This is a genomic window from Undibacterium sp. GW821-FHT11H02 (genome assembly GCF_058808015.1).
Window position 1 is genome coordinate 1 of the sequence record NZ_JBXARG010000009.1, and the last position, 57,671, is coordinate 57,671.

45 protein-coding genes are annotated in these 57,671 nt (G+C 45.9%); 19 read left to right on the forward strand and 26 right to left on the reverse strand.

Features of this window, described 5'->3' with window-relative positions:
• From AC1RR2_RS10735 to mpl, 12 genes are all read right to left on the reverse strand, one after another.
• A partial coding sequence (locus AC1RR2_RS10735; RefSeq protein ID WP_493222250.1) for a retention module-containing protein occupies positions 1–2,114 on the reverse strand: 2,114 nt, incomplete at its 3' end.
• 91 nt (positions 2,115–2,205) lie between these two features.
• Positions 2,206–2,823, reverse strand: a complete 618-nt coding sequence (locus tag AC1RR2_RS10740; RefSeq protein ID WP_493222251.1) for a response regulator transcription factor — start codon at positions 2,821–2,823, stop codon at positions 2,206–2,208.
• Between the two features lie 8 nt (positions 2,824–2,831).
• On the reverse strand, positions 2,832–4,244 hold the full coding sequence (locus AC1RR2_RS10745) for an HlyD family type I secretion periplasmic adaptor subunit (protein ID WP_493222252.1): 1,413 nt from the start codon (positions 4,242–4,244) through the stop codon (positions 2,832–2,834).
• Positions 4,241–6,520 (reverse strand): type I secretion system permease/ATPase, encoded by a 2,280-nt coding sequence (locus AC1RR2_RS10750; protein ID WP_493222253.1) that lies wholly within the window; start codon positions 6,518–6,520, stop codon positions 4,241–4,243. The genes AC1RR2_RS10745 and AC1RR2_RS10750 overlap by 4 nt, the downstream gene beginning before the upstream one ends.
• Positions 6,521–6,755: 235 nt before the next feature.
• Entirely contained in the window at positions 6,756–7,730 is a 975-nt protein-coding gene (gene corA / locus AC1RR2_RS10755) for a magnesium/cobalt transporter CorA (protein ID WP_314861351.1), read from the reverse strand.
• A 17-nt stretch (positions 7,731–7,747) separates the two neighbouring features.
• Positions 7,748–8,437 carry a monofunctional biosynthetic peptidoglycan transglycosylase gene (mtgA, locus tag AC1RR2_RS10760; RefSeq protein WP_493222254.1) on the reverse strand — a complete coding sequence of 230 codons (690 nt, stop codon included), beginning with the start codon at positions 8,435–8,437 and terminating at the stop codon, positions 7,748–7,750.
• Positions 8,434–9,366 carry a shikimate dehydrogenase gene (gene aroE / locus AC1RR2_RS10765; RefSeq protein ID WP_493222255.1) on the reverse strand — a complete coding sequence of 311 codons (933 nt, stop codon included), beginning with the start codon at positions 9,364–9,366 and terminating at the stop codon, positions 8,434–8,436. The genes mtgA and aroE overlap by 4 nt, the downstream gene beginning before the upstream one ends.
• Positions 9,363–10,259 (reverse strand): energy transducer TonB family protein, encoded by an 897-nt coding sequence (locus AC1RR2_RS10770; protein WP_493222256.1) that lies wholly within the window; start codon positions 10,257–10,259, stop codon positions 9,363–9,365. The genes aroE and AC1RR2_RS10770 overlap by 4 nt, the downstream gene beginning before the upstream one ends.
• Positions 10,260–10,293: 34 nt before the next feature.
• On the reverse strand, positions 10,294–12,372 hold the full coding sequence (locus AC1RR2_RS10775; protein ID WP_493222257.1) for a ribonuclease catalytic domain-containing protein: 2,079 nt from the start codon (positions 12,370–12,372) through the stop codon (positions 10,294–10,296).
• 69 nt (positions 12,373–12,441) lie between these two features.
• Positions 12,442–13,077 carry a chorismate--pyruvate lyase family protein gene (locus tag AC1RR2_RS10780; RefSeq protein ID WP_493222258.1) on the reverse strand — a complete coding sequence of 212 codons (636 nt, stop codon included), beginning with the start codon at positions 13,075–13,077 and terminating at the stop codon, positions 12,442–12,444.
• A complete protein-coding gene (locus tag AC1RR2_RS10785) occupies positions 13,016–13,585 on the reverse strand; it encodes a YqiA/YcfP family alpha/beta fold hydrolase (RefSeq protein ID WP_493222259.1) in 570 nt (189 codons plus the stop codon). The genes AC1RR2_RS10780 and AC1RR2_RS10785 overlap by 62 nt, the downstream gene beginning before the upstream one ends.
• An 11-nt stretch (positions 13,586–13,596) precedes the next feature.
• Positions 13,597–15,015, reverse strand: a complete 1,419-nt coding sequence (gene mpl / locus AC1RR2_RS10790; RefSeq protein ID WP_493222260.1) for a UDP-N-acetylmuramate:L-alanyl-gamma-D-glutamyl-meso-diaminopimelate ligase — start codon at positions 15,013–15,015, stop codon at positions 13,597–13,599.
• A gap of 153 nt (positions 15,016–15,168) precedes the next feature.
• On the opposite strand from mpl, the gene AC1RR2_RS10795 reads away from it, so the two are divergent.
• The 7 genes from AC1RR2_RS10795 (at position 15,169) to AC1RR2_RS10825 (ending at position 21,842) form a co-directional block, all read left to right on the forward strand.
• Entirely contained in the window at positions 15,169–15,777 is a 609-nt protein-coding gene (locus AC1RR2_RS10795; RefSeq protein WP_493222261.1) for a hypothetical protein, read from the forward strand.
• The gene (locus tag AC1RR2_RS10800; RefSeq protein WP_493222262.1) at positions 15,767–16,306 is read left to right on the forward strand and encodes a TlpA family protein disulfide reductase; all 540 of its coding nucleotides are present in this window, start codon (positions 15,767–15,769) and stop codon (positions 16,304–16,306) included. Before AC1RR2_RS10795 ends, AC1RR2_RS10800 begins: the two co-directional genes overlap by 11 nt.
• Positions 16,307–16,385: 79 nt before the next feature.
• On the forward strand, positions 16,386–16,823 hold the full coding sequence (gene aroQ / locus AC1RR2_RS10805; RefSeq protein ID WP_493222263.1) for a type II 3-dehydroquinate dehydratase: 438 nt from the start codon (positions 16,386–16,388) through the stop codon (positions 16,821–16,823).
• A gap of 136 nt (positions 16,824–16,959) precedes the next feature.
• Positions 16,960–17,418: an acetyl-CoA carboxylase biotin carboxyl carrier protein gene (gene accB, locus AC1RR2_RS10810; protein WP_493222264.1), complete on the forward strand. Its 459-nt coding sequence runs from the start codon at positions 16,960–16,962 to the stop codon at positions 17,416–17,418.
• Between the two features lie 152 nt (positions 17,419–17,570).
• The gene (gene accC / locus AC1RR2_RS10815; RefSeq protein ID WP_493222265.1) at positions 17,571–18,938 is read left to right on the forward strand and encodes an acetyl-CoA carboxylase biotin carboxylase subunit; all 1,368 of its coding nucleotides are present in this window, start codon (positions 17,571–17,573) and stop codon (positions 18,936–18,938) included.
• 130 nt (positions 18,939–19,068) lie between these two features.
• Positions 19,069–19,977, forward strand: coding sequence for a 50S ribosomal protein L11 methyltransferase (gene prmA / locus AC1RR2_RS10820; RefSeq protein ID WP_493222266.1), 909 nt, complete (start codon positions 19,069–19,071; stop codon positions 19,975–19,977).
• Positions 19,978–20,057: 80 nt separating this feature from the next.
• Positions 20,058–21,842: a DUF3426 domain-containing protein gene (locus tag AC1RR2_RS10825; protein ID WP_493222267.1), complete on the forward strand. Its 1,785-nt coding sequence runs from the start codon at positions 20,058–20,060 to the stop codon at positions 21,840–21,842.
• Between the two features lie 14 nt (positions 21,843–21,856).
• On the opposite strand, the gene AC1RR2_RS10830 is transcribed toward AC1RR2_RS10825, so the two are convergent.
• From AC1RR2_RS10830 to AC1RR2_RS10840, 3 genes are all read right to left on the reverse strand, one after another.
• On the reverse strand, positions 21,857–22,681 hold the full coding sequence (locus AC1RR2_RS10830; RefSeq protein WP_493222268.1) for a response regulator: 825 nt from the start codon (positions 22,679–22,681) through the stop codon (positions 21,857–21,859).
• Positions 22,682–22,758: 77 nt separating this feature from the next.
• A complete protein-coding gene (locus AC1RR2_RS10835; protein ID WP_493222269.1) occupies positions 22,759–23,910 on the reverse strand; it encodes an HD-GYP domain-containing protein in 1,152 nt (383 codons plus the stop codon).
• Between the two features lie 188 nt (positions 23,911–24,098).
• The gene (locus tag AC1RR2_RS10840) at positions 24,099–25,181 is read right to left on the reverse strand and encodes an acyltransferase family protein (protein WP_493222270.1); all 1,083 of its coding nucleotides are present in this window, start codon (positions 25,179–25,181) and stop codon (positions 24,099–24,101) included.
• Between the two features lie 366 nt (positions 25,182–25,547).
• Between AC1RR2_RS10840 and AC1RR2_RS10845 the strand changes: the two genes are divergently transcribed.
• On the forward strand, positions 25,548–26,864 hold the full coding sequence (locus AC1RR2_RS10845; protein WP_493222271.1) for an MFS transporter: 1,317 nt from the start codon (positions 25,548–25,550) through the stop codon (positions 26,862–26,864).
• 244 nt (positions 26,865–27,108) lie between these two features.
• On the opposite strand, the gene nagZ is transcribed toward AC1RR2_RS10845, so the two are convergent.
• The 6 genes from nagZ to AC1RR2_RS10875 all read right to left on the reverse strand — a co-directional run bounded on the left by nagZ (position 27,109) and on the right by AC1RR2_RS10875 (position 35,943).
• On the reverse strand, positions 27,109–28,623 hold the full coding sequence (gene nagZ, locus AC1RR2_RS10850) for a beta-N-acetylhexosaminidase (RefSeq protein WP_493222272.1): 1,515 nt from the start codon (positions 28,621–28,623) through the stop codon (positions 27,109–27,111).
• Positions 28,624–28,762: 139 nt separating this feature from the next.
• The gene (locus AC1RR2_RS10855) at positions 28,763–29,773 is read right to left on the reverse strand and encodes an SIS domain-containing protein (RefSeq protein ID WP_493222377.1); all 1,011 of its coding nucleotides are present in this window, start codon (positions 29,771–29,773) and stop codon (positions 28,763–28,765) included.
• Entirely contained in the window at positions 29,766–30,887 is a 1,122-nt protein-coding gene (nagA, locus tag AC1RR2_RS10860; RefSeq protein ID WP_493222378.1) for an N-acetylglucosamine-6-phosphate deacetylase, read from the reverse strand. The genes AC1RR2_RS10855 and nagA overlap by 8 nt, the downstream gene beginning before the upstream one ends.
• A gap of 5 nt (positions 30,888–30,892) precedes the next feature.
• Positions 30,893–31,627 (reverse strand): GntR family transcriptional regulator, encoded by a 735-nt coding sequence (locus AC1RR2_RS10865; protein ID WP_422997292.1) that lies wholly within the window; start codon positions 31,625–31,627, stop codon positions 30,893–30,895.
• A gap of 30 nt (positions 31,628–31,657) precedes the next feature.
• Entirely contained in the window at positions 31,658–32,575 is a 918-nt protein-coding gene (locus AC1RR2_RS10870) for a glucosamine kinase nucleotide-binding domain-containing protein (protein ID WP_493222273.1), read from the reverse strand.
• Between the two features lie 578 nt (positions 32,576–33,153).
• The gene (locus tag AC1RR2_RS10875) at positions 33,154–35,943 is read right to left on the reverse strand and encodes a TonB-dependent receptor (protein WP_493222274.1); all 2,790 of its coding nucleotides are present in this window, start codon (positions 35,941–35,943) and stop codon (positions 33,154–33,156) included.
• Between the two features lie 970 nt (positions 35,944–36,913).
• Between AC1RR2_RS10875 and AC1RR2_RS10880 the strand changes: the two genes are divergently transcribed.
• Together AC1RR2_RS10880 and AC1RR2_RS10885 are read left to right on the forward strand one after the other, a co-directional pair.
• The gene (locus AC1RR2_RS10880; protein WP_493222275.1) at positions 36,914–38,446 is read left to right on the forward strand and encodes a tryptophan halogenase family protein; all 1,533 of its coding nucleotides are present in this window, start codon (positions 36,914–36,916) and stop codon (positions 38,444–38,446) included.
• Between the two features lies 1 nt (position 38,447).
• Complete coding sequence (locus AC1RR2_RS10885; protein ID WP_493222276.1) at positions 38,448–39,155, forward strand: DUF6445 family protein; 708 nt, start codon at positions 38,448–38,450, stop codon at positions 39,153–39,155.
• An 81-nt stretch (positions 39,156–39,236) separates the two neighbouring features.
• On the opposite strand, the gene AC1RR2_RS10890 is transcribed toward AC1RR2_RS10885, so the two are convergent.
• Positions 39,237–41,882: a TonB-dependent receptor gene (locus AC1RR2_RS10890; protein ID WP_493222277.1), complete on the reverse strand. Its 2,646-nt coding sequence runs from the start codon at positions 41,880–41,882 to the stop codon at positions 39,237–39,239.
• A gap of 771 nt (positions 41,883–42,653) precedes the next feature.
• Here AC1RR2_RS10890 and AC1RR2_RS10895 point away from each other — a divergent pair.
• Positions 42,654–43,397, forward strand: coding sequence for a YoaK family protein (locus tag AC1RR2_RS10895; protein WP_493222278.1), 744 nt, complete (start codon positions 42,654–42,656; stop codon positions 43,395–43,397).
• Positions 43,398–43,523: 126 nt separating this feature from the next.
• Here the strand turns inward: AC1RR2_RS10895 and AC1RR2_RS10900 are convergent, their stop codons facing one another.
• Positions 43,524–44,978 carry a M20/M25/M40 family metallo-hydrolase gene (locus AC1RR2_RS10900; RefSeq protein WP_493222279.1) on the reverse strand — a complete coding sequence of 485 codons (1,455 nt, stop codon included), beginning with the start codon at positions 44,976–44,978 and terminating at the stop codon, positions 43,524–43,526.
• 474 nt (positions 44,979–45,452) lie between these two features.
• Between AC1RR2_RS10900 and AC1RR2_RS10905 the strand changes: the two genes are divergently transcribed.
• On the forward strand, positions 45,453–45,797 hold the full coding sequence (locus AC1RR2_RS10905; protein WP_493222280.1) for a DUF3579 domain-containing protein: 345 nt from the start codon (positions 45,453–45,455) through the stop codon (positions 45,795–45,797).
• Positions 45,798–45,801: 4 nt separating this feature from the next.
• On the opposite strand, the gene nhaD is transcribed toward AC1RR2_RS10905, so the two are convergent.
• Positions 45,802–47,082 (reverse strand): sodium:proton antiporter NhaD, encoded by a 1,281-nt coding sequence (nhaD, locus tag AC1RR2_RS10910; protein ID WP_493222281.1) that lies wholly within the window; start codon positions 47,080–47,082, stop codon positions 45,802–45,804.
• Between the two features lie 174 nt (positions 47,083–47,256).
• On the opposite strand from nhaD, the gene AC1RR2_RS10915 reads away from it, so the two are divergent.
• The 7 genes from AC1RR2_RS10915 to AC1RR2_RS10945 all read left to right on the forward strand — a co-directional run bounded on the left by AC1RR2_RS10915 (position 47,257) and on the right by AC1RR2_RS10945 (position 55,818).
• Entirely contained in the window at positions 47,257–47,712 is a 456-nt protein-coding gene (locus tag AC1RR2_RS10915) for a NanQ anomerase/TabA/YiaL family protein (RefSeq protein WP_493222282.1), read from the forward strand.
• Between the two features lie 75 nt (positions 47,713–47,787).
• The gene (locus AC1RR2_RS10920; RefSeq protein WP_493222283.1) at positions 47,788–48,387 is read left to right on the forward strand and encodes a LemA family protein; all 600 of its coding nucleotides are present in this window, start codon (positions 47,788–47,790) and stop codon (positions 48,385–48,387) included.
• Between the two features lie 8 nt (positions 48,388–48,395).
• The gene (locus AC1RR2_RS10925; protein WP_493222284.1) at positions 48,396–49,322 is read left to right on the forward strand and encodes a TPM domain-containing protein; all 927 of its coding nucleotides are present in this window, start codon (positions 48,396–48,398) and stop codon (positions 49,320–49,322) included.
• Positions 49,322–49,834, forward strand: coding sequence for a TPM domain-containing protein (locus AC1RR2_RS10930; RefSeq protein WP_493222285.1), 513 nt, complete (start codon positions 49,322–49,324; stop codon positions 49,832–49,834). Before AC1RR2_RS10925 ends, AC1RR2_RS10930 begins: the two co-directional genes overlap by 1 nt.
• Positions 49,835–50,019: 185 nt before the next feature.
• The gene (locus AC1RR2_RS10935) at positions 50,020–52,143 is read left to right on the forward strand and encodes an amidohydrolase family protein (protein ID WP_493222286.1); all 2,124 of its coding nucleotides are present in this window, start codon (positions 50,020–50,022) and stop codon (positions 52,141–52,143) included.
• 128 nt (positions 52,144–52,271) lie between these two features.
• Positions 52,272–54,035: a M14 family metallopeptidase gene (locus AC1RR2_RS10940; protein ID WP_493222287.1), complete on the forward strand. Its 1,764-nt coding sequence runs from the start codon at positions 52,272–52,274 to the stop codon at positions 54,033–54,035.
• Position 54,036: 1 nt separating this feature from the next.
• Positions 54,037–55,818, forward strand: a complete 1,782-nt coding sequence (locus tag AC1RR2_RS10945; RefSeq protein ID WP_493222288.1) for a M14 family metallopeptidase — start codon at positions 54,037–54,039, stop codon at positions 55,816–55,818.
• A gap of 63 nt (positions 55,819–55,881) precedes the next feature.
• On the opposite strand, the gene AC1RR2_RS10950 is transcribed toward AC1RR2_RS10945, so the two are convergent.
• Together AC1RR2_RS10950 and AC1RR2_RS10955 are read right to left on the reverse strand one after the other, a co-directional pair.
• A complete protein-coding gene (locus AC1RR2_RS10950) occupies positions 55,882–56,610 on the reverse strand; it encodes a hypothetical protein (RefSeq protein ID WP_493222289.1) in 729 nt (242 codons plus the stop codon).
• Positions 56,611–56,756: 146 nt separating this feature from the next.
• A complete protein-coding gene (locus AC1RR2_RS10955; RefSeq protein WP_493222290.1) occupies positions 56,757–57,506 on the reverse strand; it encodes a helix-turn-helix domain-containing protein in 750 nt (249 codons plus the stop codon).
• Between the last annotated feature and the right edge of the window lie 165 nt (positions 57,507–57,671).

Sequence of the window (57,671 nt, forward strand, 5' to 3'; positions counted from 1 at the left end):
TTACCACCGACTAAAGTCACACCATTGCTGAACGTCGCAGTGCTGTTGTAATCAAGACCCGCTGTGGCTGTGCCACCACCCAAGTTATAGGCGTAGGTGGAAGCGACGGTCGTCGTAGCGCTTAAGCTGACGGTGTAGACCAAGTCATTGCCTTCGACCACATTGTCACCGGCAACACCTGAGGCGCCCTGCTCTACTGTGGTAATTATTGGTTGGTCATCATTCAAGATGGTAGTGACGACTGTGCTGTTTGCCAAGTTTGCATTTACTGGCGCAGTGAGATTCACTTGGAAGGTTTCATTAGCTTCAAACACCGCATCATTCGAAATTGACACGACAATTGTCTTTGTTGTTTCTCCGGGCGCAAAAGTGACACTGCCTGAAACTGCAGTGTAGTCACTGCCAGCTATCGCTGTGCCATTGCTAGTTCCGTAATTCACACTCACTGGAGCAATGCTGGCCGTACTTAAACTCACAGTATAAGTAACTGTCCCCGCAGCTTCGTTCACTTCTCCAGGACCACTCAAACTGATCGTCGGCACTGCACCATCTGCGATTGTTCCTACACCAACCACAGAGCTACTATTTTGCGCTGTTGCGGCCGATAAACTAATCGTCTCAGATCCTTCGAGCAGACCATCATCGAGAGTCGCAATTCTCACTAGGAATCCGTTCGATCCCGCAGGCACACTCACCGCCCCACTCAAACTACTCCAAGTCACGCCACCATCGATCGATACTTCCTGAGCACCCGTATCTGAACCTAAAGTGGCCGTCCCCGAATTTAGCGCGACATTCACCGTCGTAGCGGTCGTACTCGTACCACTTAAACTCACGGCAAATACCAAATTACCACCCTCTACTGCGGTCGGGCTAGAAACACCACTAACCACAGGACGATCATCATTACTACCACCGACGCCTGTACCATCATCATGAATGGTTGTGACTACATTTCCCGTTCCCAAAGTCGCATTAGTCGCGCCAGACAAGCTCACCTGAAAGGTTTCATTACCTTCAAATACTGTGTCGTTGGTGATAGGTACGGTAATAGTCTTACGAGTCTCTCCTGGGGCAAACGTCACGCTACCCGTAGTTGCAGTAAAATCAGTACCAGCTACCGCCGTACCACTGCTGGTATTAAAATTCACAGAAATAGAGGCGGGGCTGGCTTCACTTAATTCAACCGTAAAACTAATCGTCCCAGATGCCTCATTCACCTCTGCTTGGCCAATGATGCTTACGCTCGGCACCGCGCCGTCGAGAATGGTGCCAGAGCCGCTCACTACGGTAGAATTAGTCGAAGTACTTGCTGCCAAAGAAAGGGATTCCGTTCCCTCGATCACACCATCATTAAGAATATTAACCCGCAACAAAACACTAGTGACACCAACTGGAACAGTCACACTACCATTGCTAAAAGCAACGAAAGTTTGACCGCCATCAAATGAAACTAACTGAGATACAGTATCAACACCGATTACAGCGGTACCAGATGTTAAAGCTAAATTAAGCGTGATTTGTTCAGCACCTGGGCCCGATAATTGAACTAAGAAGTCCTGAACACCACCCTCAGTTGCACTCGGCGACGACACTGAAACAACTGAAACCTCGGTATTTGCAGGCGGACCAGCTTGTGTGTCCGCGCTGGTTGAACTCGAAGAAAGATCAGGATCAATTTCAACACCAGAAGGCGTCACGTTTTCAGCAATACGATCGACTCTGACAAAACTATTACCTTCGCCGATATCACCACCCGTTAAACCGGCAGCAGTTTCCTCTAACAACTTATCCAAGCTGTTTTCACCAACAACAGCGTTGGCGATATTTTGTGCCGAGGGATCAGGTGGCAACAAAGCGGCATTCGCAACTTCGACCTGAGCAGGTGCAAAGACACTAGCGTCCAAACTTACAGTTTCATTTTGGCGGATGGTGTAGCTATGACCTGAATCGAAAGCGAGCTCAACTTGCGCGCCTTGCATAGTGATGATTACATCTTTTTCATAGACGACATCACCAACTTTGAGTTGATGTTGCTTACCGTCTGGGGATTTGATAATTGCTTGACCTTGCAACGCAACTACTTTACCGATAATACTTGCAGAATTTGCCATTACGAATCTCCAGACGAAAAAAGTGAATGTCCAGAATGTAACAACAAGGTTTCTTTAAGCCAATTGTACTAAGGTACTATAAAACCTCTATTTAACGATCTTTTACCAATAATGCCAATTGCAAGCGATTTTTAAGCTTCAACTTATCTAGAACAGCACCCACATGCGCTTTCACCGTACGCTCGGTAATACCCATTTGCACTGCAATTTGCTTATTCGTTGCACCATGTGCAATTGCCTTTGCGACTTCAGTTTCTCGACCTGTTAAGACACCAGCCCAATCATTGATCGCCGCGGTCAATTTTGATGGTTCAGTTGGCACCCCCAACAATTTCTGCATAAGCGATTCGCCAATCCAAACACCGCCTTGTTGCACGACACTGGCAATATTCAAGAGGACTTCGGCACCAGCATGCGTATTGCAATATGCTTTTGCCATCATAGAAAATACGGCCAGTGCTTCGAGGTCATTCGGCAAGTCACTCATGCATACAACAAAAACTTCAGGCAGCTGCGCCTTGAGCTGCAAAATTTGCTGAGCAACAGTCTGGCCTGGTCGTAAATGTAACCATACGATCGCAATTCCAGTATCCAAATGGCTCAAGTTATCCATTGTTTGAATATACGGAAAAGCATGAACTAAGCCTGCTGGTGTTTCCTTAGAATCAGAACAAAAGAAATGCATCATCAATTTTTTCTCTTGGGACAATTTCTCACCTATCTCTCGGTAAATGCGGCCTGTTTGGCACGCAGGACAGGTTTCAGTAAATAAGTCAATATGGTCTTTTTTCCGGTAATGATATCGATCTCAGCAACCATACCCGGAATAATCGGTTGACCACCCGCCAAGGTCGATTTATCGGTAGAAACTCGCACCGTGTAAAAAGTATTGCCGCGTTCATCTGTCACAGAGTCAGCACCAATATGCTCCAAACGCGCATCTAGTCCACCATAAGTAGAAAAATCATACGCGGTAAATTTCACCACTGCTTTTTGTCCAGGCACTAGGAAAGCGATATCTTTCGGCGCTACTTTTGCTTCTAAAATCAAGCGCCCATCACTAGGAACGACCTCCACCACATCGCGACCAGGCTGAACCACACCACCGACCGTATTGACCAATAATCGTTTCACAGTACCACGCACTTGAGATCGAATCGCGGACTGCTTTACCTTATCTGCCAGACCGGTACCGCTTTGTATTAGCGAATTCAAGCGAGCCATGGTTTCCGAGAGTTCTTTGCTTGCATTATTTCTTACTGCCAATTCCACTTCCTGAATTTTACGCATCGCTTCCGACATTGCTGCACCAGAACGTGCAATCTGCGCCGTAGCAACATCTCGCTCGCCCTTAAAGCGCGAGACATCGCGCTCCAGACGCAATAATTCGACTTCAGAAACCGCACCAGTACTCAATAATGGTTTAGTAAAGTTATATTCTTTCAAACTCGACTCATAAGCATTTGCTGCTTGTTTTTGCCGCGCTGTGGCTTCAGCCTGCTCTTGGCTACGTTGTTCGTACTGTTGACGGGCAATCGATAATTGCGCATTAAGCTCCGAGGTCGCGGTTTCATACAATCGCTGCTCTTCTTCAGCGGTCTTGGGATCTTCTTTCACCACCTCTTCCGGTGGCACATATGGTTTGCCATCGCCAATCGCCCGCAATCGTGCCGCTTTTGCCATCAACGACAAATAAAGCGATCGATTTTCATTCACTGACGATTCAAACCGCGTGGTGTCGATTTGTAGCAAAATTTGCCCTTCATTTACAACCTGTCCTTCTTTTACCAAAATTTCGGTGACGATACCGCCGTCCAGACTGGGATAAATTTGCAACTGTTGTGAAGGAATCACTTTAGCTTCACCCTTGGTGATTTCATCAACATGCACCAAGGCAGTCCAAATGATAAATAGAACTAACACGAACAGCACGGAGCGCAACAAAATACGTGCGCGTATAGGCTCTTGCTGAATCATGATGGTTTCTGCATCATGCATAAAATCAGATTCAGGAAGCGCAACATTGTCCTTCCAGCGTTGCAACCAGCCGCCGGGCGACAACATGAATTTCAAACGCAATTTTTCAAGCGTGGCGATAATTGCGAGTCCGAAGCGACGCCAGAAGCTCATAATTTTGCTCTTCCAATTTGACCGTTTTGCAATGCATGCATAATTTTATCGCGCGGCCCATCTGCAACAATGACACCACTATCGACCACAATAATGCGGGTAGCCAAATCCATCAGGCTTGGTCTATGCGTCACGATAATCATCGTTTTATGCTGACCATAGCGTGAGATGCGTTCTTTAAATTGTGCTTCGGACGGATAATCCATAGCACTAGTCGGCTCATCAAGTAATAACACAGGAGGATCTAGTAACGCGGCACGGGCGATGGCAATACTTTGTCTTTGACCGCCAGAGATCGATTCGCCGCGCTCGCTAATGAGCATATCAAATCCTTCAGGATGGCTATTCACAAACTCAGTCAAACCCGCCAACTCAGCAGCCGCAACCACCGCCCTGTCGTCCGCATACGGCGCACGTATCGTGATGTTTTCTCTGAGCGTGCCATAGAACAACATTGAGTCTTGTTCCACATAACCGAGATTACGACGCAAATCAGCTGGATCTAATTGGCGCAAGTCAACATCATCTAACAACACAGAGCCCTTGGTCGGCGTATATAGACCTAAGATCAATTTTTCCAGTGTCGACTTACCAGATCCTATTCTGCCGATAATGACCAGTCTTTCGCCTGGGGTGATTTTAAAACTAATGCCACGCAAAGCTTCTTCTGTACGTTCTGGATAACTAAAATGAACATTGCGAAATTCGATTTGGCCTTTAATTTCAGGCCTATGCACAAAAGCGGTTTCATCACTTCTCTCAGTCGGTGTCGCCATAATTTTTTCAAGAGAAGCCAAAGAATTTTTAGCACCTTCAAATTGCAACATCAAACCAACTACCTGTGCGACCGGCGCCATCGCGCGCCCCGCCAACATCGTGGCAGCGATCAAGCCACCCATAGACATCATTTTTTCCTGAATCAGATAGACACCCGCCACCACCACTGCCACATTCACCAATTGCTGAATAAGCGAAGCACCATTCATGCTGGAAGCAGATAGCAATTTCAATTCAGAATTCACCTTAGCTAAAAACGCCGTGGTCTTTTCCCATTTCGCCTGCATCTGACTTTCGGCACCATGGGCTTTGATGGTTTCTAATGCAGTTAAGCTTTCTACCAAAGTAGAATTGCGCAAAGCAGCGGCACGAAAAGTCGTTTCCGACAACTCACGCATCTTGTGCTGCACCATATAGCTATAAATCACGACGATGATAATGCCGATAATAGGCAGCAGCACAATAGGCCAGGATATCCACACCAAAGCAAACAAAAACAATATCGCGAAAGGTAAATCGATCAGCGCGGTCACTGTGGCTGAAGCAATAAAATCACGCACAGTTTCAAAAGACCGTAAATTCGAAGCAAAAGCGCCAACCGAAGCAGGACGTTGCGACATACGCATGCCCAAGACCCGTTCCATGATCAAAGCTGACAATTTCAAATCGATACGATTACTCACCAGATTAATAAAATGCCCACGCAATAAGCGGATACCGTAATCCAAAATCAACACCAAAGTAATACCGCCAGCAAACACCCATAAGGTTTGAACCGCAAAATTAGGCACCACGCGGTCATACACATTCATGGTGAACAGAGGCATCGCCAGGGCGAACAGATTAATCAGTAAGGCGGCCGCCAAAATATCTTTAAAAATAGGACTTTGCTCTAAGATGGCTCCCCAGAACCAATGGCGTTGAGGCACCTCAACCAAAGGCGGCGTGCGCCGGTCGAAACGAAAATGGGGTCGTGAAAAAATGGCGACGCCGGTATAACGCGCCGCCAATTCTTCGCACCTTAAATTGACGGCACCTTGCCCTGAGTCCGGCATCAATAACTGCGCGGTCGCACCATCACTACTCCATCCTTGCAATAGACATGCTTCGTTATTTTTAAGCAGTAGAATCACAGGAAACAAAGCTTGATCAATCTTCAATAGATCACGGCGTACGACTTTTGCGGAAAAACCGGCATGAGCAGCGGCTCGTGCAAATAAGGAAGGTGTCAATCCTTGTGGTAACAAAGGCAAACCGGCCGTCAAAGCAGCGCGGGAACTTGGGCGCCCATGAATTCGCGTTAACTCCACCAAACAATCCAGCAGAGGATCTCGATGCAATAAGTCTTCACGTATGCCAGAGCCAAAGCCAATGTTATTGCTCACCTGAGCCGCAGCGGAGGTGGCAGTGATATCAATGGCTTTATTCAAGACTTTATTGGGCGCTGCATTCAAGCCAGCACCAGCATCTTGGGAAGGATTTTTTTCTTGTTGTGTCATGCCTTTTCGCCATCGCAATTCGTTAGGAGAGTCAGCTAAGCTACATCATCGAAGACAACAATTATCAACGAGAGACAACTTACAATACATTCGCATTTTTTAATTTTACAATAGTAACAACTTTCTAGAGAGAAAATCTACTGCCAAATCGCACTATTGACAATCATTAACAAAGTTACACCTCTTATTGCAAAGAACTATCGGTAATTCCACGCATTTCTTTGCCTTTTTATACTCACTTCAACCAACCACGACGCTTAAAGTACCAAAACGGTGTAATCGCCGACACCAGCATCAAACCCAATGCAAATGGATAACCTAGCGTCCATTCCAATTCCGGGAACCAGACTTTAAAGTTCATCCCGTAAATACTCGCAATCAAGGTTGGTGGTAAGAACGCCACAGATGCTACAGAGAAAATCTTAATGATTTTATTCTGGTTAATATTAATAAAACCGACCGTCGCATCCATCAAGAAGTTGATCTTATCGAACAAAAATGAAGTATGTCCGTCAAGCGATTCGATATCACGCAAAATCTGACGTGCTTCCTCGAACTGCTCAGCATTCAGCAAACGCCCGCGCATCAGAAAACTGACTGCACGACGTGTATCCATCATATTGCGCCGGATACGACCATTCAAATCTTCCTCTTGCGCAATCGCGTTCAAAGCCACTGCCGCATCTTGATCTGAAAAGTCTTTTTGCAAAACAGCACGACTCACGTCTTCCAAATTTTGATAAATACCCTCTAGTGCATCCGCAGAATACTCCGCATCCGTCGCGTACAAATCCATCAGCACATCTTTGTAATCCGCAATCGATCCGGGACGCGAACGGGCACGCATACGAACTAAACGAAACACTGGCAAATCGACGGTATGCACAGAGAACAAAATCTCACGTGCCAAAATAAAAGCGACCGTGACCGTCCGTGCTGGCTCATCATCATCGTCGTCATCAATCAAAAAGTCAGTACGTAAATGTAAGTCTCCGTTATCCGCTTCATAATAACGAGCCGAGGCTTCGATATCTTTAACTTCATCTTCACCGGGCAAGGTCACGCCATAGATTCCTTTAACCCACTCACGCTCCTCTTCATTAGGGTCGGTTAGATCAACCCAAACTGGCAAAGTGTTTTCAAGGTCTTCTCGGCTCTCAATATGAATTTGGCTAAGACGTCCGTTGTGTAATACAAATACATTAATCATACTTAACTCCTAGCTCGCTACGGCAACTCTGACGAGTTCATCCGACGCAAAATAATCTCACTCCGTTTCTGCAAATACGCAGATCCCGTGTTTTTGTCATAGTAACGTGGTTTAGGCAACATCACCGCCATACGCGCGGCCTGAGATGGTGACAAGGCAGCAGCACTGATACCGTAATAATGTCTGGCAGCGGCTTCTGCACCAAATGTACCTACGCCCCACTCAACCACATTCAAATAAATTTCAAAAATACGCTCTTTATCCATACAGATTTCCAGCATATAGGTAATGATTAACTCTTGCCCCTTACGAATATAACTTCGTTCGCCGGATAGGAATAAATTCTTTGCTAACTGCTGCGTAATAGTGGAACCGCCAGAAACCACTTTGCCTTTTTTCTTATTTTTTTCAAAGGCTTTTTGCATCGCTTCCCAGTCCACACCTTCATGCTCTGAGAAACCGTCATCTTCAGATGCGATCACTGCTCGTTTCAAATTATTCGATATACGATCATAAGCAACCCATTTGTGTTGCAACACAAATTTAGGATTTTTTTCCAACAGAATAGCTTCTTGCTGGCGCATGAAACTGGTCGACGAGGGGTTAAATTTGGTCCACCACAAAATATGAATCAAAAAATACAACTGCACAACAAGGAAGAGCGCCAAAGGCAGCAAGATCAGCCAATAAAAAATACGTTTTTTCATAGACTCGCTTTCCCACTTTCTTGGCAATTCAATGCTCCTGCCTGCACTCTGCCTTGCGACTCGCGTTGCTTATTTAACTCTGCAAAAACCGCCTGCGTATCTGGACGGGCACCACGCCAAATAAAAAACGCCTCGGCTGCTTGCTCAATTAACATGCCTAAACCATCTCTGGTTCTTGCGCCATGTTGCTCGGCGAAGCGCATAAAGCTAGTCGATTCGTTCCCATACATCATGTCATAAGCCAAGCAGTGTTTTGCGAACACCGTTACAGGCAAGGGCGGCACATCACTCGATAAGCTCGCTGAAGTCGCATTAACAATCAAATCAAATTCTTCCGTTAACTGTTCCCAAGTACAGGCCGCAATGGTGACGTTATTTGGACTCACAGCAGTGGCTATTCTCACCAACTCCTGCGCCTTACTCAAAGTCCGGTTCGCAATCACCAAGCATGCGGGTTGCTCCGCCAACAAAGCTAACAAAGCGCCTCGTGCAGCACCACCAGCACCCATTAGCAGCACTCGTGAACCTGCGACAGGCACCGCAGCATTAAGGACAATATCACGCACTAAACCAGCACCATCCGTATTATCGCCAAGGATTTCTCCCCCCTCAAAACTTAAAGTATTAACAGCGCCAGCAACCGCCGCACGCTCACTAAGTTTTGTCGCTAAGTCAAAGGCCTCGAGTTTAAATGGGACGGTGACATTTGCACCTTTACCACCAGCGGCGATAAAACCAAGCACCGCTTCCGAAAAACCATTAGTCGGTGCCAGATATTTTTGATAGTCCATACACTGTTGTGTTTGCTGTGCAAACATGGCATGAATGAATGGCGACTTACTATGTTCAATGGGATTACCGAACACCACATAACGATCAGGTTTCACCAGTGAGTCACTAACGGTGTTGACTTTGAGGGTACTACTCATTGCGCACCTCCGCGCATTTCAGTCTCTAATAATTGATCGCGAGTAAACTTAAAACGCGTAATGACTATCCAAATATCGTCCTTATCTTTCGAACGCATATTGGGTGGGAAATTGCCAAATGGTGCAGCCTTGCGAACTATTTTTAAAGCCGCTTTATCGAGCGCTGGATTGCCAGAAGTTTTCTCGACTTTAGGGCCCCCACCTTTTTCATAAATCGTCCCATCCTGAAAGATAGGAATATAAATTATGACCTCGCCATATAATTTTTTTCCATCAACCTGCGGAAAATTCAGGGTACCTACATCTTCCACTTTCTTCTGCAAAGCTTTGTAATAAATGGCATGTCCGACCGCTTGCGTGCTCGGTGATAAAAAAGTTTTACGGGGACGTTTATTTTGATCCTCGATAGTTTGTGAGATCTCAGCAATTGAACGTGCTAAAGATTTATTACTATCAATCTGATCACGTCCATTCTCTTGTTGTTGATTATCTTCTAGATGTTTCTTATCTAATACTCGTTGCGATTTAAAGCGTGTTTCGTTTCGCACCTGATCAATCAATTGGCGCTGGCGCTCTTCCAATTCCTGTACTTTACGCTGCGCCACCAGTACGTTGTCACCATCTTCGGTACGCCGCATATCCGGCAAAGGTGACTTGGCGCGCCCCTCGTCATGCGCACCTCCACCATCCAGGTTCACCTGAGCCAAGGCTTGCGCATTCATAGGACGTTTATCGTGCTTAGCGTTGACTAAAATGATCTCCAAACCTGGATCGGTTGCATTCGTTTCTTCAGACTTGGGCATAACGAAGTGCACCAGCAATACCACGGTGTGAAACAGCACAGACACCAAGATGGCTGCACTTAAAATCAAATTATCGAGTATCGTCTTCACAAATTAATCCAATAAATCCAAGAACAACTTTGCGCTATTCCGAACGGTTTTCGTTTTCTGTTTCAGCGCTCACTTCAGAAACTGACTCCAAATTCTCTACGCCTATTTCGTCCACATTCAAGACATCAGATTCAGGGGTGCTTTCCTCTGTCGTTGCGTCAGGCGCCAAATTATCGTCTTCCACCGCGTCGTCTAAATCTTCATCCGTCACTGTCGTCAGCATTTCCAATAAACGTGCTTCGATACTCAGATCCAATTCATCCCAACGCAAAATTTCCAGACGCACCTGCGCACCACGTGCTACCTGCGGCATGCCAGGCAAGCGAATAATTAATGGGATCTCCAGCAAACGCAAAACTTCGTCTTTGAGTACCACGGCATCAACTTGACGTTGCCCCTCTTGCGCTAACCAACGCAGGCACCAATAGCGCTCCATATTCGTCTGGAAGTCGGCGTACGCAGCATACGCCGCATCAAAACTAGAAACGATAGCAAACAAGTCAGCGTCTTTGGGTTTGAATGGTGCAACTAAGGCCGCAGTTACCCCATTTTGCACGCAAGCTATGATTTGCCATTGATTCACCAAATCGGTGTAGCGACGCAGTGGCGATGTACTCCAAGCATATTGATCCACACCTAAGCCTTGGTGCGGCGCGGCGTGCGTCACCATGCGCACTTGCATCTTCGCTGCCCAACCACCTGAACCACCACCTTGCGCACGATAAATGCCAGGAATGCCGTGATCATGCAGTAATTTGCCCCAAGTGCTGTTTGCCAAAATCATCAATTCCGCAACGATTTTATCGAGTGGTGCACCGCGCTTGCGACGCACGATGCTGACCACATCATCTTCCACATAAAAATTAAAATCGACGCGATTAGTCTGCTCGGCTTTTAAACCAAAACTCTCGCGTTTGGCCATGCGCCCAGCCTCTAAAACCTGCACCCATTTCCATAGCAAAGCAAGATCGGCTTTATGTGGATACTCACCCGCATCGTTCGCCAAATTCTCTTCAGTAACCACACTATCCAAGTCGTTATGGCGTAAATTCGCCGACATAGGCACGGCTTCTATCTTGGTCTCTGTTGCTAGAATCTGCCAGTCCTGCGTGCTCAAAGTGACATACAAAGACACCGCTGGTCGAGTCTGACCTTCGCCCAGGGTATAAATTTCAACCAGTGCATCAGGTAACATCGTAATTTTGTCACCGGGCATATACACGGTAGACATACGATGGCGCGCAATCTGATCGAGCGCATCGCCCGGCCGTATACCTAATGCAGGTGCTGCGATGTGGATACCAACTTTGACCGTATTCTCGTCGATAGTAGTAATGGAAAACGCATCATCAATTTCAGTCGTGGTAACGTCATCAATTGAAAACGCTTGAACATCGGCAACTGGTAAATTCTCAGGCAAAACAGGTAAGTCCGTGACCGGAAATTCCACACCCTTAGGAAAATTTTCCAACAAGAATTTAGATAAATGAAATTGCTTCGCATTTGGCAAGCCACCCGTCGCCAACATCAGACGTGCTGGATTCATTTGCAAAGCAGAGCAGGCTTCTACCATGGCCTTATATTCAATACTATTTTTGTCTGGCTTAAATAGTAGTTGCAGGCCAAGTACTTTAAATTGTTCGGGTAAACGCAATTGCTTGAGCTCTTCCACATAGGCAGCTTGAACGATGGCTTGCTGTTTCTTTTTCTCTATACCCGCAAGTGCAGCCTTGAGCGCAGTTTCTGGCGCCGCCTTATAACGTCCTCGACCTTTTTTGTAGAAATAAAACGGCGCATTATGTAAAGCAAAAATTAATCCTGCCGCTTCTGCCGCTTGCGGGGCATGGCCAAAATACTCGGTGCCTAATTCAGCAAAACCAAATTCCTCTTGCCCAGCCACTTCCCACAAAAATTCCAAATCAATCTCAGCTGCCTGTGCCTTCGCTTGCTCCAGCAAAGTCGCCGCATCCGGTGAAGTAAATTGCAAAAGCACCTCTTTCGCCTTCACTTTAGTGCGCTTACCACTGACTAATTCAACTTGATAAGCCTCACCAGCCTGTGACAGCACGGTACCCGCTTTAAAGTCACCTGATTCTTCAAAAAATAAATTCATTCTGTCTGTCTTTTTAAAATTACTACGATTACTTCTGACCTTACTCTTAGTTACGCTGGCAACACGCTTCTATTCTGAGTTCTCACTTTTCGCCTGTAAGTGTCGAATCGCAGGTAAGAAAACTTCCGTAACCAATAAGCTCGCGCCACGCCGCATAAATACCGAACGACGCGCCAATAAATACGGTTCGGTCAATTCAAACAAAGCCAATGCCGCGATACGGCGCATTAAGGGATGCGTCGGGCGCAAACGGGCAAAACTTAAAGCGCCACGTCGCACCAAAGGGTCGCTGAACAAAGTCGTTCCCAAAGATCGATTACCTAAAGATGCAAACAAGGGCCACTGCTGAGCATTCGCATGCAAAGGCAAAACGGTATGCGCATAAACCACAGGCGCTTCATCACAACGCAATAAGACCTCGCGCTCGACCACTTGTTCCACTCTGGGTAATTGAATCTCGGCAAACTCATCTGGCAAGCACAAACCACGACCTTGATACAAACGCTGCACACGAAATTGTTCACTATGTGCAATCAATCTTGCCGTCAGTGAATCACGATTGCTCAACCAATCAGCCATAAACGACGATGTATGCACATGATTAACGTGTGCATGCCATTTCGCCACTGATGGTGAAACTCGCTTACGCTGCATCACAAAACGCCACGACCAAATCCAGGTAATCAGCAAACTCACTGATACCATGATCACTTCCTTGTATTACGAACTGTTTCGCGCCTCGATAATGCGCAAGCATCTCACGCCAATCAAGCACCTCATCACCTGTTGCCGCTAATAGAAAATAGCGCTCTGCCTGGCTAATTTGTGACACGGCTAATTGCTTCAACTCTTCTACATACCCAGCTTTAAACTCAAATATTTCATCGCTATGGTAAGCCGTCGTGACGCCCACATATTTTTCTAATTCGCGTGGCGGTGTTACGGCTGGATTAATCAACACAGCCCTACATTTATTTTTCTCTGCAAGATAAGTCGCGTAGAAACCACCTAAGGAAGAACCAATCAAACAAAGTTTTTCGCCTGCATTTTGATCAATCAGGCTCTGCGCCAAAGCGATAGCCTGTGCAGGCGACGCTGGTAATTGCGGACAAATAAATTCGCCAGCGCGTCCCTGTGCCGCGAAATAATTGGCTAGCAGTCGTGCTTTCAATGAGGCTGGCGAGGAACGAAATCCGTGCAAATACAAAATCATCGATAGTCCGCCTAGTTCAACGAAGCTGATTTTGCCGCCAGCCCATCTAACAGTAATTGATGTACGCCGCCAAAACCGCCATTGCTCATCACCAGAATGTGATCACCTGCCCGCGCTTTTTGCACAATATCCACTACCAAGGCTGATAGTTGATGATGAACTTTCACTTTATCGCCTAGTTCCGCAAAAGTTTCGGCGAGATCCCAGCCTATCGCATCTTTACCACTTTGCGCACCATACACGAACACCAAATCGGCATTTTGCAAACTGGCCGGTAAAGCTTGTTTAATCGCTCCCATTTTCATCGTGTTGGAACGCGGCTCCAACACAGCCAAAATACGCGATGCACCTACTTTATGCCGTAAGCCCTGTACCGTAGTCGCAATTGCAGTGGGGTGATGTGCGAAATCATCAATCACGCTCACGCCTGCCACTTCACCACGCAACTCCATACGACGTTTGACATTAACAAATTCGGATAAGGCCGCAATCGCGGTGACTGGCGTAACGCCAACATGACGTGCAGCTGCAATCGCTGCTAAGGCATTCATACGGTTGTGGGCGCCATTCAAAGACCATCGCACTCTAGCTTGCAGCTCTGATTTAAAGTAAACATCAAAATCTTCAGCGTCTTGCAAAACCAGTTGCCAATCGTCGTCAGCACTACCCTTTTCATCGGTGAAATATTCTTTGTCACTCCAACAACCACGTTGCACCACGCGCTGCAATGAGGCCTCTTTTGCATTGACAATCAAGCGTCCGATTCCTGGCACAGTACGCACCAGATGATGAAACTGCGTTTCTATCGCAGCGATATCAGGAAAAATATCAGCGTGATCAAATTCCAAATTATTTAAGATCGCCGTTTTTGCGTGGTAATGCACAAATTTACTACGCTTATCAAAAAATGCCGTATCGTACTCATCTGCTTCGATCACGAAGAAATTAGATTTTTTCCCAGCACCTTCTATGGTTTCACCAGACAGACGGGCGGATACACCAAAATTTAATGGCACCCCACCGATCAAAAATCCCGGCGCATAGCCCGCATAGTCCAAAATCCACGCCAACATAGAAGCCGTCGTCGTCTTACCGTGAGTTCCAGCGACTGCCAGCACCCACTTATCACGTAATAATTGTTCGCCTATCCATTGAGGGCCAGACACATAGGGCAAACCCCGGTTCAAAATCGCCTCCATCAAAGGATTGCCGCGTGACACAACATTACCGATCACATACAAATCAGGCGCCAGATCAATTTGCTCTGGACCAAAACCTTCGATCAAAGTGATACCCTGGGCTTCCAACTGGGTGCTCATGGGTGGATATACATTCGCATCACAACCTGTCACACGATGTCCAGCCTGTTTCGCCAATACCGCCAAGCCCCCCATAAAGGTGCCGCAAATGCCCAAAATATGAATATGCATAAAATAATGCCAACTTTCCACAATGCTTGATCACGAACAAAGCAGGCAAAAGTTTGCGCTTTTCATTCAATTTGACCAATTTTTAACAATTGCCGCAATTCTACCTGAGCAAGCAGACAGACACGACTAAACCGAATGCGATATGATGCGCAAATGACGAATTTTATTTTTAATGAAGGCGATCCGGTAGCGCAAATACGTGATGAAATTGCATCACTTGCCGCCAAGTTTATCGCGGAAGAAGGTGCCGAATACGGCGCAGCTAAGCGTCGCGCCGTTAAGCAATTACTTGGCAACCAAAAGTTAAATGGCAATATCCTGCCCGACAATGAACAAATTGAACAAGCCGTGCGCGAATATCAAGCCTTGTTTTTTGCAGACACACAGCCCGCGCGCTTGCATCACCTGCGTCAGACTGCGGCGATTTTAATGCAAGAATTGGCGCAATTTAATCCCTACTTGATAGGCGCGGTACTCAATGGAACCGCAGGTGAACATTCAGACATCCACCTTCATTTATATACTGACAATAGCAAAGATGTCGCCATTTATTTACTCAATGCCGGTATCGATTACGAAGTGTCAGAACATCAGGGGAAACGCGGCGACCCGCTAGAAACACTAAGTTTTATGTTTAAAAACGAAGGCGTACACTTATTAGTCCATGACATCGATGATCTACGCCACACCGACAAAAAAGAGCGCGGCAATCTCGCTAACTTAAACAACTTAATTGAACAAGCTGAAAATCATGATGAATAAACGCTTCGCTATTTCCGCCGTAATAATTGGTTTGGTATTCGCAGGCCTTGGGGCAACTATAGGCGCCAAGAAATTTGAACCCGCACCCGCCGCAGACAATGCCGCGCAGAAATTATTTGCATTGACTTTAAATGATGCTCAAGCCAAACCACAAGCCATCAAACAATGGCAAGGAAAATTTCTCGTCGTCAACTTCTGGGCAACTTGGTGCAAACCTTGCGTCGAAGAAATGCCAGAATTAGGCCAACTACAAAAGGACCTGGCGAGCAAAAACGTGCAATTGCTGGGATTAGGCATAGATACGCCAACAAATATTGCAGAATTCACACAAAAATACCAAATTAGTTACCCCGTTTTTGCCGCCGGCATGGATGGCACCAGCCTCTCGCAGGCCATGGGAAACAAAGTGGGTGGCCTGCCCTTTACAGCTCTAATTTCAGCAGAGGGGAAAGTTCTTAAAACCTACTCTGGTCGCTTAAAAATGCCTGAACTGCGCGCAGACATACAGCGTCTGAATATAAAAACTTAAAAAGTTTCCGTGTTTTTCCTTGCCAATAAGGGGTAAATAACGGCAAAATGCCTGCAACTTCGGCAAAATGATAAATTCTATGGCACGCAAGATCTTGCTCATCAACGGACCTAACCTGAATTTACTAGGGTCACGTGAACCTCAAATCTATGGCAGTCAAACGCTCACCGACGTAGAAAATGCAGCAAGACAACAAGTAGAATTGGCAAAAGCTGAATTTTTTTGTTTCCAAAGCAATCACGAAGGTGCATTAATCGACAGAATTCACGCCGCTCGCGCTGAAAACATCGATGCCATCGTGATCAATCCTGGCGGATTTACCCACACCAGTGTTGCATTAAGAGATGCTTTAGCGGGAGTTGCCATCCCGTTTTTAGAGATTCACATTTCTAATATTCATCAAAGAGAAGCATTCCGACATCATTCTTATCTTTCCGACATTGCAAAAGGCGTCATCTGCGGCTTTGGTGTAGATGGATATCGCTTAGCAATTGACTTTGCACTAAAAAACCTTTAAATTCTCGCATCTTCACGCAATTAACATACATCAATCATATAAAAATGATTTTCAATATGCCTTGCGTTCATTCCAATAACAGCTTTTAAGCTACCAAGAGTAAGCTTAAACGGCACATTTTTTCAGGAGATTTCACATGGATTTAAGAAAACTCAAGACCCTCATCGACCTCGTTGCGGAATCCGATATTTCTGAGTTAGAAGTCACCGAAGGCGAAGGCAAAGTCCGTATCGTCAAATCTTCACCCGCGCCCCAAGGCCAAATGGTCATGATGCAACCACAAATGCAACAAGCTATGCCTGCTCCTGCTGCGGCACCAGTTGCTGCCAGTGCGGCACCTGTCGCAGCCCCGGCTGCGGAAGGCCATGTTGTTAAATCACCTATGGTGGGTACTTTCTACCGTGCTGCTTCACCTGGCTCTGCTGCCTTTGTTGATATTGGCAAAAATGTCAGCGCTGGCGATACCCTATGCATTATCGAGGCGATGAAATTGTTGAACGAAATCGAAAGTGATTTCACAGGCAGCATCAAGCAAATCCTGGTCGAAAACGGCCAACCTGTTGAATTTGGTCAACCATTGTTTATCATTGGTTAAGTTAATCATAAGCGCTAGCATCCGCATCGTCGCCTGCAGTTTGATGACTCTGTTTGCTTCGCTAGCTGCTGCTTCGCTAGGATATCTGGCGAAAATAAAATTGACTGACACTAAGCTCCCGGGCTGCAACCTCTGCCAAAGCAAAATACATTATGTTTGAAAAAATTCTGATCGCCAATCGCGGCGAAATTGCCCTCCGTATCCAGCGCGCTTGCCGCGAGATGGGTATTAAGACCGTGGTCGTTCACTCTGAAGCTGATCGCGAAGCCAAATACGTCAAATTAGCTGATGAGTCCGTTTGCATCGGCCCTGCCGCATCCAATCTCAGTTATCTGAGCATGCCTGCCATCATCAGCGCTGCTGAAGTGACGGATGCACAAGCAATCCATCCGGGTTATGGCTTTCTGTCCGAAAATGCAGACTTCGCAGAACGGGTAGAACAATCAGGTTTTGTGTTTATTGGTCCGCGCGCTGAATCGATTCGCCTGATGGGCGATAAAGTGTCCGCGAAACACGCGATGATCGCAGCGGGCGTACCTTGCGTACCAGGTTCTGAAGGCGCCTTACCCGACGATCCTAAAGTCATCGTGCAGACGGCGCGTAAAGTGGGCTATCCAGTCATCATCAAAGCAGCTGGTGGTGGTGGCGGGCGCGGTATGCGCGTGGTTCATACCGAAGCTGCATTATTGAATGCGGTCACTATGACCAAGACTGAGGCTGGTGCTGCATTTGGCAATCCTGAAGTCTACATGGAAAAATTTTTGGAGAACCCACGCCACGTGGAAATCCAGATCTTGGCCGATCAACATGGCAATGCCGTTTGGTTAGGTGAGCGCGATTGCTCTATGCAACGTCGCCATCAAAAAGTCATAGAAGAAGCACCTGCACCAGGTATTCCACGTAAGATTATCGAGAAAATTGGTAATCGCTGCGCCGAAGCTTGCCGCAAAATCGGCTACCGTGGCGCTGGTACATTTGAATTCTTGTACGAAAACGGCGAATTCTATTTCATCGAAATGAATACGCGCGTACAAGTTGAACATCCTGTCACGGAAATGATCACTGGCGTCGATATCGTACAAGAACAAATTCATATCGCTTTTGGTAACAAACTACGCTTTAAGCAGTCTGATATTGAATTGCGCGGCCATTCCATCGAGTGTCGTATCAATGCCGAAGATCCGTTCAAGTTCACGCCATCACCAGGCCGTATCGTGACTTGGCACACGCCGGGTGGTCCAGGTATACGCGTCGATTCGCATGCTTATGCCGGTTACTTTGTACCACCCAATTATGATTCCATGATAGGCAAAGTCATTTCTTACGGCTCGACCCGTGAACAAGCGATCCGTCGTATGCAAATCGCTTTGTCTGAAATGGTGGTGGAAGGTATACAAACCAATATTCCTTTGCACCGTGAATTGATGGTGGATGCCCGTTTCATCGAAGGTGGCACCAATATTCACTACCTCGAGCATAAATTAGCTGACATGCCAGTACTGTCTAAGAAAGCAAAATAAAGCTTTGTAACCTAGCTAGTTTAATAGTTTCCACGACGCGATTGAGATACTATATTCAATCGCGTTTTTTGATTTAAATCGTCGCCACTTTTTGGTGCACGAATATGCAATTTGAATTTGAAAGCACATTATGGCCTGGGTAGAAATCATCATTGAAGTTGCACGCGATCACGCAGAAAATCTATCTGATGCTTTAATGGATGCGGGAGCCTTATCGGTTTCAGTCGAAGATGCAGACGAAGGTACTGATGCTGAAAAGCCCTTATTCGGGGAACCCGGCATGGAAATCACCGAACGCGCTTGGGAGCGCAGCCGCGTAGTTGCTCTTGCCGATACGGACATTGATCATGCCGCTTTAGTCAATGCTGCCGCAACCTCCATCAAGCTGGCCGAAGTACCCGCCTTTACCACTCGCAACGTAGAAGAACAAGACTGGGTACGTTTAACCCAATCCCAATTTGAACCTATTCATATCGGCAAAAACATCTGGGTTGTCCCAAGTTGGCACGCAGTACCTGATCCTAGCGCCTTAGTCTTGGAATTAGATCCGGGTCTCGCTTTTGGTACCGGTAGTCACCCAACTACCCGCTTATGCATGGAATGGCTGGAGGCGCATGCACCACAAAACTTATCGGTGCTTGATTACGGTTGTGGCTCTGGCATTTTAGCGATGGTGGCAAAAAAATTACAAGCCAACAAAGTAGTCGGCGTTGATATCGACCCTCAAGCCATAGAATCTGCAAATTTCAATGCAGAACGCAATCAATGTGAGATTGAATTTTCTTTGCCTGAGGCATTTGGTGAACAACATCCAGCCGCACATCAGTTCGATGTCGTCGTCGCGAATATTTTGTCCAGCCCGCTTAAGCTGATGGCACCGATGCTCTCGGGCCGCGTTGCCCCCGGTGGTGCGCTAATTTTATCGGGTGTGCTAGCACGCCAGGCAGAAGAAGTTGCGGCAGCTTACGCTCCATTTATTCAATTAAGCGTGTGGCAAGAACGCGAAGGCTGGGTCGCTTTACACGGCCGGCGCGCTTAACATCTCATAGCGCAGACGACTGACCAGCAACATCCATTAAGGCCTACTTCAGTTTTGACTTCCGTTTATTAAGAAATATCATGGCACTCGCAACCCAATGTCCTCATTGCTACACCAGTTTTCGAGTAGCCAACGATCAGTTAAAACTGCACGCCGGCCTAGTGCGTTGCGGTGCCTGCAAACAAACCTTTAATGGTATTGAACATTTGCTGGCACCCGGTGCGACGCCAAAAAGCCCGCCAAGTAAAACTTCCGATACTGAGAATTCGGCGGCACTAGGGGACACACCTGACACCTCTCAAAGTGACACTCAAAATACTGCAAATGCGGTTGACGCAGAAACAGAGGCAAACTCACACACACATGAAAACCCTACAGCGCATGTGGCTGATCAGGTCGAGGAGGCTAGCGTTTCATCCGCAGCCAAGGTCAATTCACTTGCCGACCATCAGAACGGCGATGCACACGAGCCGGAATCTATCAGCGAAACCACTCCAGCATTAGAAACACAGTTAGCAGCTCAAACAGACACGTCGGAAGTAAGCACTGAGGATAGCGCTCTTGCTGCGAATCTCGAAACCAGGGCACAGACCGAGAGCGAAGATCTGACAACAGCATTGGCAGCTGAGCCAAAGGAAACTAGTGAGCCGCCAGAACGAGATTCGTACTTAATCGACAGTCCATCTGAGACATCAGAACAAGTTTTTCCTGAAGTGAATGCAGACCTCGCTGCGGCTGAAACGGATCTAGATGAAAATTTAGATGTAGACTTAACTGAGGTCGACTCATCCGATTCAGAACAAGAAATAGTAGAGAACAAAGCCGACAGCACCGAAGTTGAAATTAGCAATCCGCCAACGACAAACACAGCAAGGACTCATGATGCTGAAACTCAAACTGCATCGCAAATAAGCGACAACAACAGCAGCGAACCCGAAATCTCAGAAGAGACTAATAAACAGCTCAAGAAACCTGGCGCGCTCACCGCGAGCTTGGATTTTGAGCTCAGCAAAGAAGACCAAGCGTGGGCTGACGACATCACCCAAGTAAAACAATTAGAATTAGAAACGCGCGCGGCAGTCCTCGATGAAACTAGCGATGCATGGTCAAAGCATGAGCAGCAATCGGCGCAAGATGGCTTTATCGATTCACTAAAAGATTTAAAACCTATATTCGATGATATTGGCGACTTTGGTTCAGTCAGACATCACTCCCCACTCAATTCAGAAGACCCACTTCAGTCCCTCGATGATTTGAGGATTAACGACAGCAAAACAGACAGCCTGTCAGATCAGGAATTGGATCTTGATCTCAATGTGGATACCAAAGACGATGAAGTCACGCCGGCTTTTGTGTTGCAAGCAGAACGCGCTCAACGTTTTGGAAAATGGAAAAAAATCGGACTTAGCGTCACCGCATTCTTATTTGTACTAATGGGAGTAGCACAAAGCATCTACTTCCTTCGCTCTGATATTGCAGCACAATTCCCGCAATTCAAACCTCAGTTGCTCAGTGTTTGTAAAGTCTTATCCTGCCAGATTAAACTGCCGGCACAAAAAAGTATGTTAGAGATCACGGGTAGTGAATTGCTCATCTTGAATGAAGAACTCAGCATGAACACGCTATCGGTTCAAATTCAGAATAAGAGCAACACCTTGCAAGCATGGCCTCATTTCGACCTTACCCTGAAAGACAGGCGCGGCAAGGATTTATTACAAAAAGCTTTTACGCCAGCACAGTACCTTGAAAACAAAGACTTGCTAAACAAAGGTATGGCAGCAAATAGTGAGTCAAATCACAAGATATTTTTTCAGTTGAACGGATTAAAAGCATCGGACTACACCGTGGAGATTTTTTATCCTTAAACCTTTGCAATATTTCAAATTTGTTTTCGCAGATTTCGATAACGCTCAGCACGAGCCGCAATCGAAGAAATTAATTTTTCAGGATCAATCGGCTTAGTCAAAAAATCATCGGCACCTGTTTCTAATGCGCCGATCTGTTTTTCCATCTCCGTTTCTGACGACAAAAAAACGATGGGAATATCAAGATAATGATTGTTTTGTCGTATTAATTTCGCCATCTCGATACCATTACATTGTGGCATATGCAAATCAGTCAAAATTAATTCCGGCTTGAATTTTTTAATCGCTATCAAGATCTGAGTCGGATCGATCAAAGACTTCACATGCATACCCGCGCTACTCAAGACGGCATCAAAAAAACTCAAGAAAAACTCGTCATCATCGACCACCAATACACGATAAGAGCGCACAGTATTTTTTGCGATTTTTTCGTCTATTCGCACGCTCAATGCCTGTACATCAACCGGCTTAATAAAATAGCCTTCAGCACCCTCACGTACCGCCGCTAATCTATCATCAAAATTATCCTGAGCTGACACGTAAATCGCTGGAAAAGTCGTAATCACTCTAACTGCCATGGCAGCCTTAGCGCGTTGTCCTTGTTCCGAATCGATATCTAATACAACCGCGGCGGGCGCTCTGATCAGAATGGCAGCGCGAAACTCTTCCAGATCACTGAAATAGATAACTTCATGATTAAATAAACGCAAAAGCTGCGCCAAGTCAGCACCATATACGGTATCTGCAGCGAACACATAGACCAAGTCGAATTGGCGTCGTTGTTCCTGCTCTGAAGTATCATCCATAGTTTGCTCATCCAGCTCAAAATTTTCGTGCATTATTTACTCTATCAATGGGAATCATAAAAAGCCACTAAAACTCACAACTAAGCCACCTGCCAACATCGATTTTATCTTTACTCAATCGCAATCTCGCCCCATAGATGTCGCATACTGAATTTCACTGGAACCTGATCTCTATGTAAAACCTCGCGGATACCATGCAAAGTTTTTTGCGTATCGCGCTTAATCGCTACCGGTAGCGGTGCTCCCCATGGCCCCGTGAGAGCATGTACATAGGGCGTCGTGGCGCTAGCACCTTTACTCGTGACGACACCCATCTCGCCATTATCTAACTTGACAAAAGTACCTATAGGATAAGTTCCGAGTTCACGGATAAATAAGGCCACCAACATCAAATCGACCGTCGATTTCCCAGCAATTAAGATGTCACGCAATGCTGCACTTGGTAGCAAAGATTTACGATAGCTACGAGAACAAATACGAGCACAATAACGATCCGCTATGGAAATAATTTTCGCATTTTGTGCGATCTCTCCACTTTTCTTTTTACCTGGATAGCCAGTACCATCTTCGTTTTCATGATGATCTAAAACCCAAGACAACCAAGCTTCATCATGAATACCAGCCGCTTTCAACATGCGCACACTTTGTTCAGGATGCTGAAAAATCAATTCCTGCTCTTCAGCATTAAGCCCCTCGCTTTTCTCTTGTAAGTGCTCTTGCTGACTCAACATACTGACATTCATACTCAAACAAGCAGCGGCCAGAAAAATAATTTCCTCGTCGCTTTTCTTCAGTGCTTTCCCGACCAAAATTGAAACCACTGCGACGTCCACACAATGCCGGATCGCATACCCTCCACTTTGATGCAGCAGAATACAACCCAATGCAACATCGGTGTCCAGATAAGTCGCGATCATGGTTTGTTTTGCGAGGGTTAAAAATTTGGCCCTGGCTTGCGACTCATCCGCCAAGTTGAAGGAGAGCGCAGCGAGTTCATTGCGTATTTGAGAAATCATACGAACGACGGAGGGTCGTTCTAGTGTTTTGGGGAAAATCTTTCTACCTTCGGCATCAAGCTGCGCATTATCTTCCGCGGGATCACTGCCTACATACAAACCGCGCTGCAATAAAATTTCAACTTGATTGCTATTGCTTACTACAAAGCCACGCCGCAACAACAGGCCGCCGTCGCTACCATAGACATCCCATTTCAGAGGCTGACCGAGTTGGATATCGGACAGGGAAATGCGCTTATTTGACATACTTACTCCAGCTATGTTCTACCGCATCAAAACAAAGCTAACAAAAACGAAGCGAATAGCTCGACGCTCTTATCCTAACAGAGGATTGCCAAATTACCTGTTTTTCGTCCATTTCCTTAGAGGTTTTCACAACAACTCTATCCTCACTACTTTACCTAAAGCCGAAGGAACGCGCGATTTTCAGTTTATCAAATCGAAAAACGCCAACCGACTCTGCGTAGAAAATACATCAAGAATGCAAACACACCCGTGAAGGCGGCAGCGAAAGCAAATGAAGAAAATTCTGATCCCAAAGCTGGTTCCAGGTGAGCTGCGAAAAGCTGCTGATATAAAGGCGTCATCCAACCCAGAGCCGCCAAAATGCATGTCAAAATCCAAGATCCAGCATAAGCAGCGATCGCATTGATACCAAAACTGAGTCCTAAAGCAGGCCACGCGCTATGATCAATCAAATGGTGCGCAAGCCATAAAGCCAGGCAGGCAAAACTACTTGTCCACAATACAAACGACGACGTCCAAAGCTGCTTATTAAAAGGTAAAAACACAGACCAGCACCAAGCGACTAGTGCGCAGAAAATCGCCGCTTGCCACAAACGCGGCGTCAGACCGCCACGCAATAAGGCACCCGCCAATACACCAACCAAGACAGAAACCAAAGCCGGTATGGTACTTAACAAGCCTTCTGGTTCTTGTGCGAGCCCTGTTTTTACATCGAATGAGTAAGCCAAATGGCCTAGCAAACGGGTATCGATTTGATCCACCAGATTCATATGCGGTTCATACGAACCAGCAAGACTTAATAGGCCCCAATAGAGCAGTAAAATAGCCGCCGCAATCCATGCCAAAAACGATACACGACGTACATAAATTAAGAGTAAACCCGCCAGAATAAAACACAGCCCTATCCTTTGCAGCACGCCCAGTAATCGAAACTCGCGACCAGGTATCAAAGCATACGCAATAAGATGTAATAACAAACCCAAAGCAATGATGCGAACACCACGCCATACAACAGTGCGAGCCAGATCCAAACGATCGCTACCAGCTTCTAATTTGGGCATGAGCGCTAAATAAAGTGACACCCCAACAATAAACAAAAAGAAGGGGAAGATAAAATCGGCTGGTGTCGCACCATGCCAACTAGCATGCTCCAGCCAGGGATAGACATGATCCCAGTCTCCAGCGCTGTTCACCAACAACATCGCAGCAACGGTCAATCCACGTAAAGCATCAACCGATAAAAAGCGTTGATGGGTCTTGTGTGTCAGCATATTTACCTCTTCCTCAAACAAAAATCATTTTTTTGACTACGTAATTCATACATTTCACACAATACCAGTTTGATTTTTCTGATTAAAATGCACCAGAAAAATACTGCCAACATATTGATAAAGTATTTTTATATCAAATAGACAGAAATGGGGTCGTCTAGGACTTTAAATTATGCAAATTATAGAGTTCTTCGCTTCAATTTATCATAAATGAAAACAAAAAAAGCAGAAACAGTTGTATATTGGTACGTAAGTGGCATTAATTTTGTAAAACCAGTTGACCTGAATAATTGAGGATAGTATGTTCTGCCATGCAGGGTAAAAAATTCAAATTATCGCCATGTCATCATCACTAGGAATTCGTTCATGACAACTGAAAAAAATAACTCACGCTCGCCTATTTCGTGGGTGCCAAGCTTGTATTTGGCAGAAGGCTTGCCATTTTTTGCGGTGGCGCTGGTGGCAGGCTTAATGTATAAAAGCCTGGGCGTATCTAACGAGGATATCGCCTATTGGACTGGCGCAATTGGTTTTGCTTGGGTATTTAAGCCCCTGTGGAGTCCATTCTTGGAAGCCGCTCGCAGCAAAAAATTTCTTGTAGTTTGCTTTCAATTAATCGGGGGCGTGAGCTTAGGTTTGGTGGCGCTGTCTATGCAGCTTCCTAATTATTTCGCCATCAGTATTGCTTTACTAGGCGTCGTCGCGATAGCCTCGGCGACCCACGATATCGCCGCAGATGGTCTCTATATCGCCAGCTTAAGCAATAAGCAGCAAGCCGCCTATGCGGGTTGGCAAGGTGCGTTCTTCAATGCCGCTAAATTTATTTCTTTAGGCGGCCTGGTTATCCTCGCAGGTCATTTAGAAAAAAGTATGCCGCCAGCACAGGCATGGGCCATCATCTTTGGCCTATTAGGAGCGATGCTGATTGGTTTAGGCCTATATCACAGCTGGTCTTTGCCAAATACAAAACAAGAAGAATCCAAGCAGTCTATGCATAGCATCTACACGACCACCGTAGACGTCGTCATCGAGTTTTTCAAGAAACCAGGAATCTGGTTGGCCATTCTATTTATTATTTTATTTAGAACTGGCGAAGGTCAAATCCAAACCATAGGCCCACTCTTTCTAAAAGAGCTGAAAAGCAATGGCGGTCTGGGTTTAAGCAATGAACAAGTGGGTTTGGTTTATGGTACCGCAGGGACAATTGCCTTCCTGGCCGGTAGCATACTCGGCGGTTATTTCACCTCTTGGCTAGGCTTACGTCGCGCTTTACCCTGGCTGATTATTGCGATGAATTTTCCGAATGTATCTTTCTTTTTTCTCAGTACCACCATGCCGGAAAGCCTGTTGATCATAGGATCGGCACTCAGCATAGAAATGTTTGGTTATGGTTTCGGTTTCGTTGGATTAATTCTGTTCATGATGCAAGTAGTCGCGGTAGGCAAATATCAAACCGCTCATTACGCATTAGCAACGGGTGTTATGCAATTAGGTTTAGTCATCCCTAAAATGATCAGCGGTAAAATTCAAACTATGCTGGGCTATCACCATTTTTTCATCTGGGTTTTACTCTCGGCTCTGCCTGTCTTATTTTTGTGTCGCTTCTTAAAGATTAAAGATCAGGAGCCCGCCCCTGCTGAAAATAGTGCAGCAAAAAATAATGGCGTTGGCGCAGAAGTTTGATTCTTAAAAAGAGGTGAAGACAAAAGCCTTTTGATCTAATGCGAACAGAAGATTTCTGGTTTCAAGTTTTCTGTTCGATGTACATCCAAACTTCAAGAGTGCTCAACTTACTCACTAAGTTTAATCAACGAGAAGTCAAGCCCAGATTCAAATTTAAGAAACAAAAAAACCGAAATGCAAATCTTGCATTTCGGTTTTTTCTTTTCTGCTAGCTGAGCCTATCAGTTCAGCATCAAATGTCAGGTCAAACTAGTTGATCAAAACCTGCCACCGGCACCTCGCCAGTCGCCTCAGCTTTACCCGATAGCCAGTTTGCCAGCGCCTCAATTGCCGGTGCAGCAAAACCATAAGTAATCAAAGCGGGTGCCGCGATATCCAAGCTTTGGAAGGGATTCCACAAGACCAAATGTAAATCTGGTTTCCAGGTTTTACGCGCATAGTCGTTGTAACGAATGCGCACCGTAGAAGCCAGAATCACAGTACGTCCATCACTAGGTAGACTGGACCACTCAAAGCGATTGGCATCGTCAAATGTCGTGGTTTCCAGATCATAAATCTGCGCCAACATAGTGGCGACTTTATGGGCTGGAATACCAGCTTCGGAAACCCCGTCACTCACTACGTCGGCGCTGATCACCAAGCGCACTTTACTACCAGGTTGTGGTGCTTGTGGTTGACGATAAGGTGTTAAACCACGTTGCCACGCTTGCGCCATTAACACACGATCCGCCGCATCAGTCTGTTCGGTATAACTACCACTAAGGCTAGGATAAGTTTCCGTTAAGTGACGGATACGCGCTAGTTTCTTTTGCAAACTCGTGTACTCGATCTCACCAGACACAATCGCTGAACTTAAGGCATCCAAGGTCTCTAATTGCGTTTCCGTGTTACCCAAAGCCATGACCATATCAGCGCCCGCCGCTAAAGCTTTCACCGCAGCGATGCCGACGCCATAGCGCCCTGCAATGGCATGCATATCCATGCCATCCGTAATCACGACACCATGATAATTCCATTCATCACGCAAAATGCCTGTGAGTATGGCCTTCGACATGGTTGCAGGATTTTCTGGATCAATTTGTGGATAGACAATATGCGCAGTCATCATCGCCGGTGCATTTTTTGCTGCGGCTTTAAACGGTGCCAACTCTAAAGCATCGAGCTGCGCGCGTGACTTATTCACCTCTGGCAAATCACGATGAGAATCGACATGAGTATCGCCATGCCCCGGAAAATGCTTGACGCAACAGGCAACACCTTCAGCCAAACTACCTTCCATCCAGGCACTGGCAAGTTGATGCGCCCGCACTGGATCAGCGCCAAATGAGCGCTCAGAGATGACCGGATTATTTACGTTATTATTTAAATCTAAGACGGGTGCAAAATTCCAGTTAAAGCCCAGGGCCTTAACACTGCGAGCGACAGCGGCACCCACTTGGCGACACAAGTCAGGATCATTACTTGCCCCAAGCGACATTGCAGCGGGCGGCTGCGGTACCCAAGTCGAGCGCACCACTGCGCCACCTTCTTGATCGATACCAATCAAAGCCTCAGGCCCCATCACTGCACGCAAATCGGCAGTCAGTTTTGACAACTGCTCTTGATTCACCATATTCTGACGGAACAGGCAAATGGCACGGATATGATTGTCGCGAATAAAATTGGCTGTCGCTTCACTCAAGACAGTTTCAGGCATACGGATCATGATCGATTGCCCGGCGATACGACGTGCTTCTTCTTTACTGATCAGGTTACTCATTGCTTTTCCAAGTTTTCTCGATGGCGATGGATAATTAAAACTTCGAATTAAGAATTCGAATTAAAAATACGAAAAATTGTCAAAGAAAAGCGGGAATCAATTTATCTGATTTCCCGCTTAGCTTAGTTAATTCAGCTGATTAATTCGTTTTAGTTACTTTACTCAAGTGACGAGGCTTATCTGGATCTAATCCACGCGCGACTGACAGATGCGCCGCCATGACATAGAAGGACTGAATCGCCGCAATAGGATCGAGATCTGGCGTTGCCGCTGTAGCCAAAGTCAGATTCCGTTCTTTAACATCAGCAGGTGCCGCCAATAATACATTCGCACCACGACCACGCATTTCTTCAGCCAAGGCGATCAAGCCTGCTTGTGCTGGGCCACGTGTTGCGAAAATCAGTAATGGATAACCATCATCAATCAAGGCCATAGGGCCATGCTTAATCTCAGCACCACTAAATGCTTCCGCCTGAATTACCGAAGTTTCTTTAAATTTCAGAGCAGATTCCAAAGCGACAGAGAAACTAATGCCACGACCAACCACCATAATTCTTTGCGCAGGTGCTAGCACGTCCAAAGCATTTGACCAATCGAGCTGCGTCGCCTGATGCAAGACCTGCGGCAACTCTTCAATACCGGCAAGGAATGCTGGATCATTTTGCCAATGCCCCGCCAAACGTGCACCGGCCACAAGAGAGGTAATAAAGCTCTTAGTCGCAGCAACACTTAACTCTGGCCCCGCATGCAGCGGCATAGTCCATTGCGCACTTTGTGCTAAGGGGGAGCTGGCATCATTCACCAATGCCACTGTTGTCGCCCCGTTTTCGCGGAAATAACGAATCGGCTCCACCACATCGGGGCTTTGACCAGATTGTGAAATTGCAATCGCTAGGGCATTTTTGACGTGTAGTGGCGCCTTATTCAAAGTCACCAAAGACATAGGTAAAGAAGCGACTATATGACCTAATCGTGCCATGATCAGATAGGCCGCGTAGTTCGCCGCATGATCAGAACTACCACGTGCGATAGTCACCACAGAGGACGGTGGCGTAGCGCGTAAAAATTGTCCTAACTCGACTAAACGTTCACGATCTTGACTTAACTGTGCAGCGACAAATTCACTTGACGAACACGCCTCTTTAAGCATCTTTGAGCTCAATTTTTTCTCCCTCGATATAAACAGCAATTAGATTCAAATCCCGATCAAGAACTACTAGGTCCGCATAAGCATCGACTTGCAGACGACCACGATCAGATAATCCTAAAAAATCTGCTGCGTAGGTAGAAACACGCTTAGACGCATCTTCCAGCTCTAAGCCAATCTTGACTAAATTCTTTAATGCCTGATCCATGGTCAAGGTACTGCCAGCGAGCGTACCGTCAGCCAGACGCACACCACCAAGACACTTATGCACTACTTGACGTCCCAGCATGTATTCACCGTCGGGCATACCTGAGGCTGAGGTGGAATCGGTGACGCAATACACTTTAGGAATTGCACGCAAAGCGGCACGGATTGCGCCTGGATGTACGTGCAATAAATCAGGAATAATTTCAGCGAAATTCGCGTGCGCCAATGCGGCACCAACCATGCCCGGCGCTCTATGATCTAAACGAGACATCGCGTTATACAAATGGGTGAAGCTACTGGCGCCATTTTCTAAAGCGGCCACACCGTCTTCATAAGTGCCCAAGGTATGGCCGAGTTGAACACGCATCCCCAGATCGGTCAATTGACGCACCATTGCCAGATTACCTTCAACTTCAGGTGCCAAAGTAATTAATTTGATGGGCGCAATTCTATCCAACAGCTGCACTTGTTCCAACGAACCGGCATGGGCAAAATCAGGTTGAGCTCCTAACTTTCCAGGATTAATATAAGGCCCTTCCAAATGCACACCTAAGACTCTGGCGGCACCACGCGCCCGTTGCTGACAAACAGCCGTTAAAGCATGTAAGGCATTTTCCAAATCAGACATGGGAGCAGTCATAGTCGTTGCCAACATACTGGTCGTACCATGCTGTGCGTGCATACGCGAAATCACATCGATCGCGCCCTCGCCTTCCATCGTATCTTTACCACCCGCACCATGAACATGAAGGTCAATAAAACCGGGCAAGATATAGCACGCCTGATTCGTATCTGGATCGACTCTCTGGCTTGGCAAAGCGGTAATTTTTTGATCGAAACTAATACGACCGTTTACCCAGCCAGTTGGTGTCAATACATTGCCGTCTATGCTTTGTGCGACTGATCCCATTGCACTCATCTAAACAACTCCACAACAAAGTCATAATAATCACTACGGCAATAGGAATGCGTTAATTCAACCGCCGCACCATTCGCCAGATAACCGACACGGGTAATCAATAACATCGCCGTGCCTTGTTTGAGCCCAATTAACTTTGCTTGCTCGGCCGTCGCACTCACCGCGCGGATATGCTGCAAAGCGCGAGTTGGCGAGGCATTATTTTGATCCAGATAACCATATAAACTATCCGTGACTAATTTGGGATTCGGCAAATACGCATTAGGGATAGTGGTGCTTTCAATTGCCATCACCACATTGTCTGCCGTACGCAAACGTTTGAGACGTGAAACCACCGAGTGCGGTGACAAACCTAAAGATAAAATTTCTTCTGGAGAGGCAACCCCGGTATCACGCGACAACCACTGCGACCCTGGCATAAAACCACGTTGCCGCAACTCTTCACTAAAGTTAGTGAGACGTGACAAAGGTTGCTCCAATTTCGGCGTGATGTAAGTACCCGAACCGTGCTTACGAGTCAGCAAACCACGCTCACAAAGCATCTCAATCGCTTTGCGTGCTGTGACGCGTGAAATTTCCAAAGCCTCGGCTAACATACGCTCGGAGGGCAAGGCCTCATCGGGCTGCCAATAACCATTGTGAATACCATTCGCCAATTTATTTGCGAGTTGCAAATAAAGTGGCGTAGAACTATCGCCATCAGGTTTGAAATCAAGTAGTTGTGCCAACATCTTTTTTATCCTCTGAATTCGCTATGATTGTTACGACTTCAAAAATTGCTTTTTGACTAAAATCAAGGCCCCTGCGGCAGAATCGCCGCTAGGCTTAGTCACGCGTTGCAATAATTTTTCTGGCAAATATGCCCAAATTGCCTCCGCCAAGCCACCGCAAAGTGCAATTGGCATACTACCAGTTGGATCTAAGGCATGTGCCATTTTCTCAACTTCTAAACCCGCGTCCAGCAAGATATTTTTTGCTTTAGGGTTATGAGCCGCGTATTCGATCACCAGGGGTGCCAGTTGCGCAAACTTAGTTTGATTCGCACCACCTAGCCAGGCAAACACTGCATCCCGACTGCCGCCGCAAAAATCAATTAAGGCTTGAGCAAATGCATCCATAGGGCTACGGCCATCCAATGCATGTTGTACGTGATTGATGGCGCGTAATCCCATCCATGCACCACTGGCCTCGTCGCTGGAAGGAAAACCCCACCCACCAACCTCACGTCGACTGCCATCTGCATGCATGACTTCACCCACACTACCAGTACCCAGGGCAATAATGACACCAGGCAAACCTTGATGCGCACCAAGCAGCGTCGTTCCGGCATCGGTTTCTACCGCCAGGCCAGCAAAACCAGGGTTTTTGGCACGAAACTCGTCGGCCCAGACTTTGTTATTCACGCCGGCCAAACCACAACCAATCGCCATTTGATCCAATGCCGGCATGCTAATACCAGTTTCCGCAAATGCTCTTTCAATTGCTGTTAGAATAGCTTCCCATGCTGCTTTTGCTCCGTGCATTAAGCCCGAAGGACCCGCGCTCGCACGCGCTAATTCTCTGCCGTCTTTGTCCACCAACAAAACACGGGTTCCCGTGCCACCGCCGTCAACACCGATCAGGTATTGAAATTGCGATGAAAACTGAGATTGCGGCTGCGCTTGCTTTGAATCTTTCACGGCATCATCCAACAAAAAAGCTCTGCTTTCAGCAATGCCATTAGTGGCAAATGCAACAGAAATCTAGACAGAAATTACGACTTAAGTACACTTTAGGTGTTTCTAAAGTGGCTGTCAATAGGTATTTAAGTGGTATTCAAACTATTTGCAATTACTTGCCTTCTTTTTGAATAATTTGCGACAAAAAAAAGACGATTCACAATCCCGTAGCGGCAGCAGTAAACACCTAAGAATTCTTATTTTTACTCTTATGTATCATCATCAAATTAGCCAGTAAGGACAAAAGTCACGCAAGCAATTCTGACTCAAACAAAACCAGCGACTTTGGTAAAAAAACGCCACTGGTTTTCAAGTACAAAAGAAAAAATAAACGCTCTTAACGATCAACGAATAAATCAACCAACAAACTAAAATATCGATCAAACAATTAACTTGAAAATTAAAAGACTTAAAAAAAAGTGACGAAGCAATTTCCGCCTCGTCACCCTTTCTTAATTACTACCAAAAATACATGAACCAGATCGCACAAAACTGAGCTAGCGATTTCATCAATTTAAACGACCCGGCTCACACCTCAATTACATCTTCACACGCAAAGTCAAATAATACTGACGACCACTTTGATAGATAGAACGTGGTTGATTATCGTTCAGAGCAAAATACTTCAAAGTTGGATTATTCAAGTTATGCGCATCGAAAGAGATCGCAAAATTCTCATTGATTTTATAACCCAATGAAGCTGACAAAGAACCTGTCGCTGCTTGTGAGAACGCTGTTTCACGGTCCAGGCCACTATAGAAGGCTGAACGGTAGCTATAAGACAAACGCGCATTAAACGTGTCATCTTCATAGTAACCACTCAAGTTATAAGTGTTCTTAGACGCGCCAACCACTTCTTGATCTTTCGCATCTTTAGCATCGGCGTAAGTATAGTTCGCGGCAAAACCGAAATTAGCGCTGATCGGTTGTTCGTAAGCCAATTCAAAGCCTTTGACTTTCGCACTAGAATTAACTGGAACACTTAACACGTAAGGCACCATCGCACCTTGTGGAATCGCGGAGCTCGTAGTGAAATAACTTTGTGTGGTTTGACCAATACCAACATAGCTAGTCAAATCCATGTAGTAAAGGCTACCAGACACCAATGCGCGCGGCGCAAAATACCATTCCAACGACGCATCAAAATTATTCGAACGAATTGGTTTCAGATTTGGATTGGCGCCACTACCACTACCGGTACCTGTTGCTGTCGATGGTGGGCTCAAGCTAATCGCACTAGCCAAAGCACCGAAGTCAGGACGCGTCATTGTTTTAGAAACAGCGATACGCGCTACCAGATCTTTTTGCACATCGAAGCGCAAGTTCAAGCTAGGCAGTACATCGTTGTAAGTATTGTCGGTCTGTGCAAAATGGAAAGTACCAAAGTCAGACGATTTTTGACCCGCGCCAGGACCCGTCAAAGTTGAAATTACACTTTCTTTAGTTTGCACGACACGCACACCCACGTTACCACTCCAGCCTTCACCTTCCATATTCCCTTGAACATAGAAAGCATTGACGTTTTCTTTCAAAGCAAACTGCGTACCGTAATCAAGACGTGTGCCATTGTTATCACGATTGGAGTATTTGTTAAACTCAGCCAATTGCGCTGGCGTGTAATACCAAACATTAGAAGGGAAGTTACCACCCAAGCCGGAACCATAGTTCGATGGATACTGACTCACAGTTGAAGGGAACTTTGCTGGATCGTTTTGTGCAACTGTGCCAACCGGGCACCAGCTAGATTGCGACCAATCCCAAGGCGCTTGAGTGCCAGCGGCATTTTTACAGCCAGGGCCCTGGCCCAATGCGGCACCGCTATTGCGCTTATGTTCAGTGGCACGAACGCCAAATTTCAATGAACTAAACACACCTTGATTCAACTGATATTCGCCATCCAACTTGGCCCATGATTCTTCATCATTGACTAAAGTATTTTGATAACCAAAAACCCAGCCTAAAGTATCTTTTGAACGACTAGCATAATTGGTATTTCCCAAGCTCCAGTCAGCCGCATTGTTGACGCCGTTAATTTTGTATGATGCACCAGAACCGTTACCCACGTTCCATTCAGCCACGTCCTGCGTTGGTGTTTTGCCTTTCGCCTTAGATGTACCTAACTGTCCATTGAAGCGCAAATCAGAACTTGCTTTCCAGGTTGCTTCGGCACTGAAGAAATTCACTTCTGAGCCCGCATCTGGACGGGAAATCTGATCGTAGACACCATAAGTGGTACCAGCGACTGGCTTAAATGTTGCGCTGGTCAAGGTTTTAACGCCATTGTTATTAGCCACTGTATATCCTGGCTCTGGTGCTTGACCATTTCCGCCATCGATAAAGTGAGAGCCCCACAACATGTAGTTACGATTGTAGTTAGCCGCATCCAATTTAGAACTAAAACCACTCAAAACCACATCAAATTCTTTGCTTGGTTTAAATTGAGCACTGATCAAACCACCCGTACGATGACGAGTTTGTTCAAACAAAGCAGAGCCCATCAAACTTGGGTAGTAAGCACCAGCCAAATCTGGATTGGTTTTTGCCATAGGGCTAGTTGCTGAAATTTGTGACCAACCCAAAGTCTCTTGACCGTCGCGACGCAAACTACGTTTTTCAGAGAAAGCCTGCACCATCAAACCGAAAGTATTCGCATCATTTTTCCAGTTAATCAGTCCACTCAACTGCGGATCAGATTTCTTTGGCAAATCAGCATAGACCAAGCCCAAGGAGGCTTCGGCGGTCAATTGTTTTTTAAACTCCAAAGGCTTGCGCGTAATCACATTGATAGAACCAGCAACGCCACCTTCGACCAAACTCGCTTGGGAGGTTTTGTTGACTTCAATGCGACCAACTAATTCTGAAGGCAACAATGTGTAGCTGATTGAACGACCAACACCAGCACCCGATTGATTCAACACGAACCAATCACCCGCCGCCATGTTGTGACCGTTGATCAAGGTTTGCGTCAAGCTTGGATTAGTACCGCGCATACTGACGCGATCATTCTCATCAAAACCACCTTCATTACCAGAAGCAGAACTGGTCGTCACGCCGGAAACACGTTGCAAGGAATCAGCAACGTTCTTGTCCGGCATCTTGCCGATATCTTCAGCAGTAATCACTTCGATATGTGATTCCGCATTACGCTTTTGATTCAAAGATTGCTGCATTGAAGCGCGAACACCAGTAACAATAATTTGTTGCTGTTCTTCTTTTTCAGCTTTCTTTGCGTCGGCTTGTTGCGCCTGTGCAGACATTGCCACAGTCATCATCAAAACTGTGACGGCAGATGCGATAGGCGTCAAACCCGGTTTCATATTACTTTTCATGTATTCCCCCAAGACTTCCATAAAGACACTAATAAAGACAATTAAGCTCAGCAATTTCATTGATCTAAAATTTGCTTTGCACGAATTACCACTTATCACGAAAATTCAAACTACTTAAAATCACTTCGCAAAAATCAGGCTAAGTTCACTGCACTTTGGCGCCCAATCGCCACGAAATCTTTCAAGCAACATCTCCAATACTGCTAAACACCATTCATGTGACTGCTGAGACTTCGAACACTCCCCCCACAGGAATATTTACAACACAACATCTCATGCATCGAGATCAAACATCAGCCAAACATTTATTTTTTGAAGAGTCTTCACTTTAAATTCTTCAATACCAATTGTCAAACGGTATTCATGTGGTATTAGATTTATTTGATTGGTATTGTGCAAATTTTAGGCATTGGTATTAGTATCAAATACCCATCAACAGCATTAAGCAATTGTTTTTAAAAGGCTTTTTTTCGACATATTGCCAATTGGCATGCAATGGTATGTTGACTCAAACCAACACCAGTTCGAAAAATACCACTTTCATTATGAAATTTGGATTAATCGGTATCAATTTTCAACAGGAACCGTTTTTATGCCTGCCTTTTTTTCGGTTATTCAATTAAGAAAAAGGCGTGCTGGCGATGGCAAATCCTGCAATAGGCAAAATTTAAACGCTAGGACAAACAACATGGACGCTCACGCCATACCAGCGTTTCTATTAACTGGCGATAAAAATTCGGCGTAACGCATCACTCATTGCATTGCTGCGAAAGCAAAGCCGCTATCGATTTTCAATCTTGTTTTTGACATAGAAATGCTGCTTGTAGCCATCCAAGAAATATGGAATACTTTGCTTAAGCGTTTCGACTTCACCTCCTTCACGCAACAAAACCCTCCTCCCACATTGATGTAAAAAAAGTGCAGTTCAGGCTGCGCTTTTTCCCTTTTTTTATTTCAACTTGGTGAAAAAATGAATGTAAAGCGTATTGCGATTATTGGTGGAGGTACAGCTGGTTGGCTGGCCGCAAACCATTTAGCGGTAGAGTTAAGGGCTGAGACAGATATCAGCATCACGGTGATTGAGTCACCTGAGATCGGTATTATTGGCGTAGGCGAAGGCACCGTACCGCACATCAGAAAGTCATTAATGAAATTCGGCATTTCTGAAGCCGACTTATTAGCCTGCTGCGATACCACCTTTAAAAAAGGCATCAAGTTTGTTGATTGGATGAGGCCGGGTGCAGATCCCTCAAATAATTTCTACTACCACCCATTTTCTTCACCTTATCCTGCTGGGGTTGATGTCACTTCGCTGTATCTAAAAAATTCTCAATCAATGAATTTTTCGGAAGTGACGGAAGTGCCGCAATTGGCCGAAGCCATGAAATCACCAAAAAGAATTTCCTCTCTCGAATATGAAGGCTGGACCAACTATGCCTACCATTTTAATGCGGTCAAATTTGGGCAGCTCTTAGCAAAAAATGCGAAAGAAAATTTGCGTGTATTACACAAAACAGCAACCATCATAGATGCGCAACTGAATGAAAAAGGCGAGGTCGATTTTTTGCTTACAAAAGAAGGCGAACAACTTCATTTTGATTTTTACGTCGATTGCTCAGGATTCCATTCGCTGATTCTTGGAAAAATATTCAATGTGCCTTTCATTGACAAGTCATCACAAATAGCAACCGACACCGCACTCGCAGTACAGATACCAACCTCACCGACCGCAGAAATCGCTCCTTATACTTTAGCCAAAGCGCATCAGGCTGGCTGGTTATGGGATATCCCACTCACCAACCGACGTGGTGTTGGCTTTGTCTACGCTAGCGCTCACATGACAGAATCTACTGCAATTGAACAACTATCGCGACATCTTCAAATTGATGCGGAAAAATTCTCCCCCAGAAAGATCGCTATGCGCATGGGTTATAGAGAAAAATTCTGGTGCAAAAATGCAGTTGCACTAGGGCTTGCGCAAGGTTTTGTTGAACCCTTAGAGGCCACTTCAATATTCGTTACCGATTTCGCTGCTGAACTTTTTGCCCGCAATTTTTCAACAGAAAAAGACAGCATGTCAGTAGCTGCGGACTATTGTAATAAGGTGGTCGCTTATACCTGGGAGCGTGTTATCGACTTCATTCAGATGCACTATTATCTATCCGATCGTGACGACTCCAGTTTCTGGCGCGCCAATAAACACGATAGCAAATTATCCGATGTACTGGCTGAAAGGCTAGCAATATGGAAAGTGAACGCACCTAAGAAATCCGATTTCTTTAGTCGCTTTGATCTATTCGATGTGGATAATTTTCTGTTTGTTTTGTACGGCATGAAATTTAAAACAAACAGTAAGAAAATGACGCCTTATGAAGCACAGTACTACGAACGAGAAATTCAAAACATAAAACTCAGCGGACAAAAACTCTCGCAAGAATTACTCGGTCATCGAGAATGGTTAGAAAAATTCCAAACGGCTTATAACAAATCCCTGGCGGCATAATATGACAAACCATTTTTTAATCAACACCTCTCCCGACCTGCAAGTGGTGACTATTGGTGAGCACCAAGCACTCATAATTGATGACTTTTTACAAGATCCGCATGCGATGTTAGCGATTGCGCGGCAAAGCCAATTTGAGAACTATCCTGGCTATGCAGAACACAAAGGTTATCCTGGTATCCGCGCCCAAGCGCCTGTTGATTACTCAAGTAGCATTACCAGTTTTCTTGAACCTTTGATCAAAGCGCATTTCGAGATTCCTGACGCACTTGCATTACGTAAGAGTATCTGCGCTTTTTCATTGACCACCATGCCCGCAGATGAGCTTGGCCCACTACAAAGAACGCCGCACTTTGATGCCAGCACGCCGCATCATATGGCAGTACTACTCTATCTCTGCAATGAACGACACGGCGGTACCGGATTCTATCGTCATAATGCGACCGGCCTACAGCAAATCACCGAGGCAACTCGAGAAAACTATCTTGATGTCTACTACGAAGAAATCAATCGTAGACTTCCAGCACAACGCTATTTTGATGACTCCAACGAACACTTTACTTTTCTCGGAATGATTCCTGCGAAGTTCAATCGTCTCGTGATTTATCGTGGCAGCCTATTGCATACTGCTTGTATTAACCCGTCTATTAGCATAGACGCGCGACCCGACACTGGCCGCCTAACTGTCAATACGTTCTACGATTTTTAATGCAAAATGGCCCGGTAGAAACCGGGCCATCTCAAACCACTTTGGCACTTACCCCATCATCAGGCTAAGTTCAAGATCTAATTAGAACTTCGCGCTTAAGCTAACACGGTAAGTTCTCTCACCCATGAAAGACCAGGCTGGGTAGCCTAATTTCAACGGATCTTTCACTGTCGTGTTGGCTGCTGCTGCACCATACTGAATATCATCTTGCTTGAGCAAATTAGTCGCTTCAAATGCTAAACGGAAGTTCTTATTTACATTCCAACCAAAGCTTGCATCCAAAGTACCATAGGCATCATGCATACGATTGCCATACCAGCCAGTTTCACGAACCATATACTTTGAGCGCCAGTTATAAGCTAAACGTGCAGAGTAGGTTTCATTTTCCCAGTAGCCAACCAAGTTTGTATTGTGCTTAGAAGACAAAGTGAACACGTTCAACTGATCTTGATAACTGGTCGATGGTGCTGTCGCGTTCGATAAAGTGTAGTTTGCTACTACGCCAAAACCATTGTCGAAAGAATGATTGATCTGTGCTTCGATACCATCAATCTTGCCACCACCTGCATTGATGTATTGATTTACAGTCCAGCTATCCTTCTTGCTGTCTGGGCTCACGATACCAATGCTTTGATTGATCTTAGTCGTTGTCGTGATGAAGTTATTGATGTTTTTATGGAAATACATAACGGAAATCAGGTCACCCTTACCGTAATAGTATTCCAGACCCAAATCAAATTGAGTCGACTTCATCGGCTTCAAACCAACGCTGCCATAACTCACGGATTCATTGCCTGCTACAGTATCCTGGAAGCCTACTTGCGTAGCGATAAACATATTTTCATAGTTTGGACGCGTAATCGCTTGTGATGCTGTAGCACGGAAGATCGTGTTGTTATTCACGTCGTAAGCCAAATTCAAACTTGGCAATACATCGCTGTATTTCGCTGTTTCGGTTTTCTTAGAACGACCCCAGCCTGCATTTTGAGCGATTTCGCCTGCTGCCAATACAGTACCATCCAGTTTATAACCTTCAGCTGTTACTTCAGAACTGATATAACGCAAACCAAAATTACCATGCAATTTGTCTTGTTCGAAATTGAACATACCGTATAAGGCGGTATTGTCTTCATTCAATTTACCGTAGCCACCGCGCTCTTCAACCCAGCCTGTCACATTGGCATTGGTATTCGCCATCATCGCAGCGATATTAGGACGCGGAGAAACCCAGCCTAAAGTACCCATCGCCATCGTGCCATCGTACAAACTAGATGTCGCAGCTTCTTTCGCCGTCGCTGCGAATACAGCGCGATCTGTTTGCTTTTGGAATGTATGATCTGATTTACGCAAACCAGTCTTGAACGATGTGATCGCACCCCAGTTAAGGTTCAATGACAAATCAACTTGTGCAAAATTTTCTTTGTCAGAGTTTGGACCACGTGTCGTGGCCCAAGAACCTGCAGGACCCGTTGATGCCGGCAAATTAGACAGTGCTACATTTTGACTAGAGGCTGGTGTGATAATAATCTCTTTACCTGTTGCGTCTATGCCACCAGTCCACTTTGGCAACGTAGCACCTGCCGTCCATGAACCATAAGAATAGTTAGTCGTCATTGAGGTTCCGCCATCCGCTTTCGTCGTGCCAGCAACCGCGTCAAGCTTGAAACCATCACCTTTGTAAGTACCATTCAAACTAAAACTATCTGAAGTCATCTTACCTTGACGCGCCCAAGTTTGAAGGAAAGCATCAGTGGCCTTGGCGGCACTTGTATTACTCTTCAAGCACACACCGTCAGGATTGAAATCAGACTTCACACTCGTATTACGCTGCGTACAATTTGCATCATGGAAGATGTAATGACTGGTGTTGGAGTTATCCGCATCGAGTTCCAACTTCATGTAGTTCAAACCCAAATCCAAACCTTGGACTGGACGTGCTTGCAAATTAATATTCAATGCAGAACGCTTGCGCTCCTGGACAAATGTCGTTGGCGCAACGTCGGCAGACCAACGCGAATCAGATTCAACACCACGACGGATGTAATCACCTTTTTCACTAGCGCCAGCGATCAAAATACCAAAAGTATTTGCATCATTTTTCCAGCTCACCAAACCAGAAAGATCGGTCGCCACTTTATCGCTGACATTACCTTTGCCCGCTTTTACGCCCACATACGCAGTGCCCGATTTCAAATCTAAAGGCTTACGTGTTTTCACGATAACGGTGCCGCCTATACCGCCTTCTGTCAAATCAGCCTGAGACGATTTGTACACATCCATACCGCCTATCAATTCTGATGGCAACAAAGAATAGTTAAATGAACGATCTAAAGCTTGTTGATCGTACCAGCCAGTAGAAGCGACTGTTTGTCCATTCAAAGTTGTATAAGTCATTTGTGGATCAGAGCCACGTACAGAAACTGATGCGCCTTGACCGAAAGCACGACCTACTGTGACGCCAGGAATACGGCCCAAAGATTCACCTACGTCAGTATCTGGCAACTTGCCTACATCTTCCGCGGAAACTGCATCGACGACAGAATTTGCATTGCGTTTAATATTTACCGCACTTTGCAAAGCCATACGGATACCAGTTACCGTCACTTGCTGCGCTTCATCCTTCTTTGCTTCCACTTGCTGGGCTTGTGCGGACATCGCTACTGTCATAACCAAGACAGAGACTGCTGCTGCGATAGGCGTCAAACCAGGCTTCAAATTACTTTTCATTTATTTCCCCCAAGACTTCCATAAAAACTAAAAAAACAGATTTAATGCTCGGTAAATTCAGCTCTTCAAAACTCACCGTGCGCGAATTACCACGTAGTTACCACCTAAGAACTCATTGAAACCAATCTAGACGGGTTGGGACAATACAAACCACTTTATGGAAAAACACAAAACCAGATTAAAACCACTTAACAAGTGAATCGAATTCAAAAACTGTGCTTCCAACAGCGACATCCAAGACCGCTGAATATATTTCAAGACCAATACAGCTTCGAAAACCTCCCCCCACAGGAATATTCACCGCATCATTTCTCAAGTTACAAGATCAAACGCCAGACAAACATAGTAGTTTTCGAAGTGAGCTCACTTTAAATTTCTCAATACCAATTGTCAAGCGGTATTCATGTGGTATTAGATTTATTTAATTGGTATTGTGCAAGTTTTATGATTGGTATTAATATTCTGCACATGAGTAACAAATCAACTAATTGATTTATATGGGATTTTTTGCAAAAAAATGGCATTTACGAAGTGATGGTATGTTGACTCAATCCAACATACCAATTGAAAAACTGAACTGTTTTCTAAAACAACTTACCTAAATTTCAAGAATCGTTCGCGCTATCAAAGTATTTGACCGAATTCCCTCGTTTTCAATAAAAGAGCGTCTTGAACAAATAGATGAATTAACCTGAATCGCTACAGTAGAGGTCATAATATGTACAACTTAAACATTCAAACTGACGCTCATCAACCGACGCAAAGTACGCTATGCCACAGCACTATCTCGCCAAACTCACTGCGCCTAAACGTAGCGCAAAAACCAACTTACACCTAGGTGTGACTTTATGCTGGATTGCCGGCGCCCTCAATGCCGGTGGCTTCCTGGCTGTCGGGGAATACACCTCGCATATGACAGGGCTGCTATCAAGCGCAGCCGATGAACTTATACTCGGCCATAAGATGGCTGCGCTCGCTGCCTTACTTATGTTGTTGTCCTTTATTTGTGGTGCTGCCTGTACGGCCTTAATAGTGAACTACGCGAAACGCAATGTTCCCCACTTTATCTACTCACCGGTACTATTTTTGGAAGCGATACTGTTATTGATTTTCGGAATGTTGGGGCAAGGTCTACTCAAACACGAAATGATCACCGTGTCGTTTACCGCCATTTTGTTGTGCTACATGATGGGGCTGCAAAATGCCTTGATCACCAAGATCTCACATGCAGAAATTCGCACTACGCATATCACCGGCCTAGTCACTGATATTGGCATCGAACTTGGGAAAATGCTGTACTGGAATCGTGATGAACACCATGCTGAAGAGATGAAGGTCATCGTCAACCGTCAAAAATTGAAACTACATAGTCAACTGGTTTTCTCGTTTGCCATTGGTGCGGTAATGGGTGCCGCGGGATTCAAACATTTAGGTTTTATTGCCAGTGTACCGCTGGCCTTGGCGCTAATCAGTTTAGCCATCGCGCCTGCGTTTTCTAAGAAAACTGTTCTGTAAAAAATGGCGTAACTTCGACATTTACGCCATTTTCCCTCACTGCTCAAAATACCTTGATACTGTGTTGATAGTTGAAATGGGCTTAGCTTCTTGCGCTCACCAACTTGGTGTAGCAATCCGAATGACTCATTTTTTGATCGTTTTCAACAGCTCAGCACCGGAACCGAAACTGATCGGTGCCTGCGCGGCCATCCAGGCAAACACCGCATAACTAGTCGCTGCCTGATTAATTCTCGCTGGTTCAATCTTGTCAAAGGTATCGTCTGGCGTATGATGCAAATCGAAATAGTCATCCGCCTTTAAAGACAAACCAAAACTTGCCGCACCCGCCATGCGTAAATCCCCCATATCTGGACCAGGAAACGCATTATTATCGCCAGCTTCTATGCCTAAAGGTGCTAAAACGCTGTGCATTTGCTTCACCAATGGCAATGCCTCACTACGCACAAACGAGGCCATTTTTATCACAGGACCTTGCCCCAAATCAGCTTCGGCAGCGGCTTGAATTTGTGCAATCTGATTTTGATGCGCCGCCAAATAGGCTTTACCGCCGAACAAACCCTGTTCTTCATTAGCAAATAAAACCACGCGTATGCTACGTTTTGGTTTCAAACCATTGCGTTTAATAAATTCGGCGGCGGCCATCGTAATCGCACATCCAGCGCCATCGTCAATTGCGCCTGTGCCCAAATCCCAAGAGTCCAAATGGCCACCAATCAAGACATATTCGTTCGGCAATTCAGTACCCGTCATCTCACCGATGACATTGTAAGACGTATAGCTTGCGGCAGCGGCTGAACCTAATTCCAGCTTCAAGGATACTGGCTTACCGCGCTTCATCATGCGTGCCACCATATCGGCATCGGAATTTGACATTGCCGCCGCCGGAATCTGCGCCACGCCTGGTGCATACTGCATCACGCCGGTATGTGGGAATCGATGCTTATCGGTACCTACGGAACGGATCACAATCGCTACGGCACCTTTACGCGCTGCTTCTGAAGCGCCCGCCGAACGCCCAGGCACGACCAGTCCATATTCATTGGAATTTTGCATTCTATGATTGATGAAAACAATTTTCCCCTGCACTTTTTCCGTAGGTGCAGCCATCATTTCCTTCAAATTGGCAAATTCAACCAACTCCGCCGTCAATCCATTGGCTGGCGTAGCGACACTATTCCCAAGCGCGGTGATTAAAAGCGGCTGCGGAAATGGCGCAACAATTTCAGCTTTTTCTACGCCACGTGTCCAACTAGGATAAGTTACAGGCTCTTTCCATACTTTATCAAAGCCCAGTTCTTTAAATTTTGCTTCAGCCCACGCCACAGCTCGTGCATCGCCTGGAGTCCCGGCCATACGCGGACCGACTTCCGTCGTTAATGATTCAAGAATTTTGTAACTCAGATTATCGCCACGCGCCGCATCACGTATCCAGGTCGCGGTTTGCAACTCTTTTTCTGTAAATAATTGAATAGCATTTTGTTTGTCAGCGGCAGAAACAGCCTGAAAAAAAGCACTGCTGACCATGACCCCAATGACAACTTGCTTGAATGCAGTTTTGAAACGTTGATGAATAGACATGTTTTCCCTTTTTTATGTTTTTTTTGTGATGCTATGAACTATGGCGATGGATTTAGTGAATGACCTTGCCTTGACAGAAAAGTTCAGTGATTTTCTTTTTTTGATCTGTTGCAAAGTGGGCGGCATAAAAAAACGCTTGTTAGTTACTTCAGCCGATACGCAATTCAATGAGACCAGAAAATTAACTATAAACCATTGAATTTAAAAGATATTTTAAGAACAGAAATAGATTGCAAGACAAACTTTACTCCATAGAAATTTAGACTATACTTAGCTTCATTGCATTAAAGAAATTTTTCATTTCGCTTTTTAGTTCAAGTCTTCTATAAGATATAATACTTGTGTAGGGTAAAATATGAAAAGTTTGGAAGCATCAAATATCGCCGCTTCTAGCTCTTTTTGATCACGTATTGATCACTTACATTTCAAGCAATTGACAACACAGCATTGACGCAGTTTTAGTGTGCGGACTACATGACCGATACAACCAACAAACCCTCGAAGCCAATAAGTGAGTTCTTTATCCAAGGCCTCACTAGCGATGGCAAACAATTCCGACCTAGTGATTGGGCGGAACGGCTATGCGGCGCGATGTCTTGTTTTCGTCCAGAAGGTGGGCGCAATGCACATTTGCAGTACTCGCCCTATGTACGCCCTATTTTATTAAATGGCGTACGTTCAGTGGTGGTCAATGAAGCATTAAGAGAAATCGAACCACTCGCCTTTCATTTTGTTATGAGCTTCGCGAAAGACAATGATTTGCAAATTATTGACGCCTGCTTACTACCAGAACCGCCAGCAAGCGTCCCTGCTAAATAAATCATCAATGCAATAATGCATATTGCGCTATATAGGCGAAAGCCCCAGCGAAATAGCCAATCAATGCTAGCCAGCTAATTTTGCGCAGATACCATAGAAAATCAATTTTTTCCAAACCCATCGCTGCCACACCTGCAGCCGATCCTATCACCAAGATCGAACCGCCTGTACCTGCACAATACGCCATAAATTCCCACAAAAAACTATCCATAGGAAATTGCGCCAGACTGTACATACCCATTGATGCGGCTACCAAAGGTACATTATCAACTACCGCACTAGCCAAACCGATTAGCATCACAATTACATCTTGCCGCCCTACCGTGTGATCCAACCACAATGCCAAAGACTTCAACACATGGGTGTGTTCCAGTATCGCCACCGATAACAAAATACCGACAAAAAAGATGATGGAGCTCATATCAATACGAGTGAGCGCCCTGACCAGAGTTAAAGACTCTCTCTGCACATCTTGCTTTTCTTTATGCATCAAATCACCGACCATCCACAAAATACCCAAACCGAACAAGATACCCATAAACGGTGGCAAATGCGTCCAGGTTTTGAAAGCGGGTACACACACCAGAATGGCCAGTCCCAAGCAGAACATGACATTGCGTTCAAATCCGCTTGTCACTAATTGATTTGTCTCCATATGCGAAGGTGTGATCACTGGACGCGTGCCCAACACCAAACTAGTGACGAACAGTGGCACGAGCAAATTAATCAAACTAGGAATAAACAAACCTTTCATGATTTCTACAGCGCTGATCTGTCCGCCTATCCACAACATGGTGGTAGTCACATCACCGATGGGTGTCCAGGCACCGCCCGCATTCGCTGCGATCACAATTACGCCTGCGAAATACAAGCGATCTTCGCGGGTATCGAGTAATTTCTTCATCAAAGAAATCATCACGATCGTCGTAGTCAAATTGTCGAGTATGGCACTCAGAAAAAAAGTGACGAAGCCTACCAGCCACACTAGGTTTGATAGGCGCGTGGTTTTAATACGCGAAGTAATAACTTCAAAGCCATTGTGCGCATCCACCACTTCCACGATCGTCATAGCCCCCATCAAGAAAAAAACGATCTGCGCGGTACTCGTTAGTGACTCACTCAATTGCAGCGAGACCAGGCTTGAATCGGCACTGCTCAGTGCATAAATAGTCCATAACAAACCAGCACCAATTAAGGCCGACGCCGATTTATTCACTTTTAGAGGGTGTTCAAAAGCGATGGCAGCGTAAGTAAGCACAAAAATTATAATGAGGACATTCAGCATGATGGCGAGATTAGTAACAATAGGCAGACACTTTACAATAAACGCTCAATAACCGCTCAAAAAACGCTGCTTTTTTTACTCGATCCAGAATCTGGCTCTGGGCGAGCAAAATTGAGAATGAAAGAAAGCAAACTCTGCGATAATCAAGTCATCCTATTTTTCAGGCTCTTAATCATGATCCTAGGTCACTTACACCACACCTCAAGCCCACTCGCAGCCAACATAGAAACGGCATTGCAACATTTACGCGACCATAACTATCTCCTGCGTGAGCCGGGCAAATATCCTATCGATGGGGAAGGTATGTTCGCTTTAGTACAAGATCCTATAACCCAAGCTTGGGAAACAGGTTTTCCTGAATTTCATGCGCGCCACATCGATGTGCAATGTCTGCTCAGTGGTGAAGAAGCTTTAGGCTACCTGCCGGCCAATCCTGATCTGGTACCGCATGATGACAGGCTCACAGAACGCGACATCGCCTTTGTCGCGCAGCAAACACATGAAACACGTATCGTGCTGACGCCGGGTATGTACGCGGTCTTTTTTCCAGGAGAATTGCATCGTCCCTGTCGTGCGGTAACGCAAGCCATGCAGATAAAAAAAGTGGTGATCAAAATTTTAGCCAAATAACCGAAGATTTTTTAACATCGTATAGAGTATGCTGCGCGGGTTCTTTACTTTTCTTATTTTTTTGGAGTGATTTCTATGAAACGCTTTATTTTGACAGCTGTATTAGCAACTAGTTTGGTGACAGGTTTGAGTGGCTGCGGTTACAACACTTTGCAAGCACAGGACGAAACCGTAAAAGCCTCTTGGTCTGAAGTTTTAAACCAGTATCAACGTCGTTCTGATCTGGTCCCCAATTTAGTCAATGTCGTCAAGGGCTATGCCGATCACGAGAAAGACGTTTTATTAGGTGTGACAGAAGCGCGCGCCAAAGTTGGTAGCATACAGATGACACCTGAATTAGCAAAAGACCCAGAGGCGCTGAAAAAATTCCAAGAAGCGCAAGCAGGTATGACTTCCGCTTTATCACGTTTGATGGTGATTTCTGAAAACTATCCTGCCTTAAAAGCGAATGATAATTTCCGCGACTTATCGGCGCAATTAGAGGGGACAGAAAACCGCATCACAGTGGCACGTAATCGCTATATTCAAGAAGTAAAAACTTACAACGTGACGGTACGTTCTTTCCCTAGCAATTTGACGGCAAAAATGTTCGGTATGGAAGTCAAACCTAGCTTTACGGTAGAGAACGAAAAAGCAATTTCTAATGCACCTAAAGTCGACTTTGGTAAGAAATAATGTTGACTGTGAAGTCATATAAGAAATTCTGTTTTGTGCTTCTGGCCTCACTGGCACTACTGCTTCCGCTCGGTTTCATATTCGGAAGTAGTGATGCCAGCGCAGAACAAATTCCTGTTCCCAAACTGTCTAAACGGGTAACCGATCTAACGCAAACCCTGAGCGCGCAACAAGTCGAGACACTGGCCCAGAAATTAGAATCCTTGGAAAAAACCAAAGGCAGTCAAATCGCGGTTTTAATGATACCGACGACAGGTGAAGAAGGCATAGAACAGTTTTCTATACGCGTAGTCGACGAGTGGAAATTGGGGCGCAAAGGCACAGCAGATGGCGTCTTATTTTTGATTGCAAAAAATGATAAAAGGGTACGCATAGAAGTCGGAAGAGGCTTAGAAGGTGCCTTGACCGACGTCAGTAGCGCCAGAATCATTCGTGAATTTGTACGACCTGCCTTCAAGACCAATGACTTCTATGCTGGTATCGACGCTGGCATAGACAAAATCAGTGCCGTCATAGCAGGTGAGGCACTGCCAGCGCCAGCGCCTAGCAAAGGTCATAGCGCGAACTATGCCGATGATCTGAATATCTTCGGCCTGCATCCACTAGTTTGGTTAGTGCTGTTGCTCGCGGGTTTGATACTTAGTAAAGTCCTGGGCCCGTGGTTAGGTCGCGGGGGCTTAGCTGCTGGCAGTGCTGCCGCAGCGATGTTTGCAGGTACTCCACTGGTCATGGCTTTGCTCGCAGGTTTGCTGATGGTAGTGCTGTATAGCCTGTTAGCCAGTCGTTTCTTTTGGGATATTGCCGGTGCAGTTTTACAAAGTGGTGCGATCGGTGGCTTTGGCGGTGGACACGGTGGTGGCAGTCATAGCAGCAATGATGGCTTCAGCGGCGGTGGTGGCGATTTTGGCGGCGGCGGCGCTTCGGGAGATTGGTAATGATGAAAAATCGACTATGGCAAAACTTAGGTTCCCACTTACGCCGCAATCCTTATCGCCAGCACTTTAGTGCAGAGAACAAGCAGCTGCTCAGTAGCAAGATCGCGGCGGCGGAGCTTGGGCATCGTGGTGAAATTCGTGTTGTGGTGGAAAGTCAATTACCTGTCAGCGTCGTATTGGCTGGCATATCGCCACGTCAACGCGCCATCACTTACTTCGCTGATCTACGCGTTTGGGATACCGAAGAGAATTCTGGTATTTTGCTGTATCTCTTACTCGCTGAAAGAAAGATAGAGATCGTTGCAGATAGAGGTATTGCGAAACTGGTTGAACAGACGGAATGGAATAAGATTTGTCAGCAGTTACACAATCAACTCGGGGCAGATCAGGTGGTCGAAGCCTTGAGTAAGGCCATTACTGAATTCGGCACATTGTTAAGGCTACATTATCCAATTGACGGAGAAACGAATAATCCAAATGAATTAAACAATGAATTAATCTTCATTCCTTGAAGTTCAGCGATCGGGGCAGATCAATTCACTAATCTACAGCAATCCGCCAAATTCGCATTTTATCCACATCAAACGCTGTTTTATCCTAAAGCAAATATTCTTGTCGGAATGCCCGTGCTACAGTAGCCGGGCATTTTTTGTATCAACTACTAAAATACTCAGTTCATTCAATTTGGAGCATGTCCATGAAATTAGCCAAAACGATTCTGGCGTCCAGCCTGCTGGCACTGTACGCAGCCAGCGCCTTCGCTGACACCCAAACTACTAAGTACTTGATCTTTGTCGAAAACGGCAAACAAGCCGGCGAGCAAGTGGTGCAACGCGACGATAGCGGCTTACACAAAGTTAAGTTCATATTCAAAGACAATGGTCGCGGCCCCGAGCTGAACGAAGAATTTCGTTTAGGCGCAGATGGTTTGCTCAGCGAATATAAAGTGACAGGTAGCTCGACTTTTGGCGCGGTTATCAACGAAAGCTATAAACGGATAGGTGATCAGGCAGAATGGAAATCGACATCCGAAAAAGGCAGTAAAACCGTCAATGGCTCAGCTTTGTACATCCCACTCAATAGCTCTTTCGCCATTGGATCAATCTCAATTGCAGCTTTGGCAAACGCTACCAACAAACATTTACAATTACTTCCATCGGGTACGCTTTCGCAAAGCAAAATCGGTGAGCTGGAAGTCGTCAATGGCGACAAAAAACAAACCGTACAATTGATAGCACAAACTGGCATAGGCCTTTCACCTAGCTTCGCTTGGGCAACAACGGGCGACAATCCCCGCCTATTTGCGGTGGTCATTCCTGGCTACATGAAAGCGATAGAAGAAGGCTGGCAAGCGAATGGCGAGGCTATGGCCAATTTCCAGAAAGCCGCCGAAAGCAAGGTCTTAGTTGACTGGGCGAAAAAATTACAGCATCCCCTATCTGGTTTAACCGTCATTCGCAACGCTCGTATTTTTGACAGTGAAAAAGCCAAAGTCGGTGCGGCATCCGATGTCTATGTATTGCGTGGTCGGATCACCGCAATCTTGCCAGCTGGTTCGCCAGTGCGAGGTGCGACATCCGAAATCGATGCAGCAGGTCGTATTTTGTTACCAGGTTTATTTGATATGCACGGTCACGTTGGACGTTGGGACGGCGGTTTAAATATCGCTGCCGGTGTCACCAGCGTGCGCGATATGGGCAATGACAATGCGCAAATGCAATTGATTTTAGATGAAGTCAATAAAGGCGATTTGCTAGGACCACAAGTCGTACCTTCGGGGTTTTTAGAAGGCGAAAGTCCGTTCTCGGCCAATAATGGTTTTGTGATAAAAAATTTGGCTGAAGCCAAGAACGCGATTGATTGGTATGCGCAGCATGGCTATCCGCAATTAAAGATTTACAACTCCTTTCCAAAAGAAATTTTGAAAGACACGGTTGCTTACGCCCACTCACGTGGCATGCGCGTTTCGGGTCACATCCCCGTTGGTTTGCGCGCGTTTGAAGCGCTGGATGCGGGTTATGACGAGATTCAACATATCAATCAAGTCATGTTGAATTTTTTAGCGACACCCAAAACCGACACTCGTACTTTGGATCGCTTCATTTTGCCCTCTGAAAAAACGGCTGAACTCGACTTTGATTCAAAGCCTGTGAAAGACTTTATCGCCCGCTTGAAAGCCAAGCAAATTGCAATTGATCCTACGCTTGCGACCTTCTCTTTCTTGCGTCAACAAGACGGCACAATGAATGAGCCTTTCGCCACTATCGCCGATCATATGCCACCCGATGTGCGCCGCGGCTTCTCGGTTGGCACGATGAAAATTGCCGATGACGCCACGCATAAACGCTATGAAAAATCCTACGCCAAAATGGTCGATTTCGTCGGTCGCCTATACAAAGCAGGTGTTCCTATCGTCGCAGGTACCGATGAATTAGCAGGTTTTACCTTGCATTCTGAATTGGCGTTTTTGGTGAAAGCCGGATTGACACCCGCGCAGGCTTTACAAGTCGCAACACGTAATGGCGCAATCTATACCCGCACCCAAAACGAGCGTGGTTCGATCTCTGTTGGCAAACTCGCGGATTTGGTTTTGGTCGATGGTGATCCAACTAAAAATATCGAGGATGTGCGCAAAGTATCGGCGGTCATCACGCGCGGCTATTTGATCTATCCAAGCGAGATTCACCAAAACATGGGGATCAAACCCTTTGTCGATAGTAAGCCTGAGTTAAAAGCATTAAAACCAGTATCGGCAACTAATGCTATCGGAATCAATGAAGGTGCCATGCAGCGCTATTTTGGTACTGCGCGTCACGACTAAAAGGTAAAACAAGACGCTGGCAGCCTAGTTCAAGCTGTCAGCGACTTACAATCCGAAATGCAAGTCTAATGTTTGAACTAAAGATCAAGTAAAACGGTCAAAAGCCCACATTTCCAATGGAGGGTGACATGGTAAGACCATTTAAAAGAACCGTATTACAACTAAGTTTACAGCTGAGTTTAAGTTTATTCGTGGGAGCAACATCCCTATCCAGCTTCGCCGCCAACACCGACTATCGCAACTTTGAGACGATAGAAAAACAATTACAAAGCCTTGCGCAAAAACATCCTGAGCGTATTAAGCTGCAATCCGTAGGTAAAAGCGCTGGCGGCCGCGCGCTGTATTTCGTACAAATTGCAGGAGCAGGTAAAGTCAACGCAGACAAGCGCCCTGCTTTATTTGTTGGCGCCAATATCGCTGGATTTCACAATGCTGGCTCCGAAGCAGCCATGCATCTGATCGAGACTTTGGCCAATTCGAATGAGAAAAAAGTTGAAGATCTATTGTCCAAGCGAACGATTTATGTCGCGCCTATCTTAAATCCTGACGCACACAATGGTTTGTTCGCGACGCCGCGCCAATTACGTGCAGGTAACGACGGTAAACTCGATCGCGACCTTGATGGCTTAGTCGCAGAAGACGGCGCTGACGACCTCGATGGCAATGGCATCATTACGCAGATGCGAATTAAAGACCCTAGCGGCGATATGATTATCGATCCAAAAGATCCACGTCGCATGATTAAAGCCGATGTCAGCAAAGGCGAACGTGGGACCCATCGCGTGTTTATCGAAGGTAAAGACGACGACAAAGATGGTGTATACAATGAAGACGGTTTCGGTGGTGCACATCCGGATCGTAATTTCCCAGCGGGCTTTCCGGTGGCAGATACCAGTGCAGGTGCCTGGCCTGGTGTGACACCTGAAGCGAAAGCGACGATGGATGCGGTGCTTTCACACAAAAATATCGCGATGGCGGTCGTGTTCGGTCCTGCCAATCAATTACTCTCTGTACCCACTGGTTTTGAGCGCATTACGCCACCAGGCGCAACACCAGCTGCGGAAGCCAACAAACTTGAGGCCGATGATCTGAAAGTGCTAGCCAACTTAGGCGAAGCCTACAAAAAATCCTTAGATCAAGCCGGATTAGACAGCAAGCGCAGCGCCAAACAAACTGGCAAAGGTAGTCTGGCTAACTGGCTGTATTTCCACTATGGTGTGCAAACGATAGAATTAGATGTCTGGGGCGCACCGGTAGCCAAAGCGCCAACACCTGAAGCTAATTCAGCGTCTGTCGCAAACGGAAACGCAGCGCGACCTGGTGCTGGCAATCCCGCCGCAAAAACAGGCGATGCAGAAAAAGATCTGATCAGCTACCTCAACACCAACTCACCAGAATCCATCATCGCCTGGAAAAAAGTAAAACTACCCAATGGCACTGAAGTCGAAGTGGGAGGTATCGATCCTTACGCCGAATATGCACCAGCTGCCAACGTATTGGAACCTGCCTTAAAAGTCCACACCGAACAAATCTTAAGCTGGGGCGACAAACTCGCGCAATTGGAAATACTAGAAACCAAGGCCATCGCCAAAGGCGACGACGTCTGGCAAATCACCGTCATCGGTGGCATGCAAGGCGAATTCCCCACCCACAGTAAATTAGCGACCAGAATGCGCAACAAGCTCCCAGTTCGCTTAGAAATGCGTCTGGGCAAAGGCGTCACAGCACTCACTTTAAATCGTGCCGCAACCGCAGAGCGCTTAGAGCCTGCCAGCACAATTAAAGGCGAATGGTTAGTGAAAGGTGCGAGCGGCAGCACGGTGACCGTAGGTCTGTGGACAAATCAAGCCGGACAAGCTCTGACGACGATTACATTAGGAAAGGCGAACTGAGATGAAAACGACAATAAAAATCCAAAAACATATTCAACTCAGCGCGATAGGTCTCGCTTGTGCATTGTTCGCAGCACCTAGTTTTGCCGATACCGCCAAAGCGCCGCAACCGCACTTCAATCGTGTCCATCACAATAAAGAAATTGTGGAATACATGAAGGCCTATGCCGCCGCCTATCCAAATCTGGTCACAGTAAAAAGTTTAGGAAAAACCGCGGCCGGCACCGATATGTGGATGCTGACCATCAATAATGAAAAGACGGGCAAAGCTGGCGACAAGCCGGCTACTTATGTCGATGGTGCAATCCATGCCAACGAAGCACAAGCAGCCGACACGGTTCTCTACACCATCGATTACATCCTCAAAAATTACGGCAAGCTCGACAAGATTACCGAAACAGTGGATCGCTCAACGCTGTATTTCGTGCCTAGTGTCAGCCCTGATAGTCGCGCCAAATGGTTTGATGAACCCGCCACAGCAAGTTATCCACGCTCTTCACCATGGCCGTTTGATGACGACCGCGATGGTAAAGTTGACGAAGATGGTCCCGTCGATATCAACAAGGACGGTGTGATCACTAGCATGCGTAAAAAAGTCCAAATGGGCATGGGCAATCGTAAACTAGATCCAAAAGATCCACGTGTTTTGCTTCCGCTAGAGCCCGGTGAACTCGGCGACTATTTGTTGCTCGGTCAGGAAGGCGTTGATCAAGATGGTGATGGCTTAATGGGTGAAGACAGTGTCGGCTATGCCGATCCAAATCGTACTTGGGGCTATGACTGGGCGCCGCGCTATATCCAAAATGGCGCCACTGATTACCCATTACAGATTCCAGAAACACGCAGTATCGCCAATTGGGCGCTCGATCATCTGGAAGTCTCCAGCGTCATCAGTTTCCACAATTCAGGCCGCATGATTTTGCGTGGTCCGGGTTCGCCGACACAAACACCCGTCAGCGCTGCAGATAATCGCACCTTCGATTATCTCGGTCGCGAAGGTGAAAAAATGATGCCAGGCTATAGCTACATGATTACCTGGCGTGATCTGTACACCGCATACGGCAGCACTACCGATCACTTTTACGGTGTGGTTGGTGCGTTTGGATTTGTGCCCGAATTATTTGGCCGTGTGATGGACGATAACAATATCATCCGATTTGATCCGGCACCCAAAGTCGGCGATCCGGTGCGTCCTGCACCAACCGGACCTAAGGGTTACGATCAAGTTAAATGGAACGATATGCTGACCTTTGGTCGCCAATTCATTCCATTCAAAGAAGCTGATCATCCACAATACGGCAAGGTAGAAATTGGCGGCTGGCGTCAAGATACGGGCCGCATGCCAGAAGGCTGGATGCTGGAAGAAGAAACGCATCGGAATGCTGCCTTCGTACTACTCAATGCAATGAATGTACCGAAGCTGCGTTTCCTAGAACCGACCGTCAAAAAAGTAGCTTCCAATTTGTGGCATGTAGAGCTGCCCCTGATTAATGAGCGTGCGATTCCTAGTGTCAGCAGCATTGTCATCGCGAATAAATTACATCGCGTGGATCTGGCAACGGTCAATCACGGCAAAGTCATTTCCAGTGGCATCGTGCGCAATCCTTACACCAATCAAATTGATTTGCAAGAACATAGACCAGAACGCTTGATGGTCAATGGCGTGCCCGGCTTTGGAAACACAACACTGTTCTTTTTAGTGGAGAGTAATGGCGGTGATATCGTCGTCGATTACGACAGTATCAAAGGCGGCAAATTGAGTCAAAAAGTCAGCTTGAAATAAATCTGTGCCAAATAAAAGAGCCACCATGAAAGTTTCATGGTGACTCTTTTTACAAAACCGTTTTTAGTTACCCGGCGTAATGCTCTTCACTACTTTACCCAACTCATCCAACATCTGAATTTCAGCCTGCCCTGCAGCGCTCACCACGAGCATGATACGAGTGCGCCCCTTCGCATCTTTCAAGCTAAGCGCAGAACCTTTGTCTCTGGTATTGCCGAGAAAAATTCTATTCTCTGAAAGACGACCCTCGTCACTCAATTTTTTCCAATAGGGGCCTTGTTCAGCGGCAGATAATTTCTCTGCCTCGGCTGCGAATTTCTTCATGTCATCCAATGACGTTGTTTTATACATAGGCACATCGTTAATGCGTATTCCTGTGGATTGATGATTTGCACTGTCGTTACTGATTAACTGCAAAGCTTGATCCTGGCGGAAGCGATCAAAAGTCAAGGACAAACCAGCATCGATTTTGCCATTTTCACCAATACTCCCCTTTTGAATGAAGCCACCATTTTCTGTTCCTTCTTCATTGACAAAGATCATGCCTGCAAAGCTACGACGATCAGGGCGGGCACCTTCCTTACCTTGCATGAAATCTCCGGGAAACTGTGCACGATTAGAAATCACCATGCGCTTCGTACCATCAGGTTCTACGATATTGATACGACCAACGGTGATTTCATCGAAATGTTCGTGCTTGACTGGTTCTCTCGCACCAGTCAAAGCAAACACCGCAGCTAAGGCTGCTGCCATCGTCGTTGCACCGGCAAAAAAAGTTGTGATTTGTGACATGTTTTTCCTTTTAAAAAAAATGGGTAAAGTCTCACCCTACCAATAAGCTTGGTACACGCTACTGCAATTAATCTGTAATGAGGACGAAAGCCGAAATCGCTATATTATGATGCGCGATGGCGATACATTTCAGAATTTAAGTCGCATCAAGTTACCTGAAGTTTGCGCAAACGCCATTCTAAAAAGAACCCAAGAAGACCACAAAATACAAAGATGCCGCCAAAGAATTGCACAAACTTATTGGGAGTAGACAGCACATAACGAACGCTGATTAAACTGAATTTGCGACGACCGCCATCGACTTCTTGGTAAAAAACGGTACCGTGATCACGATCTTTTTCAACTACCACTGGTCGCTTTCGTGTCGTCTCAAACTCAGCAAGTTGTTTTGAAAACTCTTCGCCATCAATAATCTTTGCCTGAACTTTAAGATTTAAAATTCTTTGAAATTGGTCAAAAATATCCTCAGGTTCATTGGCTAAAAACACACCGGGCGAATCGTATTTATATAAATTATTTGCGAAGAAAATGCCATTATTAGCCGCCAACAAGCCGACAAAACCAAGCACGCACGCTGCCGCCGAACCGAGCAACCATTGCTTAACATTATGAACTTTCGCCGCAATCGAGGTGTTTAAGTAATTTGCCACCTCAGGAATCTGTTTCAATGAACCCTGCAGAATTTTCTTATCGATATCTTTCAAAAAATCCTTGGCATCCAAGTCTAAGGATTTAATAATCGACTGAAACATCTCAGCTGAAGGTACTGATTTATCATTTTCCAATTTAGATAAATACGATTGTTCTATACCTATCGCTTCAGCCATTTGTGGCTGAGTCAGATTTCTTTCAGTACGGACTTGCTTTAATTTTTCACCAAAGTTCATTTGTTTCATCCTTTACTTGAATCTCAATTCATAAGCTTATTCGTTGTCAATACTCTCTTTTTGGCACGCTCACAAAACACACCCTGATCATTCATATTCATGGTGCATCCTCCGCAGAGCTAGTGCTTAAGCCATATTCTTTGGTATTCATGTAGAAATAGGAAGTTGAATATA

What these genes read in the sequence shown, in the direction of transcription:
- AC1RR2_RS10795 (WP_493222261.1), top strand. Translation starts at nt 15,169, where the DNA reads ATGACGAATTTTATTTTTAATGAAGGCGATCCGGTAGCGCAAATACGT.
- AC1RR2_RS10745 (WP_493222252.1), bottom strand. Translation starts at nt 4,244, where the DNA reads ATGAGCTTCTGGCGTCGCTTCGGACTCGCAATTATCGCCACGCTTGAA.
- AC1RR2_RS10750 (WP_493222253.1), bottom strand. Translation starts at nt 6,520, where the DNA reads ATGACACAACAAGAAAAAAATCCTTCCCAAGATGCTGGTGCTGGCTTG.
- AC1RR2_RS10920 (WP_493222283.1), top strand. Translation starts at nt 47,788, where the DNA reads ATGAAACGCTTTATTTTGACAGCTGTATTAGCAACTAGTTTGGTGACA.
- aroE (WP_493222255.1), bottom strand. Translation starts at nt 9,366, where the DNA reads ATGAGTAGTACCCTCAAAGTCAACACCGTTAGTGACTCACTGGTGAAA.
- AC1RR2_RS10945 (WP_493222288.1), top strand. Translation starts at nt 54,037, where the DNA reads ATGAAAACGACAATAAAAATCCAAAAACATATTCAACTCAGCGCGATA.
- AC1RR2_RS10895 (WP_493222278.1), top strand. Translation starts at nt 42,654, where the DNA reads ATGCCACAGCACTATCTCGCCAAACTCACTGCGCCTAAACGTAGCGCA.
- accB (WP_493222264.1), top strand. Translation starts at nt 16,960, where the DNA reads ATGGATTTAAGAAAACTCAAGACCCTCATCGACCTCGTTGCGGAATCC.
- mtgA (WP_493222254.1), bottom strand. Translation starts at nt 8,437, where the DNA reads ATGAAAAAACGTATTTTTTATTGGCTGATCTTGCTGCCTTTGGCGCTC.
- AC1RR2_RS10800 (WP_493222262.1), top strand. Translation starts at nt 15,767, where the DNA reads ATGATGAATAAACGCTTCGCTATTTCCGCCGTAATAATTGGTTTGGTA.
- nagA (WP_493222378.1), bottom strand. Translation starts at nt 30,887, where the DNA reads ATGGGATCAGTCGCACAAAGCATAGACGGCAATGTATTGACACCAACT.
- AC1RR2_RS10935 (WP_493222286.1), top strand. Translation starts at nt 50,020, where the DNA reads ATGAAATTAGCCAAAACGATTCTGGCGTCCAGCCTGCTGGCACTGTAC.
- AC1RR2_RS10890 (WP_493222277.1), bottom strand. Translation starts at nt 41,882, where the DNA reads ATGAAAAGTAATTTGAAGCCTGGTTTGACGCCTATCGCAGCAGCAGTC.
- AC1RR2_RS10940 (WP_493222287.1), top strand. Translation starts at nt 52,272, where the DNA reads ATGGTAAGACCATTTAAAAGAACCGTATTACAACTAAGTTTACAGCTG.
- AC1RR2_RS10780 (WP_493222258.1), bottom strand. Translation starts at nt 13,077, where the DNA reads ATGGTATCAGTGAGTTTGCTGATTACCTGGATTTGGTCGTGGCGTTTT.
- AC1RR2_RS10950 (WP_493222289.1), bottom strand. Translation starts at nt 56,610, where the DNA reads ATGTCACAAATCACAACTTTTTTTGCCGGTGCAACGACGATGGCAGCA.
- mpl (WP_493222260.1), bottom strand. Translation starts at nt 15,015, where the DNA reads ATGCATATTCATATTTTGGGCATTTGCGGCACCTTTATGGGGGGCTTG.
- AC1RR2_RS10855 (WP_493222377.1), bottom strand. Translation starts at nt 29,773, where the DNA reads ATGCTTAAAGAGGCGTGTTCGTCAAGTGAATTTGTCGCTGCACAGTTA.
- AC1RR2_RS10905 (WP_493222280.1), top strand. Translation starts at nt 45,453, where the DNA reads ATGACCGATACAACCAACAAACCCTCGAAGCCAATAAGTGAGTTCTTT.
- AC1RR2_RS10835 (WP_493222269.1), bottom strand. Translation starts at nt 23,910, where the DNA reads ATGTCAAATAAGCGCATTTCCCTGTCCGATATCCAACTCGGTCAGCCT.
- AC1RR2_RS10930 (WP_493222285.1), top strand. Translation starts at nt 49,322, where the DNA reads ATGATGAAAAATCGACTATGGCAAAACTTAGGTTCCCACTTACGCCGC.
- aroQ (WP_493222263.1), top strand. Translation starts at nt 16,386, where the DNA reads ATGGCACGCAAGATCTTGCTCATCAACGGACCTAACCTGAATTTACTA.
- corA (WP_314861351.1), bottom strand. Translation starts at nt 7,730, where the DNA reads ATGATTAATGTATTTGTATTACACAACGGACGTCTTAGCCAAATTCAT.
- AC1RR2_RS10955 (WP_493222290.1), bottom strand. Translation starts at nt 57,506, where the DNA reads ATGAAACAAATGAACTTTGGTGAAAAATTAAAGCAAGTCCGTACTGAA.
- AC1RR2_RS10845 (WP_493222271.1), top strand. Translation starts at nt 25,548, where the DNA reads ATGACAACTGAAAAAAATAACTCACGCTCGCCTATTTCGTGGGTGCCA.
- AC1RR2_RS10875 (WP_493222274.1), bottom strand. Translation starts at nt 35,943, where the DNA reads ATGAAAAGTAATATGAAACCGGGTTTGACGCCTATCGCATCTGCCGTC.
- AC1RR2_RS10885 (WP_493222276.1), top strand. Translation starts at nt 38,448, where the DNA reads ATGACAAACCATTTTTTAATCAACACCTCTCCCGACCTGCAAGTGGTG.
- AC1RR2_RS10785 (WP_493222259.1), bottom strand. Translation starts at nt 13,585, where the DNA reads ATGATTTTGTATTTGCACGGATTTCGTTCCTCGCCAGCCTCATTGAAA.
- AC1RR2_RS10880 (WP_493222275.1), top strand. Translation starts at nt 36,914, where the DNA reads ATGAATGTAAAGCGTATTGCGATTATTGGTGGAGGTACAGCTGGTTGG.
- AC1RR2_RS10825 (WP_493222267.1), top strand. Translation starts at nt 20,058, where the DNA reads ATGGCACTCGCAACCCAATGTCCTCATTGCTACACCAGTTTTCGAGTA.
- AC1RR2_RS10915 (WP_493222282.1), top strand. Translation starts at nt 47,257, where the DNA reads ATGATCCTAGGTCACTTACACCACACCTCAAGCCCACTCGCAGCCAAC.
- nagZ (WP_493222272.1), bottom strand. Translation starts at nt 28,623, where the DNA reads ATGAGTAACCTGATCAGTAAAGAAGAAGCACGTCGTATCGCCGGGCAA.
- nhaD (WP_493222281.1), bottom strand. Translation starts at nt 47,082, where the DNA reads ATGCTGAATGTCCTCATTATAATTTTTGTGCTTACTTACGCTGCCATC.
- AC1RR2_RS10830 (WP_493222268.1), bottom strand. Translation starts at nt 22,681, where the DNA reads ATGCACGAAAATTTTGAGCTGGATGAGCAAACTATGGATGATACTTCA.
- prmA (WP_493222266.1), top strand. Translation starts at nt 19,069, where the DNA reads ATGGCCTGGGTAGAAATCATCATTGAAGTTGCACGCGATCACGCAGAA.
- AC1RR2_RS10840 (WP_493222270.1), bottom strand. Translation starts at nt 25,181, where the DNA reads ATGCTGACACACAAGACCCATCAACGCTTTTTATCGGTTGATGCTTTA.
- AC1RR2_RS10900 (WP_493222279.1), bottom strand. Translation starts at nt 44,978, where the DNA reads ATGTCTATTCATCAACGTTTCAAAACTGCATTCAAGCAAGTTGTCATT.
- AC1RR2_RS10865 (WP_422997292.1), bottom strand. Translation starts at nt 31,627, where the DNA reads ATGTTGGCACAACTACTTGATTTCAAACCTGATGGCGATAGTTCTACG.
- AC1RR2_RS10775 (WP_493222257.1), bottom strand. Translation starts at nt 12,372, where the DNA reads ATGAATTTATTTTTTGAAGAATCAGGTGACTTTAAAGCGGGTACCGTG.
- accC (WP_493222265.1), top strand. Translation starts at nt 17,571, where the DNA reads ATGTTTGAAAAAATTCTGATCGCCAATCGCGGCGAAATTGCCCTCCGT.